Genomic DNA, 57671 nt, shown 5'->3' with positions numbered 1-57671 from the left:
CGAGTTCGGCGGCGGCACGGAGAGCGTAGTCGACACGAGCGGAGAGGCGCATGTTCTCGATTATCCCTCCTGGTCAACACTGGTTAGGCGCAAGGTCGTCAGAACGGGCAGGTGATCCGAATACGGCAGGCGCGGGGCCTGTGCGGATAACGCCGTCAACCCCTTGCTGATCAGCACGTGATCGATGCGCTCCACAGGCGCGTCGGCCGGCGAGGTGGGGGGATCTCCCAGCGCGATCAGGGGATCCGTCAGCCCGGCCGCCGTCAGGACGCGCATCGCCGGGTCGCCGGGACGCAGGTTCAGGTCGCCTGCCAGGATCACCGGCCGCTTGGTCTGCCCGGGGGCCGAATTCTGCCACCCGGCGGCGCTCGCGCCTTTCCCGGCGGCGAGGCCGGCCACGATGGCGGCCACCTCCGGCGCCTGGCCCTCAGGGGCCTGCAGGTGGGTGTTGACGATGCCCACCTGCCTGCCGCCCACCTTCAGGACGATGGCCTGCGCCTGCGCCCCCGTCGGGTAGCCGTGCCGGCCGAGCGCGTGCGAGTGGACCTCCTCGACCGGGAGGTTGGTGAGTAACGCGTCGCCCCACACGTTGTCGGCCGCGCGCGCGAAGTAGTAGCGCATGCCCAGGCCGCGGGCGATCGTGGCCAGGTCGTCGTGGCCGCCGTTCAGCAGCCAGCCGCGATCGACCTCGCTGAGCAGGACGACGTTGGGCTTCTGGGCGGCCGCCCACGCGGCGATGTCGGTGAGCGACAGCCGGCCGTCGAGCCCGAACCCCATCCGGATGTTGTACGTGATCAGCCGGAACGTGTCCGACTGCGACACCTGGGTCTGGGGGATCGGCGGCGCGGCGGCGACCACGAGGACGGGCGCGAGCACCATCACCGCCGTCAGCGTCCGCCATGAGAGGCGTGCGGACTCGCGCGGCGGGCCGGGCCGGCGGACGATCATCGTGACGGTGTTGAGCCCGGCTATCAGCCCGGCCACGATGATGATGATCAACCCGTTGGGAAAGCCGAGGTTCAGATCGTAGGCGGCGTAGTAGGTGAAGACGCCGGCGAGGAAGACGAGCGTGCCGCAGAGCAGCCACAGGCCCGGCCGCCGGGCGCCGGGATACTCGGGGCGGGTCGTCCCGGCGAGCTGGGCGCCGAGCCACATGATCATCAACGCGGCCTGGGTGGGGCCGGCCGAGCCGGAGGACTCCGGCAGCATCGCGAGCACCGACGAGATCACCAGCAGGGCGCCGGTGATGAGGTCGAAGATCGGGACGAATGCCGGTCTGAGGGCCTGGAGCGTGCCCGACACCAGGCCGAGGGCCAGCAGGCCCACGCTGGTCGCCGCCTCCCACCAGGTCGTGGGCCCCTCGGGCGCCTTCGCCCAGGCGGTGGCGACCACGCCCACCAGCAGCAGGACCGGACCGAACAGGAACCAGGTGACAGCCGGAGCGCCATCAAAGGGCGCAGGGGCGGGCGGGACGCGATCACTCGGCACGGGGGCGGGCGGGAGGCGGTCGGTGGGGGTGGGCGGGGCCGGGGTCAGGGAGGTGGTCAGCAGGGTCAGGAAGGCCAGGCACAGGGTCGCCGCCGCGACCCAGGCGGCGACGCCGTCCCGCCAGACCACGTCCACCCCGTCCAGCAGCAGGTGGACGAACACCGACAGCGACAGGCCGCCCATGATGCCCACCGGCACGGCCCGCCGGGGCACCGTGTACGCGCAGCCGTACAGGAAGACCAGTCCGGCCGTGACGCCGGCCGAGGCGACGTAGAGCTGGCCGACGCCGGCCTGCAGCAGCACCCGCGCCAGCACGAGCGCCGCCGCGCCGCCGATCAGCGCGTGACGCGGCTTGAGGAGCAGCGCGAGGAACGGCAGGACGAACCAGGCGGCGGCGTACAGACCCATCAGCTCGGGAGGCGTCTCGCCCGCGCGCCCGAAAAGCGTGATCAGCGACGGCAGGAACACGCGCAGAACGTCGAACAGGACTACGATGCCGAGCGCGAGCATGACGGCAGGACCCCGCGGGATGGTCATGAGCCATACTCGTGTTCACCTGCGGCGGGGGGCAAGAGCCGGAGCGCTAAACTTCCAACAACCTTTTCGATAACGGTCATTCGATGCGACGGCGGGATTCAGCGTGGAGCGACGCCCTGGTGTGCCCAGACTGCTCAGGGAGATCAACGACCGGGCCGCGCTGGAGCTGTTGCTGGCCACCGGCCCGATGACGCGCGGCCAGATCGGCGACCTGACCGGCCTGTCCAAGGTCACGGCCTCGCAGACGCTGGCCAGGCTGGAGGAGCGCGGCCTGGTCGAGGTGGTCGGCGAGCAGGCCGGCGGGCGCGGCCCCAACGCCGCCCTCTACTCCGTGATCCCCTCCAGCGCGTACGTGGCCGGTCTCGAGGTCGGGCCCGAGCTGATCTCCACCGCCATCGCCGACATCCACGGCCACACGATCGCCGAGGTCACCGTCGAGCCCGACGACGACGACCCCGTCTCCGTGGTGCACGGCGCGATCGTCAAGGCCTGCCGCAGCGCCAAGGTCAGCATCGCCAAGCTGCGCGGCGTCGTGATCGGCACGCCGGGCGTGGTCGATCCCCGAAGCGGCGACGTGCGCTTCTCCTTCGACCTGCCCGGCTGGCACGAGGGCATCCACGAGGCCCTGGCCGGCGACCTGCGGCGCGAGGTGACGATCGAGAACGACGTCAACCTCGCCGCCATCGCCGAGCGCGCGGACGGGGCCGCTCAGGGCCTCGACGACTTCGTGCTGCTGTGGTCGAGCCGCGGTCTCGGCATGGCCGTCATGCTCGGCGGGAAGCTGCACAGGGGGCGTTCTGGCAGCGCGGGGGAGATCGGCTACCTGCCGGTGCCCGGCGTGCCGCTGCCCGAGGACATCCGCACCCTGCCGGGGCGGCTGCCCTCGCTGGCGGGCGGCCTGCAGTCGCTGGTCAGCGCCGAGGCGGTGGCCGAGCTGGCGAGGAGCTACGGGTTCGCCGCCGAGAGCGCGGGCGAGTGCGTCAGGGTGGCGGTGGCCGCGGGCGCGCAGGGCGAGCCGCTGCTCGACGAGATCGCCAACAGGCTCGCCCTCGGGGTCGCCGCGGTGTGCGTGATCCTCGACCCCGGCCTGGTGGTGCTGGCCGGGGAGGTCGGGCACGCCGGTGGCGCCGCGCTGACGTCCCGGGTGGAGGAGGCGGTGGCCAGGATCTGTCCCGTCCGTCCCCAGATCGTCACCACGACGGTGACCGACAAGAACCCGGTGCTGCGCGGCGCCGTCCTGGCCGCCCTGGAGCGGGCACGCGAAGAACTCCTCGTGCCCTGAGGGCCGTCAGGCGATGAGCAGGACCTGACGGCCGTCAGGCGGCGAGCAGGACCTGACGGCCGTCAGGCGGTGAGCAGCTCCACGGCGGCCTGGGCGTTGGCCCTGGCCGCCCCGTACGTGGCGATGTAGGCGGCGCTGTCGGGCCGCCAGACGGGCAGCCCCATCTCGATCACCGTCGCGTCAGGGCGCGCCGCCACCAGCGCGGAGACCAGTTCCTGGCTCGCACGGTGGCGGTGCGCGTCCTTGACCACGACGACCAGGGACCGGTTCGCGGCCTTGGCCAGCAGGTCAGGGACGTCGGCGGCCGCGGGCTCGACCCGGACGATCTCGGCGTCGGGCAGCCACGGGCCCACACCCCACGGCACGTCGCCCACGGCGATCGTCGGCGGGGTGTCCACCTCGATCACCAGGGGTTCGACCAGGGGCTCCGTCTCGCCGGTCAGCCGCACGGCGCGGCGCGCGGCGTGCAGGCCGACCACGTTCTGCTCGGCGGTGACCTGCTCGGGCGTCCCGAACCAGGTCCGCAGCGCCGCGACGCGCGCGGCGGCCTCCTCCAGCCGTTCGAGCGGCAGGCGGCCTTCGCGCACCGCGGCGACGATCTCGGCGATGATGGCCTGGATGTCGTCGTATGTCGGCAGCGGGCCCAGGCACAGCAGGTCGGAGCCGGCCGCGATGCTCAGCACGGCGCCGCCGGCCAGGCCCACGCTCCTGGTGATCGCGTGCATGTCGAGCGCGTCGGTGATGACCACGCCGTCGTAACCGAGCTCGCCCCTGAGGAGCCCGGTCAGCGCGGCGCTGGACAGGGTGGCGGGCGTGTCGCCCGTCACGGCCGGCACCGCGACGTGCGCGGTCATCACCGACTTGGCCCCAGCGCCGATGGCGGCGCTGAACGGGACCAGCTCACGTGCCCGCAGCACGTCCAGGCCGACGTCCACCACGGGGACCGCGAGGTGCGAGTCCACCCGGGTGGCGCCGTGTCCGGGGAAGTGCTTGACGCAGGCGGCCACGCGCACCGCCTGCAACCCCTGGACGGCCGCCACCGTGTGCCTGGCGACCAGCGCCGGATCGCTGCCGAACGACCTGGTGCCGATCACCGGGTTGTCGGCCTCGGTGTTGACGTCTGCGCTGGGGGCCATGTCCAGATTGATGCCGCAGGCGGCCAGCTCCGAGCCGATCGCGCGGTAGACCCGGCGGGTCAGCTCGACGTCGTCCACCGCCCCCAGAGCCGCGTTGCCCGGGTACGGGCTGCCGACGTGATAGGCCAGCCGCGTGACGTCCCCGCCCTCCTCGTCGAGCGAGATGACGGGCTCCCCGGCGCCCCGCAGCGCGGTGGTCAGGTTCCGCACCTGGCCGGGATCGGCCACGTTGAAGCCGAAGAGCGTGACTCCGCCCAGGCCCTGCTCCAGCTCGCGCAGCACCCATCCGGGCGCGGTGGTTCCCTGGAAGGCGACGAGCAGCGTGCCGGCCGCGAGACGGCGCAGCCCCCGATCACTCTGACTCATGGCTCCTCATCAGTTTTCCGGCGGTTTTCCGGGCAGTTTTCGGGCAGTTTTCGGGCATGGCCGCGTACGGCATTCGCGTGCCGTACGCGGACCTCGTGGTTTGTCAGCCCTTCACGGCGCCGGCGACCAGGCCGGAGACCATGCGGCGTTGAACGAGCAGGAAGAAGATGACGACCGGGATGGTCATCATCGTGGAGCTGGCCATGATGGCGCCCCAGTCGGTGCCCTTCTGCCCGAAGAAGTACTGCAGGGCGACGGGCATCGTGTACTTGGTCGGATCACCGATCAGGTACAGCGCCATGATCAGCTCGTTCCACGCGGTGATGAACGAGAAGATGCTGGTCGCGACCAGGCCCGGGGCCACCAGGGGGAAGAGCACCTTCCAGAAGGTGGTGAGCCGGGAGGCCCCGTCGATCCAGGCCGCCTCCTCCAGCGACTTGGGCACGGCGGCGACGAACGTGCGCAGCATCCAGATGCCGAACGGCAGCGTCAGGGCCACCTGAGCGACGATCAGGCCCAGGAGCTGGTCGTACAGGCCGAGGCGCTTGACGCTGAGGAACAGCGGGATGAGCAGCGCCTCGGCGGGGATCATCTGTGCGACGAGCAGCAGGGCGAGGAACCCCGTGCGGCCCTTGAACCGGAACCGGGCCACCGCCGTGGCGGAGAGCAGCGCGAAGACCGCGCCGATCAGCACCGTGCCGAGCGCGACGATGGCGCTGTTGCGCATGTACAGCCAGATCGAGTGCCCGGCCACCCCGTCGGTGAGGACCCGTTCGATGTGCTCGAAGGTGAACTCGGTGGGGAACGGGATGAAGTCGGTCGTGAAGATCTGGTCGTTCGTCTTGAAGGCGGTGGAGACCATCCAGTAGACCGGGAACGTCGCCACCAGGAAGACCAGCACACCTGCCGTGTTGAGCGCGATCCTGCCCAGGCGCTTGCGGGCCAGCGGGGTCATCACAACTCCTCCTGCTTGAACATCTGCCGGATGTAGGCCGCGGTGACGATGAGCAGGATCACCGTCAGCACCACCGCGATCGCCGCTCCCGAGCCCATCTTGGGCGGCGCCTTGAACGCCTCGGTCACCGCGTACATCGACAGGTTGTACGCCTCCCGGTTGGTCGTGCCGGCCAGCACGTACAGCTGGGCGAAGACCTTGAAGTCCCAGATGATCGACAGCACGGTCAGCACCGCGAACACCGGCTTCAGCAGCGGGAAGGTGATCTTCCTGAACGTCCGCCACGGGGTCGAGCCGTCGACCCTGGCGGCCTCGTACAGCTCGGCGGGGATGCCCTTGAGCCCGGCGAGCACCGAGACGGCGACGAACGGGAAGCCCGCCCACACGACGCAGACGATCAGCACCATGTAGATGGACCAGGCGTCGTTGAGCCACGGGACGCCGCTCCAGTCGGCCCGGCCGAACAGGGCGGAGGACAGCCAGTCGGGCAGCAGGTTGAGCGCCCAGTTGATGATGCCCGCCTCGGCGTCGAAGAGCCGGCGCCAGATCACACCCTGGGCCACCGGCGGGACCGCCCAGGCGAACATGATGCCGATGACGACGAACAGCGACATCTTCTTGCCGAGCCGGTTCAGCAGGACGCCGACGGCGGTGCCCAGCATGAGCGTGAGCGGCACCGCGATCACCGCGAAGACCACGGTGTTGCGGAGGGAGGACCAGAAGATGTCGTTCTCGAGGATGTTGGTGAAGTTCTCCAGCCCCACCCAGGTGGCGGGCTTCTTGCCGGAGATCTGGACCAGGCCCACCTTCTGGAAGGCGATGGTCACCATCTGGACCAGCGGGTACAGCAGCAGCGCCCCGATGACCAGCAGACCGGGAATCAGCAGAATGTAGGGGATGGACCAGGCGGGGAGCCCACTCGATCGCTGCGGTGGGCGTGCGCGGCGCCGCCCCGGGGTGGAGGAACGGCCTCCACCCCGGGGGAGCGTTGACGTGTTCGTCATAGGACTCAGGACGCGTTGAGGATGTCTTCGAGTTCCTTGTTCGCCGCGGCCAGCGCCTCATCCGCGGACGCCTTGCCCTCGATGACCTTGCGGGCCGCGTTCTGCAGCACCGCCTTGGTCTCGTTGGCCTCGGTCCACTGCGGGTCGGCCGGGAAGGCCTTGGCCTTGGCGAAGGCGGCCGCGAACGGCGCCTGTGCCGGGTCGCTGGACAGCGCGGCGAGGGCCTCCGGGTAGACCGGGAGCAGGCCGCCGTCGGTGGCGTACTTGACGCCCCACTGCTTGCCGGAGGCGAGCTTCACGAACTCCTTGGCGGCGTCCTTCTCCTTGGCGGTGCCCCAGACGGCGATGTCGTTGCCGCCGAGGAACGACTGCGCCTCGCCGCCGTCCTTGGAGGGAAGCGGGAAGAAGGCGAGCTTGTCACCCTTGATCTTGCCCTTGCTCTCCTCCTCGATGGTCGCGAGGTCCCACGAGGCGGTGAGGTACATGCCGACCTTGTTGTTGGAGAAGCGCGTACGGATCTCCGTGGTGTTCTGGTTCAGCCGCGCCTTGCTGGACAGGCCGTCGGTGACCAGGGCGGTGTACTGGGCGAAGCCGGCCTTGAACGCCGGGTCCGTCAGCTTGCCGACCCACTTCTCGCCCTCCTTGACGGCGTAGTCGCCGCCGGCGGTCCAGGCGAGGGCGCCGAGCAGGTGGTTGGCGTCGGAGCCGCCGTTGAAGGCGAACCCGTCGACGTCCTTGCCCTTCTCGGCCTGGATCTTCTTGGCCGCGGCCATGAGCTCGTCCCAGGTCTTGGGCACCTCGATCTTGAGCTCCTTGAACCAGTCGGTCCGGTAGAGGACCGCCCGGCTGCCGCCGCCCCACGGAACGGCGTAGGTCTCGCCGTCGATGGTCTCCAGACCCATCAGGTTCTTGGGGATCTGCGCCTGGTCACCGGCTGCGACGATGTCGGTGATCGGCTCCAGGGCCTCCTGGCTCTGCCAGAGCGGCACCTGGTCGTTGCCGATCTCGGTCACGTCGGGGCCGGAGCCGCCCGCCGCGGCGGCCGTGAACTTGTCGTTGACCTGCGGCCACGGAATCCACTCGACGGTCACCTTGGCGCCGGTCTGCTTCTCGAACTCGGCGACCAGCTCGTCGGTGTACTTCTTGGCGTCAGGGTTGCTGTCGCCCAGACGCCAGAAGGTCAGCGTCTTGCCCGCGTACTTGGGGCCGCTCGCGCTGGCGGCGGCGCTGGGTGAGGACGTGGGGGGCGTTTCACTTGACCCGCAGGCGGCCAGGCCCAGGGCCAGCGCGGCCGTGGTGACCGTAGTGGCCGTGATCTTCGCGATCCTCACAGGGTTCTCCCTTCCCGGGTGCTGGCCTACTGTCCGCACCAGGCTGATCGTCAATGCCGAACGATGCTGCTAAACTAACAAGAAACTTTCTTAAAAGAAACGCTCGTTAGCCGATCGTGACGAGAGGGGGCACGTCGATGAGCCGAGACCCGGGAACACCCCGGTTGCTCCGCCGGTTGAACGACCGTGCGGCGCTCGAACTGCTCCTCGGGGACGGTCCCCTCACCCGTGCCGAGCTTGGCGAGCGGACCGGGCTCTCCAAGGTAACCGCAGGTCAGCTCCTGGCTCGCCTGGAGGAGCGAGGGCTCGTGGAGGTCGCGGGAGAGCGCGCGGGGGGCAGGGGCCCGCACGCCGCCCTGTACGCAGTGGTTCCGTCGAGCGCGTACGTCGCCGGACTCGAAGTCCTGCCCGACAGCCTCAAAGTGGGTGTGGCGGACATCACAGGGCGGATCGTGGTCGAGATCACCCTCAACCCCTCAGACAGCCGTGATCCGGTCAAGGCGGTACACGCGGCACTGCGGCGCGCCTGCGACACGGCGAACATCAGCCTGGCGCGGCTGCGCGCGTTCGTCATCGGGACCAGGGGCGTGGTCGACCCGGTCAGCGGGGACGTGCGCTGGTCGTACGACCTGCCGGACTGGCACATCGGCGTGCTGGCCAGCCTGCGCGCGACGCTCGGCACCTCGGTGACGATAGAGAACGACGTCAACCTGGTCGCGCTCGCCGAGCACAGGTACGGCGCGGCCGTCGGCTACGAGGACTTCGTGGTGATCTGGGCGGGCGTCGGTCAGGGCCTGGGCGTCATGCTGGGCGGCAAGCTGCACCGGGGCATCACCGGGGGAGCGGGCGAGATCGGCTGGCTGCCGGTGCCGGGCGAGCCGCTGCCCGCCGACGTCTCGCAGCCGCAGTCGGGCTCCTTCCAGCGCCTGGTGGGCCACGCCGCGCTGCGCGGCCTGGCCGAGGCGCACGGCGTGCTCGGCAACACCGTTCCTGACCTCGTGCGCGGGGGCGACGAGGGCTATCTGGACGAGGTGGCGGGCCGGCTGGCCGTGGGCGCGGCGGCCGTGACCGTCGTGCTCGACCCCGGGCTGATCGTGCTCAGCGGCGAGATCGGCAGGGCCGGGGGCGCGCGGCTGGCGGCCAAGGTCCAGGAGGCGGTGGCCCGCGTGTGCCCGAGCCGGCCCGCGGTGGTCACCACCAAGGTGGCGGGCAACCCGGTGCTGCGCGGCGCGCTCGTCGCGGCGCTCGACCAGGCCCGGGAACAGGTTTTCTCCGACACTGTGTGAGAATTTCTGCCCATGTGGCAGTCCCCGAATGATGTCGTGCTCATCTCGGACCCCCTGGTAACCGGGATCCCGGTGATGGAGAGCGGTGAGCCGCTGGCCGACGTGCGCGGGCGGCTGCGCGTGGACACGCGGCTGGCCGACGACGCGGGCGCGTACGCCCACCTGCGCTCCGGCCTGCTCGACCGGCTGGAGCGCGCGGAGCGCCGGCTGCCCGGCGGCTATCACCTGCTGATCGTCGAGGGCTATCGCCCCATCGCGACGCAGCGCCGGATCTTCGACGCGTACCGGGCGGAGCTCCACACCACATTCCCTGAAATGTCGCCCGAAGAGTCGTATGTCGCGGCCAGCCGGTACGTCTCCCCGGTCGAGGTCGCCCCGCACACCGCCGGCGCGGCCGTCGACCTCACCCTGTGCGACCCCGACGGCGTGGAATACGACATGGGCACCCAGGTCAACGACAACCCGGAGCAGAGCGACGGCGCCTGCTACACGGCCGCCCCCGGCATCTCCTCCGACGCCCGCGCGCACCGCAAGCTCCTCGCCGCCGCCCTGGAGCCCGCAGGCCTGGTCAACTACCCCACCGAGTGGTGGCACTGGTCGTACGGCGACCGCTACTGGGCCATGGTCACGCGATCGGCCGCCGCCCGGTACGGACCTGTCGCCTTCCCCGCCTGACAACCGCTTGTCGGAGGGGTTTTCCACCGGGTGTGGTACGGGCACAACCTCGTTTGGAGACTTTTGGACTCCCCAGCGAGGTGTGTGCATGGTTCCGTTGATCGGGATCGAAGAGGAATACCTCGTCGTCGATCCCCGCACCCGTCATGTGGCTCCCCGAGCGGCCGAAGTCCTGGCCGCGGCAACGGACGTGCTGGACGTGGTGCATGAAATCACCCGATTCCAGGTGGAGGCCCGCACGCCGCCCTCCGCCGACCTCAGCGAGCTGGGCTCGCAACTGCGGGCCGCGCGAAAGGAGGTGGCGGCCGCCGCCCGGTCGTGCGGACTGGCCGTCGTCGCCAGCGGCATCCCCGTGCTGGGGAACGTCGTGCCGCCGCCGCTCACCGAGGACGACCGCTACCAGCAGGGCAACCAGCTCTACCGCGCGTTGCAGGACGAGATCAGCATCTGCGCCCTGCACGTGCACGTGGACGTGCCCGACGAGGAGCACGCCGTCTATGTCGGCAACCATCTGCGCCCCTGGCTGCCGACGCTGATCGCGCTGGCCGCCAACTCGCCGTTCTTCGTGGGGCGCGACACCGGTTACGCGTCCTGGCGGGTGATCAGCTGGGGACGCTGGCCGGTGTCGGGCGCGCCCCCCTACTTCTCGTCGTTCGGCGACTACGAGCTGGCCCTGCGCACGCTGACGGAGTCGGGGGTGCTGATGGACCCGAAGACCGTGTTCTGGGACGCCCGCCCGTCGCCCCGGCTGCCCACCGTGGAGATCAGGGTGGCCGACGTGCCGCTCGACGTGAGCGACAGTCTCACCCTGATCGGGCTCATCCGCGGGCTGGTGGTGACCGCGCTGGCCGCCGTGAAGAGCGGCGACCGGGGGCTGCCCGTACCGTCGGAGGTGCTGCGGGCCGCCTACTGGCGGGCGGCCCGCGACGGGCTGCAGGGCGACAGCCTGGACGTGCGGCACGGCGCGCTCGTGCCCGCCGCGGTGATGGCCGGCCGTCTCCTGGAGCACGTACGCCCGGCGCTGGCCGAGGCCGGCGACCTGTCGTTCACCCAGGAGGGGCTGGACCGGCTGCTGCGCACGGGCTCGGGAGCCACGCGCCAGCGCCGGGTGCACGCGCGGGAGAACGACCTGGCCGAGGTGGTGGACGACCTCATCGAGGCCACCGTCGCCTGACGCGCTCGCCCTGGTACACCTAGTGCAGGGCGAGCGCCACCGCGACGCCGAGGCCGAACGCGACGACCACGCCGCGCAGGACCTTGGCCGACATCAGCCGGGCCAGCCGGGTGCCGAGGAAGCCACCCGCCAGGCTGGCCGGCGCGATCACCGCCACCGCCTGCCACTGCACGGCCCCGAACAGCGAGAACGCCACCACGGACACCGTGCTGATGACCAGCGACAACATGGCGCGCACGGCGTTGACCCGATGCAGGCTGTCGTGCAGGAACATGCCGAGCACGGTCAGCAGCACCACGCCCATGCCGCCGTTGAAGTAGGCGCCGTAACAGCCGCCGAGGAAGACCCCGGCGTACACGAGCCGGCTCGGCGCCTCGCCCTCCTCACCCCCGAACAGCTTGCGCAGCCAGGGCTGGGCCAGCAGCGCCAGGCTGGCGAAGGCCACCAGCCACGGCACCAGCGACTCGAAGAACCGGCTCGGCGTCAGCAGCAGCAACGCGCTGCCCGCGCAGGCGCCCAGCACCGCCGTGACCGACAGCGTCGTCGCCCGGCGCCGCTGGCCGCGCAGCTCGGCCCGGTAGCCGAGCACGCCGCCGAGATAGCCGGGCCACAGCGCCACCGCGTTCGTCACGGAGGCGGTCAGGCTCGGATAGCCCAATGCCAGCAGGGCCGGGAAGGAGATGAGCGTGCCGCCGCCGGCCAGGGCGTTCACCACCCCGGCCAGCAGACCGGCCCCGACCAGGAAGAGCAGGTCGGCGGGGCTCATCGGCCGGCGGCGTAGCCCTGAGCGCCACGCGGGTTGGCGGCGGCCTTGAGGAAGTCGCCGTCACGGGCCACCGCGCTCAGCCTGCCGAGCGACCAGGGTCCCTGCTCCTCGACCTCATGCCCGCGCCGCCGCAGCTCGGCCAGCACGCCCGCCTCCACGCGGTTCTCGGCGTGCAGGACGCCGGGCCGGGAGCCGCGCGGGAAGAACGAGCTGGGGAAGTGCTCGGAGTGGAACATGGGGGCGTCCACGGCCTCCTGGAGGTTCAGCTTGCCGTGGACGACGGAGAGGAAGAAGTTCAGGCTCCACTGGTCCTGCTGGTCGCCGCCCGGGGTGCCGAACGCCAGCCACGGCCGGCCCTCCCTGAGCGCGAACGACGGCGACAGCGTGGTGCGCGGGCGCGTCCCCGGCCGCAGGGAGGCGGGCAGCCCGTCCTGCAGCCAGAACATCTGCGCCCGGGTGCCGAGGCAGAAGCCCAGCTCGGGGATGGTGGGCGAGCTCTGCAGCCAGCCACCGCTGGGGGTGGCCGAGACCATGTTGCCGAAGCGGTCCACGACGTCCACATGGCAGGTGTCGCCCTTCACCGCGCCGTTGCGGGCCACGGTGGGCTCGCCGACGCCCTGCGGCGAGCGGGCTCCCGAGACGCCGGGGGCGTTGCTCGCCGTGCCGGGCTTCGGGAAGTCGGGCAGCCTGGGCGCCCGGCCGCCGGGGGCTCCGGGGCGCAGCTCCAGGCTGGCCCCGGCGCCGATCAGCCGGCGCCGCTCCGCGTTGTACGCCTCGCTGAGCAGGTCGGACATGGGCACATCGGTGTCGCCGTACCAGGCCTCCCGGTCGGCGAAGGCCAGCTTGGCGGCCTCCGCCACCGTGTGCACGTAGTCGGCGCTCAGGTAACCCATCGCGTCCAGGTCGAACCCGGACAGCAGGGCGAGCTGCTGCAGGAACACCGGTCCCTGGCCCCACGCGCCCGTCTTGCACACGGTGTGCCCGTGGTAGTCGTAGGTCAGCGGCTCCTCGACCGTGGCCGACCAGCCGGCCAGGTCGTCGCCGGTCAGCAGGCCGCCGTGCACCTCGCCCGAGCTGTCGCGCCAGGCCGTCTTGGCGCTGAAGTCCGCCACCGCCTCCGCGACGAAGCCCTCGTACCAGGCCTTGCGGGCGGCGTTGAGCTGGCCTTCACGCGTGCTCGACGCCGCGGTGGCCTCCGCGACCAGCCGCCGGTAGGTGGCGGCCAGCACCGGGTTGGCCAGCTTCGACCCGGGCGCGGGAACGTTCCCGCCGGGCAGCCACGTCGCCGCCGACGTGGGCCAGTCATCGTTGAACAATCCTTCGACCGACTCGATCGTGGCCGCGATCCGGTCCAGCACCGGCACGCCGTGCTCGGCGTAGTGGATCGCCGGCGCCAGCACGTCGGCCAGCGACCAGGTGCCCCAGCGCTCCAGCATGAGCATCCACCCGCCGAACGCCCCCGGCACGGTCGCCGCCAGCAGCCCGGTGCCGGGCACGACGTCCAGGCCGAGCTCGGTGTAGCGCTCGATGGTGGCCGCCGCGGGGGCCACGCCCTGACCGCACACCACCGACACCTTCTGGTCGGCCTCGCTCCACAACAGGATCGGCACCTCGCCGCCGGGGCCGTTCAGGTGCGGCTCGGCGATCTGCAGCACGAACCCGGCGGCCACCGCCGCGTCGAAAGCGTTGCCGCCGCGTTCGAGTACGCCCATGCCGGTGGCCGAGGCCAGCCAGTGCGTGCTGGCGACCATGCCGAAGTCGCCGGTCAGCTCGGGCCTGGTGGTGAACAAACTGTCTCCTTCGATCAATGTGCGGCCGCGTCGGGGACGCGGTCCGCCGTTACCAGGTGGCAGGCCGCCGGATGGGCGCCGCCACGCGGATCGTGCAAGAGGGGCTCGTCGGTACGGCAGGCGTCGTACGCCAGCGGGCACCGCGTGTGGAACCGGCACCCGGCGGGCGGATCGACCGGGCTCGGCACGTCGCCGCCGAGCACGATCCTGCGCCGCTCGCGCTGCCTGACCGGATCGGCCACCGGCGCCGCCGACAGCAGGGCCTGCGTGTACGGATGCCGCGGCGCGGCGAAGATCTCGGCCGTCGGGCCCGACTCCACGATCCGCCCGAGGTACATGACCGCGATCCGGTCGGCCAGGAACTCCACGACCGACAGGTCATGCGTGATGAACAGGCACGAGAACCCCATGTCGCGCTGCAGATCGGTGATCAGGTTGAGCACCGACGCCTGCACGGACACGTCGAGCGCCGACACCGGCTCGTCGGCCACGACCAGCTTGGGCTCCAGGATCAGCGCCCTGGCCAGCCCCACCCGCTGCCGCTGCCCGCCGGACAGCTCGTGCGGGTAGCGCTTGCCCATCTCCTGGCGCAGCCCGACCTTCTCCAGCATGCCCGCCACGCGCAGGGCCGTCTCGCGCCGGTCGTTCACCTTGTGCCGCAGGAGCGGCTCGCCGACGATCTGCGCGATCGTGAAGCGCGGGTTGAGCGAGGAGTAGGGATCCTGGAAGACCATGTGGACGTCCCTGCGCAGCGGGCGCATGGCCCGCCGCGACAGGTGGGTGATGTCGCGGCCGCCGAGCTCGATGGCCCCGGCCGTGGGCTCGGTCAGGCGCAGCACGCACTTGCCGACGGTGGACTTGCCGCTGCCCGACTCGCCGACCAGGCCGAGCACCTCGCCCTGGCCGATCTCCAGCGACAGGCCGTCCACGGCGCGTACCGGGCCGTAGTGCTTGACCAGGTTGTCGATCCGCAGGATCACTGGGTGCCTCCCGGGTGGTAGCAGGCGGCCAGATGGCCGGGCGCCTGCCGTTCGAGCTGGGGCCGCCGGCTGCGGCAGTCGTCCTGGGCGTACGGGCAGCGGGCCTGGAAGGCGCACTCGTCCGGGTCCGACATCGGTGAGGGCACCATGCCGGGGATCTCGGCCAGGCGGCCGTTCACGGCCGCGGAGGGCAGGGCCTTCATCAGGCCCAGCGTGTACGGATGGCGCGGCGCGGCGAACAGCTCGCTCACCGTGGCCTGCTCGACGGCGCGGCCGGCGTACATGACCACGGCCCGGTCGGCGATGTCGGCCACCACGCCCAGGTCGTGCGTGATCAGGATGACCGCGGTGCCGAGCCGGTCGCGCAGGTCACGGAACACGTCCAGCACGCCCGCCTGGATCGTCACGTCGAGCGCCGTGGTGGGCTCGTCGGCGATCAGCACCCGGGGCGAGCAGGCCACCGCGATCGCGATCATCACGCGCTGGCGCATGCCGCCGGAGAGCTGGTGCGGGTACTCCTTCATCCTGCGTTGCGGCGCCGGGATGCCGACCAGCTCCAGCAGCTCCACGGCCCGCCGGCCGGCCGCCTGGCGGGAGAGGCGCTCGTGCCTGCGCAGCACCTCGGCGATCTGGTATCCGACGGTGAACGACGGGTTCAGTGACGTCATCGGCTCCTGGAAGACGACGGAGACGTCCTTGCCGCGTACGCGCCGCATGTCGGATTCGGGCAGCGTGGTCAGCTCGCGGCCGTCCAGCGTGATCGAGCCGGTCAGCCGGGTCGTCTCGGCCGGCAGCAGCCGCGGCACCGACATCGCGGTGACCGACTTGCCGCAGCCCGATTCGCCGCACAGCGCCAGGATCTCGCCCTCGTCCAGCGTGAGCGAGATGTCCCTGACCGCCTGCACGAGGCCGTCCTCGGTGTCGAAGCCGACGGTCAGGTCGGTGATCTCCAGCAGGCTCATCGGCTGCTCCTCGGGTCGAGAACGTCGCGCAGGCCGTCACCGAGCAGGTTGAAGCCGAGCGTGGCCAGCGCGATCATCAGTCCCGGCCAGATGGCCAGCCAGGGCGCGTCGCTCAGGTACTGCTGCGCGGTCGTCAGCATCACGCCCCACGACGGGGTCGGCGGCTGCACGCCCAGGCCCAGGAACGACAGCGTGGACTCGCCGATGATGGCCGCCGGGATCGCGACCGTGGCCTGCACGATGAGCGGGCTGAGGCAGTTCGGCAGCACGTACCGGAAGATGATGTGACCGTCGCCCGCGCCGTCGGCGATGGCCGCGGCCACGTAGTCCATCTCCCTGACCGCCAGGACCTCGCCCCGGGTGATCCGGATGATGGCGGGGAGCTGCGAGAAGCCCAGCGCCAGCACCACGCCCTTCAGCGAGGGCCCGATGATCGCCGCCAGGCCGACCGCGAACACCAGGAACGGGAAGGCCAGCGTCACGTCCACCAGGCGCATCACGATCGGGTCCAGCCAGCGCCGGTAGAACCCGGCGACCAGCCCGATCGGGATGCCGATGACCATCGCCAGCAGCGTGGACAGCACGCCCGCCTGGAGCGAGACCTGCGCGCCGTGCGCGATCCTGGCGAGGGCGTCCCTGCCCAGGTCGTCGGTGCCCATCGGATGCGCGCCCGACGGGGGCGCGAGCGTGGCCATGTAGTCCTGCGCAGCCGGATCGCCCGTCACGAGCGGCCCGACCAGCGCCAGCAGCACGAACGCGACCACCAGCACCAGCCCGGCCATCGGCATCGGCCGCCGCTTGAAGCGCCGCCACAGTCTGGTGCGCCGCATCACCTCAGTCATGGCCGCCTCCAGAAAGCCGGATCCGCGGGTTCAGGAAGGCGTAGGCGATGTCGACCAGCAGGTTGACCAGCACGTATCCGAGGACCGTGACGAGCACGACCGCCTGGATGACGGGGTAGTTCCTGGTCAGGACCGCGTCCACGGTGAGCTTGCCGAAGCCGGGGATGACGAAGATCTGCTCGGTCACCACGGCGCCGCTGATGAGGGCGCCGAGCTGGAGGCCGAGCACCGTGACCACCGTCGTCAGGCTGTTGCGCAGCGCGTGCGCGCCCACGACCTTGATCTCGGACAGGCCCTTGGACCTGGCGGTCCTGACGTAGTCGGCGGACAGCGCGCCCAGCATGGCCGAGCGGGTCTGCCGCATCAGGATCGCCGCGAAGCCCGTGCCGAGCACGAGGGCCGGCAGGATCATCCGCTGGAGGTTCTGGGCGGGATCCTCGGTGAAGGGGACGTACCCGGAGGCGGGCAGCACCTGCCAGGTGACCGCGAACAGCAGGATGCCCAGCAGGCCCAGCCAGAAGTGCGGCACCGACAGCCCGGCCAGGCCGAAGCCGGTGGCCACGTAGTCGGCGAGCTTTCCGCGCCGGACGGCCGCCACGATGCCCGCGCCCACGCCGACGACGATCGCGACCAGCATGGCCAGCGCCGACAGCTCCAGCGTCACCGGGAGCCGTTCGGCGAGGATCTGGGCCACGGGGATCTGGTCCTGCGTCGAGCGGCCGAAGTTCCCGGTGAGGGTCTGGCCGACGTAGTCCACGTACTGCGCGGGCAGCGGCTTGTCGAGACCGAACTCCTTCCTGATCGCCTCGATCGCGGCGGGCGACGCCTCCTGGCCCGCCATGACCGTGGCCGGGTCACCCGGCAGCGCCCTGATGCCCAGGAAGATCAGGACGCTGGACAGGAACAGCACCAGGACGGCTGACCCGCAGCGCCGGAGGATGAACCACAGCATTACGCGGCGAACCCGGCGGTGATGAAGCGCGGCAGGCCGTCCTGGAAGTACTGGACACCGGCGACGGTCTTGTGCGCGCCCAGGTAGTACTTGTTGTGGTACAGGTACACGACGCCCCGGAGCTCGGCGGCCTTCTTCATGGCGCTCCCGTACAGCTCGGCGCGCTTGGCCGGGTCCGTCTCGGCGGCGGCCTGCTTGATCGGGTCGTCGATGCCGGGGTCGGACATGCCCGCGTAGTTGTTGCTGCCCTGGGTGGTGACCAGGTTCGTCAGGTTGCCGTCCGGGTCCACCCGGCCCGACCAGCCGCTCAGCAGCACGTCGAACTTGCCGGCCTTGCCCTGCTCCAGGACGCTGACGAACTCGGCCGTCTGCACGGTCACGTTGAAGCCGGCCTCCTTGGTCATCGACTGGATGACCTGCGCCAGGCGCTGGTTGACGGCGTCGTTCGGGGTGGCCATCGTGACCGCGATCGGCGTCTGCACGCCGGAGGCCTGGACGAGCTGCTTGGCCTTGGCGAGGTCACGCTTGGCGCACGTCAGGTCCTTCGGCCGGTACGGGCTGTCCAGCGCGACCGGGAAGCAGTCGACCTCGTGCAGGCCGTTGTACACGGTCTTGTTGATCGCGTCACGGTCGAGCGCCAGCTCGAACGCCTCACGGAGCTCCGGGCTCTTGCCCAGCGCCGTGTCCACGGCGCCCGGCTTCTCGGTGGAGCCGCTGGCGTTGCCGATGTTGATCTGGAACCCGTAGTAGCCGAGACCGCCACCGGCCACGACGGTGAGGTTCGGGTCGGACTGCACGCCCTTGACCGTGTTGGTGGCGAGCTGGTCGGCCACCTGCACGTCGCCGGACTTCAGGTTGGCGGCCCGCACGTTGGGGTCGACGATGATTTTGTATACAAGCTTGTCGAGCTTGACCTTGGCCGCGTCGTAGTAGTCGGCCGCCTTCTCCAGCGTGATCTGGCTGCCGGACGTACGGCTGCCGAACTTGAACGGCCCGACGCACACCGGGCTCGCGCCGAAGTTGTCGCCCTCGGAGTCGAGGGCCTTCGGCGACATGATCATTCCGGCCCGGTCGGCGAGCTGCGCGGTCAGCGGCGTGAACGGCTGCGTCAGCGTCAGCTTCACCGTCGTCGGGTCGGCCACCGTGACCTTGGACACCACCGCCAGGTCGGCCTGACGTGCGGACTTCTCCCAGGTGCGGTGCCGGTCCAGCGACTTCTTGACCGCCTCGGCGTCGAACGCCGTGCCGTCGTTGAACTTGACGCCCTCGCGGAGCTTGATCGTCACTTCCTTGCCGTCGCCGGACAGCTCGGGAAGGGCCGTCGCGAGCTGCGGGACCAGGGTGGAGGAGTCATCGATGTCGTAGAGCTTCTCGCACATGTTCGCGAACACCTCGCGGCCCACGAGCGTGGTCGAGATGCTCGGGTCCAGCGCGTCGGGGTCGGCGTTGAGCGCGATGTTGAGCGTGCCACCGGCCTTGACCGGCCGGTTGTCGGCCGAGGCGCTGGCTATGGAACTAGGTGCCGCGGGCGTGTTGCTCGTACCGCCACCACCGCAAGCCGCCAGGGCGAGGGGGAGAGTGACGAGCGCCGCGACGAACCTGGGGGACGGTCGCATGAGGCCTCCGTTTAAATGTTTAGGAGACTGTATACAAGATAAGACATTTCAGTGGTGTTTCGTAACTGTATGTCGTTACCTGAGTGTTTCCTAATCGTTTGGGTGCTTTGTCCTACGGGTCGCCGTCAGGAACGACCGGCGGGCCGCCGCCACGTGCGCGACGGCTCTGGCCTGGGCTTCGTCCTCGTCGCCCGCCGCGATGGCCTCGCACAGGCTCAGGTGCTCCTGCCAGGAGTGCGGCCCGCGTACGGCCGCCGTCTGGCTGAAGATCCACTGCGCCCGCTGGAGCATCGGCTTCATCATCAGCGCGAGGTAGGAGTTGCCCGCGGCCTCGCCCACGGCCAGGTGGAAGGCCGTGTTGAGGTCGGCCACCTCCTCCAGCCGCCCGGCGTCCACGGCCTCCTTGGCCTGGTCGAGCAGCCGGCGCAGCCGCTCGGCCGCGTCGGGGGAGCGCTTGCGCGCGGCCAGCCGGGCCGCCAGCCCTTCGATGGCCATGCGCACGTCGAAGAGCTCTTCGCCCTCCTCGGCGGACAGGAGGGCCACGGTCGCGCCGAGGCGGGGGACCACCTGGATGAACCCCTCGGCGGCGAGCACCCTGATGGACTCGCGGACGGGGTTGCGCGAGACGCCGAGCGAGGCGGCCAGCCGGTCCTCGACCAGCCGCTCGCCCTGGGCCAGCTCGCCGGAGAGTATGCGGCGGCGCAGCTCTTTGGTGACCTCGTCGCGCAAGGTCCGGTGGGCCGCGCCCAGCGTCAGATCAGTCATATGGGGACTTATCGTATACAGGATGCCCGGAACTCAGGATTCCGGAGCTTGTGACGGCCACGGGCAGCGGTGTCCGCACGCTGCCCGCGGCCGGGTTCTTGATCTCCTCGGTGTCAGTCCTCGTAGGCGCAGATCGCGTAGACCACGAGGTTCCAGTACCTGGTGTCGGACACCACTTCCGCCGCCTTGGCCTGGACCTCTTCGCCGGTCGGGACCAGATAGTCGAGGGTGATGTCGGTGATCGGGATGGACCCGAGGTTGTCCTCGACGGCGAACCCGGTCCCCAGGACCACCTGCCTGTCACCGAGCGCGCCGCAGGACACGTCGAGCTCCCTGCTGGGCGCGGTGGGCGCCGGGCTGTGCACGGTGGAGTCGCTGTAGATCCACAGCCCCGGTGGCGCGTCTTCCGCGCAGATCGCGAACATCTCGAGCGTCCAGGACGGCGCCGCCGCCGAGGAGATCCACGACGCGTGGCCGGAAACCGAGTTGAGCTGCGGCTTGATGTAGTCGACGACGGCGTTGCCGCCCGCCCCGTCCATGCGGTAGCCGTTGCCGAGCAGGAACTCGCCGTCGTCACAGGTGACGGTCAGCGGGAGCAGGCCGTTGCGCGGCGCGGTCCTGCTGACGATCCTGGTCGACTCGTCCGGGTCGCCGCAGACGGCCCACACTTTGATCATCCAGAGGGACGAGGTGCCCGCTCCGATCTCGATCCCGAACGCGCTGACCTCGTACGTCGTCGGCACCACCTCGTCGATGACGACGTCACCGCTCGGGCCGATGATCTCAGCCCCCGTGCCGAGCACGCGCGTGCCCGTGGGGCAGGTCACGTCCACGCCCTTGTTGCCGGAGGTGTTGCCGCTCGTGTCGAAGACGACGTCGTAGTCGGGGATGTTGGCGGATGAGGCACTGGCCGGCACCGTCACGATGACGGCGGACAGTGCGAGAACCAGCGAGATGACGGTGACCCAGGTGCGTCTTTTCGCGATAGGCAAGTGAGCCTTCTCTGAGTAGCGGGCGCGTGGGGGCCTCCCCGATCCGCGGGGAGCACGGTTCCCTGTGCTTGCAGAGTGGACTCGCCGCCTCGCATGATCCGCGCACAATTGCCGGCCGGCCCGGTGCCCTTCGGCATTGCGCGGTCATGGTGGACTATGCAGCCTGGTGCTGGGCGGCGCGCTCCTTAGCCCGTTGTCTGGCTCGGTAGGGGATCCACAGACCGACGCCCGAGCAGGACCATCAGCGCGACCACCGGCCGGCGCAGCCCGGGCGGCGATCGTCCGCTGCGCCTTGGGCATGTCGGGCAGCTTGAACGCCGTGCCGCCGCCTTCTGGCCGCCGTCCCGTACGCATCATGTGCAGCAGCTCGGGCCCCCGGGTGGTCAGGCGCGCAGCCGCAGGCCGCGTGGCGTCGGATGGAACCCGGCCGCCTCCAGCGCCGCCGCCAGCGGGGAGTCGACGATGGACGCCCCGTCGGCCCGCTCCACGGTCAGCTTCCCGAGCGCGCCGTCCCGCACCGCAAGGGCGAGCGCGTCCACGGCCGGCTGCAGCCGTTCGTCGTCGGTGAACGACAGCAGCGTCTTGCCTCCGCGCTCGACGTACAGGACCAGATGACCCTCGACGAGCACGACCAGCGACCCCGCCTTCCGTCCAGGCTTATGCCCGACGTCGCCGGGGTGCTGCGGCCAGGAGAGCGCGGCGCCGTACGGGCTGGCCGGATCGGCGGCGGCCAGCACCACGGCCCGCCGTTCGGGCCGGCTCGCCCGCCCGAAGGTCCCCGCACCCGCCCTGTACCCGCCGGGGCCACTCGAAAGGACCTCGGGGGGCGCGGCCGGAGCGATGCCCGGCGACATGGCGCGCATCCGATCCACCGCGCCGGGCAGCGCGAACTGCGCCCCGCCGAGCCCTTCGACGAAGTAGCCCCGGCGACACCGCCCGCTCTCCTCGTACGCCCGCAAGACCTGATAAATGGGAGTAAATCCACCGGGCAACCGCTCAGCGGTCACCGAGCCCCTGGTCACCACGCCGTGCCGTTCGAGCAGGACCTCGGACTGGGCATGCGCCCGCTGGGTCGCGTCGTCGCCGGGCGAGGGCAGCAACCACCACCGGCCAGCCACGGTGGGCGGCCCGCTCCGGCTGGGCAGCACCGCCCGGCGCCGCCGCGTGGTGGCGGGCCGATGCGCGGGACGCCCCGTGCCGAGCGTCGCCCGCAGCGGCGCGAGCGTGTCGCCCGACACCCGCCCCGCCCACACCAGGTCCCACAGCGCGGAGACCAGCGTCGCGTCGTCCAGCGAATTGAGCTGGTCGGAGATCCCGCGGAAGAACAGCGCGCCGCCCCCGCCCAGCAGCTCCAGCACGCGTTCGTGCACGGGCGTCATCGTGATCTCGGCGGGCTCGGGCAGCAGCAGCGGCGCGGTGTCGGCGAAGTAGAGGGACACCCAGCCGTCGCCACCCGGCAGGGAGCCCTGCCCGGCCCACATCACCTCGCCCGACGAGGTCAGCTCGTCGAGCAGCGCGGGATGGTAGCCGGGCACCCGCGAAGGCAGCACCAGGGTCTCGAGTGCGGAGGCGGGCACGGCGGCGCCCTGGAGCTGTTCGAGGGAGCGGACGAGTGCGTCCATCGCCCGCGCCGCCCCCACCCCCCGAGCACCCAGTCCGTCCGCCGAACCCCGACCACCCGGGCCATCTCCTGCCCCGCGACCGCCTGGGCCGTCTCCCGCTGCCGCCGCCGAGCCAGTCCCGGTGATGCCGTGCCACGCGGGCAGGAACAACGCCAGCGTCTCCGGCGCGACCGGCTCGACCTCCTTCCGCAGCCGGGCCAGCGACCTGCGGCGCAGCATCCGCAGCACCCCGGCGTCGCACCACTCCGCACCCCGCCCGCCCGGCCGGAACTCCCCGCTGACCACCCGGCCGCTCCCCGCCAGCCGGCGCAGCGCATCGGTCACCACGGCCACGCCGAGCCCGAACCTGATGGCCGCCGTGCTCGCATGGAACGGCCCCCGCGTGCGGGCATGCCGCGCCACGAGGTCGGCCAGGGGATCGGCCACCGGTTCGAGGAACGCGTGCGGCACCCCGACCGGCGGCGGCACGCCCAGCGCGTCACGCATCCTGGCCGCGTCCTCGATCGCCGCCCACTGCTCCTCGCCCGCGATGCGGACCTTGATCGCCCGCCGAGCGCGTTCGAGCTCCTCCAGCCAGGCCGGGTCGCCGCCCCGCACGCTCACGTCGGGCGCCAGCAGCGGGCCGTGCGAGCGCAGCAGGTCGGCGAGGTCCTCCAGATCACGCAGCGGCCGGTCGAGCCTGGCCAGCTCGCGCTCGGCGTCGGAGATGACGTCGGGGTCGAGCAGCTCGCGCAGGTCGGCCTGGCCCAGCAGCTCGGCCAGCAGCGAGGTGTCCAGCGCCAGGGCCTGCGCCCGGCGTTCGGCCAGCGGCGCGTCGCCTTCGTACATGAACGCGCCCACATAGTGGAACAGCAGCGACGCCGCGAACGGCGAGGCCTGCGACGTCTCCACCTCCACCACCCGCACCCTGCGCGCGGCGATGTCGCGCATGAGCTGCACGAGCCCCGGCACGTCGAAGACGTCCTGCAGGCACTCGCGCATCGTCTCCAGCACGATCGGGAACGAGGCGTACTGCGAGGCCACCCCCAGCAGGTGGGCGGCCCGCTGCCGCTGCTGCCACAGCGGGGTGCGCCGGCCGGGCACGCGGCGTGGCAGCAGCAGCGCCCGCCCCGCGCACTCCCTGAACCGGGAGGCGAACATGGCGGAGCCGCCCAGCTCCTCGGTGACGATCTGCTCGATCTCCTCGGCGTCGAACGCCGCCACGTCGGTCGGCGGCTCGGCCAGGGTGTCCGGGATCCGCAGCACGATGCCGTCGTCGGAATGCACAGCCTGTACGTCGATGCCGTAGCGCTCGCGCAACCGCCGGTTGATCGCCAGCGCCCACGGAGCGTGCACCCGCGCGCCGTAGGGGGAGTGGATGACCACCCGCCAGTCGCCCAGCTCGTCGTGGAAGCGCTCGACCAGCAGCGTACGGTCGTCGGGGACGTAGCCGGTGGCCTCGCGCTGCTCGTCGAGGTAGGCCAGCAGGTTGGCCGCGGCGTATTCGTCCAGCCCCGCCGCCCGCATCCGCTCCGTCGAGCCCTGCTTGGCCTGCTCGCGCAGGAACTCCCCGATCGCCCTGCCCAGCTCGGCCGGGCGGCCCGCCGCGTCGCCGTGCCAGAACGGCAGCTTGCCCGGCTGGCCGGGAGCGGGGGAGACCAGGACCCGATCGGTCGTGATGTCCTCGATCCGCCAGGATGTCGCGCCCAGCACGAAGACGTCGCCCACCCGCGACTCGTAGACCATCTCCTCGTCCAGCTCGCCCACCCTGGAGGCGCGCTCGCCCACCAGGAACACGCCGAACAGACCGCGATCCGGGATGGTGCCGCCGTTGGTGACCGCCAGCCGCTGCGCGCCCGGACGCCCCTGGAGCGTGCCGGTGACCCGGTCCCACACGATGCGCGGCCGCAGCTCGGCGAACTCCTCGCTCGGATAGCGCCCGGCCAGCATGTCGAGCGTCGCCTCCAGCGCGGTCCTCGGCAGCGTGGCGTAGGGGGCGGCCCGCTTGACCACGGACTCCAGCTCGTCGACCGTCCACTCCTCCAGCGCGGTCATCGCCACGATCTGCTGGGCCAGCACGTCGAGCGGATTACGCGGATAGCGCAGCTCCTCGATCTGGCCGCTCTTCATCCGCTCGGCCACCACAGCCGTCTGCACCAGATCGCCCCGGTATTTGGGGAAGATCACGCCCCTGGACACCGCGCCGACCTGGTGACCGGCGCGGCCGATGCGCTGCAGCCCGCTGGCCACGCTCGGCGGCGCCTCCACGCACGCGACCAGATCGACCGCGCCCATGTCGATGCCCAGCTCCAGGCTGGAGGTGGCGACCACGGCGGGCAGCCGGCCGGACTTGAGCGCCTCCTCGATCTGCGCCCGCTCCTCCTTGGAGACCGAGCCGTGGTGGGCGCGCACGATCTCGGTGACCACGCCCTTGCTCGCCCCGGCCTGCGCCATCATGTCAGCAGGCATCCGCCGAACCGGCACCCGCTGAGACGGCCCCTGTCCGGACGGCCCCTGTCCAGACAGCTCCTGCTCGGACTGCCCTCGCCCGGACGGCTCCTGCCCGGACGACCCCGGCCCGGACGGCTCTTCGCCGGACATGGGCTGGGTCGGCTCCGTCTCCCAGATCGAGAGATCGACCGCCTCCACCCCCTGCGACCGGTCGTAGGCGAGCTCGTTGAGCCGGGTGCAGAGCCGCTCGGCCAGCCTCCTGGAGTTGGCGAAGACGATTGTGGAGCTGTGGGCCTCGATCAGATCGAACAGCCGCTCCTCGACATGCGGCCAGATCGACCTGTTGCCCGGCTCGGGGGCGAACTCCTCGCCCTCCCCCTGAGACGGCGACCGCCCCTCCATCTCCGTCATGTCCTCCACGGGCACGACGACCTCGACCTCGATCTGCTTCTCCGACGGCGGCTGCACCACGGTCGCTGGCCGGGTGCCCCCCAGGAACGCCGCCACCTCGCTCACCGGCCGCACGGTCGCCGACAGCCCGATCCGCTGCGCCGGCTTGTCGAGCAGCGCGTCGAGCCGCTCCAGGCTGAGCGCCAGATGGGCGCCGCGCTTGGTGGCCGCGACCGCGTGCACCTCGTCCACGATCACCGTCTCGACGTCGCGCAACGCCTCCCTGGCCTGGCTGGTGAGCAGCAGGAACAGCGACTCGGGCGTAGTGATCAGGATGTCGGACGGCTTGGCCGCGAACCGCCTGCGGTCCTCGGCGGGGGTGTCGCCGGAGCGGATCGCCACCGAGATCTCCGGCACTGCCAGCCCGAGCCGCCGCGCCGTCTGCTTGAGCCCGGCCAGCGGCGCGCGCAGGTTGCGCTCGACGTCGACGGCCAGCGCCTTGAGCGGCGACACGTAGAGAACCCTGGTCCCCTTACGCTCGCCCTGCTCAGCCTTCGAGACCCCCTTGGACGAGCCCGGCCCAGCCTTCGAGGCCCCCTTGCGCGAGCCCGCCCCAGCCGCTGAAGCCATCTTGCGCGAGCCCGGCCCGGCCACTGAAGCCCCCTTGGGCGAGCCGGCCCCGCCCTCGGCCGCCTGCGGCGTACCTCCGGCAGGCACGGGTCGGCCCACACCGGGTACGGGCCGGCTCTCGGACGTGCGTCCGCCCGGCTCCGCCGCCAGCCTGTCGAGCGACCACAGGAACGCCGCCAGCGTCTTGCCGGACCCGGTAGGCGCGACGACCAGGGTGTTGTCGCCACGCGCAATCGACTCCCACGCCCCCTCCTGGGCGGCGGTGGGAGATTGGAAGGCTCCGGTGAACCATTGCCTGGTCACCTGGCTGAAGTGGTCTAGCGAGCTCACCAGCACATACTGCCTCGCGCCACCGACAGAAAACGCATTGGCGCTGCGCTGCGTGATTGAGCCCGGGCTCAGGCGGACATACAGCGACCGTGACCATTGACCATGCGGCCATAGAAGCCCGCCGTGCGGAGATCAGGCAGCGTTACGTGTTACCGCACCGTCCATCCAGCAGCGCGCGCGGCCTGCATCACATGGCCCTGCTCTCGTCGGATGTGGAGCGGACCATCGCGTTCTACCAGGAGCTCCTGGAGTTCCCGTTGACGGAGATCATCGAAAACCGCGACTACAAGGGCTCGAACCACTTCTTCTTCGACATCGGCAACGGCAACCTGCTCGCGTTCTTCGACTTTCCCGGGCTGGACCTGGAGCCGTACCAGGAAGTGCTGGGCGGGCTCCACCACGTCGCGATCTCCGTTGATCCCGCGACCTGGGAACGGCTGCGTGGAAAGCTGGAGATGGCCGGCGTGCCGCACCAGATAGAGAGCGGCGCCTCCATTTACTTCAAGGACCCCGACGGCGCCAGGCTGGAGCTGCTCGCCGACCATCTAGGTGAGATGTACGGCTCGCACGTGCTGTGACCGCACGTCGCGATCACATCAGTACGTCCTGCGTCTATGCGATTGCGCGGTCCGGCCGGGTGGCGCGGCCGCGCGTCGCGATCGCGTGCTGTGCCCGTACGCCGCGAGCGCGTTCGTACCTGGGTGGTCGCAGCCTCAGCGCCGCGACGCCCTCCGCGTACGCGGCTTGCCCGCACGCGGCTCCTGCCTGATGCCGACATGCCGTTCGGATCTATCCGCCTTCTCCTTCTGTACGGTGATGCGCATCGCGAGCACTAACCGGCGGCGCTTGGCTCTGTTGGCCTTGCTTTTGGCGGTCTTCGGCGGTGAAGACTTGGGGGTCTTTGGCATGGGGATGTCTTACCCACGCCCAAGGCGATTCCATACTTGAGTTCATGCGTCTGACCGAGTTCTGGAGAAGGATGAAGGCTCATTTCGGCGAGACCTACGCCGAGTCATGGGCCCGCGACTACGTGCTCGCCCCGCTCGGCGGGCGTACGGTCGTGCAGGCGCTGGCCGAAGGAGAGAGCGCCAAGAGCGTCTGGCGCGCGGTCTGCCAGGTCGAGAACGTCTCGTCGAAGCTGCGCTGACCCCGGGTTCCGCTATCTGCTGACTAGCCTCCGCGCTGCGGCTCCTGCGCCTGGTCCAGCGTCTCGCGCAGCGCGGAGGCCGTATGCTCCAGGTCGTTCACGCTGCCCTGCCCGCCGGGGGACCACAGGAACAGCCACCCACGGTTCGACGGGGTCGCGAAGATGATCGTCTGGCGGCCGGTACGCGGGTGCCACACCCACAACACCGGATCGTCCCCGCCGAGCATGCGGCTCACCAGGCCCTGATTGGGCAAGAGCTCTGCGAGCGCCTCCAGATGGGTGCGCCGTTCCCCGGTGTAGCCGCTCGACACGTCGCCGCCTCCAACCCTCGCCCCTGCCAGTGAGTCTCCCCAGCTCACCCCGCATGACAACACGACGCCGCCAACCCTCCTGACGTTTACTCGGAGCGACGCCGTGATCGCGATTCCGTACGCCTCCCGCCCCGCTTTTCCCGCCGCTCCAGCCCCCGGTCCCCAGCCCTCCCACCTCCGGCTCCTTGAGGCTCGCGAGCCCTCTGACCTCGGGTTTCCTGAAATCCTGCCTCCCCGAGAACCCCTGAGCCCTGACCGCCCGAGGACCTTCCGCCCGGTTGGAGGCGAGGTTCTTGGCGAACCCGAAAGCACGACCTCCGAGGAACCTGGGCGAGAGGCCCTCCTGGCACCTGCCTCCAAGACCCTCAAGGACCCAAGCCCTCAGGCCCAAGGCGCCGGTCGAAAAGCCAGAGACACCCCTCGGGTCGCCCGTCACCCGGCCCGCCGGTCCCTGGGGCCGCTCCCTCCGGGGGCGACCGTCCGCAGCACCGGCCGTCCCGTGACACCAGCCCTCCCATGGCACCGGCCGACCCTGAAGTTGGACATCCCTTGAAAACTCCAGATCCTGCCTCCGGTTTCCTGAGCCGGCTGCCTCCGGTCGGCGATCCCCGGTGACCGATGTCAGGTTCAAGAGGCCGTACCCTGCTCGGATGCGGCGCATCCTTGTGGCCGGCATCACCGGGGCCGGCAAGTCGACGATGGCGCGGGCCTTGAGCACGCGCCTCGCAGTGCCGTACCACGAGATGGACGCCCTCCACTACACCGGTCCAGGCTGGACAGTGAACGGCGAGTTCGCCGCCCGGATCGCGGAGATCGCCTCCTCGCCGGCCTGGATCTTCGACTCGTACGGCTACCCCGAGGTACGCGACCTCCTGTGGGAACGCGCCGACACCGTGATCTGGCTCGACTACGGCAGGCGGGTCATCATGCCCCGAGTGCTACGGAGATCGCTGCGCAGAACCCTCACCCGCGAACGCATCTTCGGCGGCAACAGAGAGACCCTGGCGAACTGGTTCCGCCGGGACCACCCCGTGTGGTGGGCATGGTCACAGCACGGGACGCGCAGAGCGGACATCCACCAGCGCGCCCACGACCCGCGCTTCGCCCCACTACACGTGATCCGCTTCGCCGCCCCGCAAGAGGCCGAGAACTGGCTACGTACAGTCGACTCGAAGACGATCACGGACGTATGAGTCTTGCGCAGGAGTTGCGTCGCCAACGGCTGAGCCCGTAAAAGCCGGGCTGGCCGCAGGCGAGCGCGGCAAGAGTCGGATGCCGTCGGACGAGTCCGCAGAGCCGGATCACCGACAACCTCAGCCCAGAGTTGCCATCTTCCCGCAAACCCCCAGCCTCAGCCCACATCCCAGCCTCCACCCCGGCTCTCCACTCCAACTTGCGTTCCAGCCCTCCGCCTCAGCCCTCCGCCTCAGCCCTCCGCCTCGGCCGGGGGATCGCCCCTCGTCCCCGTCCCAGCCCATCCGTCGACGGTGACAGAGGACGGGACGAAGAACCGGACGGGACCGAGGGACGGGACCGAGGGACGGACTCGGGGACAGAGGACAGGGGCGTGGGGACGATTTTCGAAGGGGGCACCTGTAGCCGCGTGTTCCTGCTGTGATCGAACAGCCGTTCGGCTACGATGGACTTCGCCGGGCCACGACTTCCCCGACTCTCGCAGAAAATGTCGGTGGCAGGCCGTAGCTTTCACTCGACTGATCGGACCACAACCCTCCAGGGGGAGCTCCCATGGCTATCAACGACCGCGAGAAGGCCCTTGAGACCGCCCTCGCTCAGATCGAGCGGCAGTTCGGCAAGGGCTCTGTCATGCGACTGGGCGATGAAGCCCGGGCTCCCATCGAGGTGGTCCCCACGGGGTCGATCTCACTCGACATCGCGCTCGGCATCGGCGGCCTGCCGCGTGGCCGCATCGTCGAGATCTACGGCCCTGAGTCCTCGGGCAAGACCACGGTCGCCCTGCACGCGGTGGCCAACGCCCAGCGGGCCGGCGGCATCGCGTCGTTCATCGACGCCGAGCACGCCCTCGACCCCGAATACGCCAAGAAGCTGGGAGTGGACACCGACGCCCTGCTGGTGTCCCAGCCGGACACGGGTGAGCAGGCGCTGGAGATCGCCGACATGCTGATCAGGTCGGGCGCCGTCGACATCATCGTCATCGACTCGGTGGCCGCGCTGGTGCCCAAGGCCGAAATCGAGGGCGAGATGGGCGACAGCCACGTCGGCCTCCAGGCCCGCCTCATGTCCCAGGCGCTGCGCAAGATCGCCGGAGCCCTCAGCAACACCGGCACCACCGCCATCTTCATCAACCAGCTCCGCGAGAAGATCGGCGTCATGTTCGGCAGCCCTGAGACCACGACCGGTGGTAAGGCGCTCAAGTTCTACGCCTCGGTCCGCATGGACATCCGCCGCATCGAGACGCTCAAGGACGGCACCGAGGCGGTCGGCAACCGCACCAGGGTCAAGGTCGTCAAGAACAAGATGGCCCCGCCCTTCCGCGTCGCCGACTTCGACATCCTCTACGGCATCGGCATCTCCCGTGAGGGTGGCCTCATCGACATGGGCGTGGAGCACGGCTTCGTCCGCAAGTCCGGCGCCTGGTACACGTACGAGGGAGACCAACTCGGCCAGGGCAAGGAAAACGCGCGCACCTTCCTGCGCAACCACCCTGACATGTCCAACGAGATCGAAAAGAAGATCAAGGACAAGCTGGGCGTTGGCCCCCGTCTCGACGCCCCTGCCGAGGCCGAAGCCGCCGCCGCACCGGTCGCGGCTGCCGCCCCGTCGGGCCGCGCCTCGAAGTCCACCCCGAAGCCGGGTGACGTCTGATCGGTCGCCACACGAGTGAAACGGTCCGGCCACAGGCGCTCCACTCTCCGTACGGGGGCGCCTGGCCCGCCCGCTCGGCACCGAACAACCCCATCGTGGGTTCGTGACGTCACGCCACCTCACCACAGGACCACGCCGTGACCTCATCCCAGCACCCCGACGCCGCCTCTCCACAAGGCCACGGCATCACCCCGCCACAAGGCCACGACATCACCTCAGCACGAGGCCACGACGCCGCCTCATCGCGAGGTCATGACACTGCCACGTCACGCAGCCGTGACGTCACCTCATCCCGAGGTCGTGACATGGCCCGTTCCGCCGCGGATGGCTGGCCATCGGTCGACGAGTGGCGCGAACAGCGAGACCGCCTCCGCACCTCCCCATCCGCCGAACCAGACAGCCAGTCCGGCGGCGACACCCACTTCCCGTCCCCAAGCCCTGGCCCTGGCCAACCCACCAAGGCCGACCTCCCGCCCTCGGATCCCGCCGGTCCCAGAACAGCCGGCCCTCCGGCGGGCGGCACCGTCGACGGCCAACCCAGCGAGACCGATTCCCCGCCGTCGGGCGCCGCTGCGTCCGAAGCAGCCGGTCTTCCACTGGGGCGCACCACCGACGGTCAACTCAGGGAGACCGGCTTGCACCCCTCGGATCCCGACGGGTCCGAAGCAACTGATCGTCCGGCGAGGGGTGCCGCTGACGGTCAACCCAGGGAGACCGGCTTCCGGTCTTCAGGCCCCGACGGGTCCGAAGCAACTGGTCGTCCGGCGAGGGATGCCGCTGACGGTCAACCCAGCGGGGCCGGTTGGGTGGGCGGTTCCTCCGAGGTGTTCTTCGACTTCCCGTCGAAGGGCACTGCTGGCGGTCAACCTGGTGAGGCTGGCCCTCCGTCCTCGGGGGGTGGGCAACCTCGCGAGAGGGTGGCGCCCGATGCCCAAGGGGCCAACGAGTGGCATTCCGAAGTGTTGGCGGGGAGCAGTTGGTTCTCGCCTGAGCAGGCGGACGGTGGTGAGACCGGAAAGAGCGATAAGAAACGATCGAGTAAGGGTCGCCGATCCGGCAGCCGCTCCAACAGGAGGTCTGGGAAGAGGGCTCAGGGTCAGGGCTGGCCGTCTGACGATCCTGACGCGGAGAGCCAGGTTAGCGCCGGACCGCCGAAGGATCCGGAGTCGGCGGCTCGAGCCATTTGCCTCCGCCTCCTCACCATGGCACCCAAGACGCGTGCCCAGCTCGCCGAAGCTCTTCGCAAGCGAGAAATTCCCGACGAAGCCGCCGAAGCTGTCCTCGGGCGTTTTTCCGAGCTCGGCCTGATCAACGACGAGGCGTTCGCTGCGGCCTGGGTCGATTCCAGGCATCACGGTCGTGGCCTGGCCAAGCGCGCGCTGGCGGCTGAGCTGCGCCATCGCGGTGTGGACACTGAGACGGTCAATGAAGCCGTGGAGCGGTTGGACTCCGACCAGGAGGCTGAGACGGCCCGGCGGCTGGTGGACCGCAAACTCGCCGCTACTCGATCTCTCGACCCGCAGACCCGCACCCGCCGCCTGGCTGGGATGCTCGCCCGTAAGGGATATTCCTCCGGCTTGGCCTTCCGCGTCATCCGGGAGGCCCTTGAAGAGGAAGGCATTGATCTGGAGGAGGATTTTTCCTGACTACCCGCCTCTTACGACATCGTCCGCCCCTCGGCCCGGGTCTCTCAGCCCGGGTCTCTCGGCCCGGTCGGTCTCAGTCGGGTCCCCTCCGTTCGGGTTCCTCGGTCCGGTTCCTCGGTCCGGTTGCTCGGTCCGGTTGCTCGGGCAGGTTGCTCGGTCCAGCGGCTCAGTCCGGGCTGCTCGCTTCGGCTCATCGGTCCGGGCTGCTCCGTTCGGGCCGCTCGGTCGGCTGCTCGGTCCGGGCATCTCTGATCCGGGTTGCCTTCGCCGGGCTCAGTTCATGGCGATGAGCTCCGCCGGCAGTTGGTCGCCTGTGACTTTGGCCCGGATCATGGCCGTGAACAGGGCGGGCTTCTCGCCGTTCCACCCGTGGCCTACACCGGGTGCCAGGCGCGCTTCGGCGTTGGGGAACGCGGCGGCGATGTCGGTCAGCGAACGCTTCGTGAGGTCGTGCTCGTTCTCGCCGGCCACCGCCAGGACCGGGCAGAGGGAATCCTTGGCCTGGGACGGCAGCCGAAAGCTGAGAGCCTCGTCAGTGACCCGGCGGAACGCCTGCCGCGTGGTGGCCCGCGCGGCGCGCTGGTAGCCGTCGATGTCCTCTTCGGGGACGTTGAGCGCACGAGCGTTGGCTCGCAGCACTGGCCCCCACTTCATCACTGGCGCGATCAGTGCGCCCATGAGCCGCATTCGGCCCGGGTTGGGGAACGGTTGTACGTTCACGCCGCTCACGATTGCGCTGAGCACCACGTCCGGAGCGGTCGCGGCCAGGTGCGCTCCCACGTAGCCCCCTAAGGAGAGCCCGACGACGTGAGCTTTGCCGCCCGGTGCGCGTGTGGCGATCACCTCGGCCAGCAGGCGGGCGGTGTCGGCGATCGAGATCCATGGACGCGTGTTGCTCTGCCCGTGACCTGGCAGGTCGGGGATCAGGACGCGCATCTCGTCGGCAAGCGCGGAGACCTGTTTGGTCCACATCCAGCCGCTGGTGCCTGCGGCGTGCAGTAACACCACTACCGGTGAGCCTTCGGGGCCTGCCTCTTCGAGATAGATCGCCATGGGCGTCATGCTGGCACAGCCCCGCTGGATGTGCGGGCCTTGATCGTTCCCTTACGTGTAGTAGAGGGCGGTGTCATTCGCGGCAGGCTGTCGGGGTCGCGTGAGTCTCCGGTCTCCGGTCGACCGAGCTTCTATGCCTTGGAGGCGAGTTCTCCCCTTTTGAGCGGATCGAGCGGATCGAGCGGATCGAGCGGATCGAGCGGATCGAGCGGATCGAGCGGATCGAGCGGATCGAGCGGATCGAGCGGGTTCTACGCCTTAGGGCTCTGCCGGTCCGCTGGTCTGCCGGTCTGCCGGGTCTGCTGGGCTGGGCTCTGCTGGGCTGGGCTCGTCGTGTTTTGTGGCCCACGTTCGTATCGCCATGATCCGTCGGTGCATGAGCGTGGTGGTCCGGCAAGTCTCGTCTGTCGCAGGGCATGCTGGCGTCCCGTCGCCTCAGCACATGGGGGTGCGGGAGTGTCTCGGGGGCCGGGAGCGGGGGTTCGCAGCGGAGCGGGGGCCTAGGCGGTGGAAGAGTGGGGCAATTCGGGCGGTAAGGGTGTATGTGGGGCTGGATGTGGAGATGCCAGCCTGTAAGACACGCTTGATGACGCGTTTGCTTGCTCGTGACTTGTTCCACGCATAACCTCGACGGCAGTGAGGAGTTACTCCGCGCAGCGCGGATTGCCATACCGGTGAACGACGGACGAACGAGCTCGGTTGATCGAGGCGGGCGAGGTGTCGGCTACAGCAGTCGACGCCCGGTCAGTCTTGGCTTGATATCGATACTGGTGATGACGCCGACCGGGCCTTCTGTGGCGCGCTTGTGACCCCTCCAGTTTTGAGTCCGCGTTATGGGGTTTTGCCGACGCGAGGAGGGCGGGGCGCACATGGGGCCGCTTGTCGTGGTGCTGATGGTAGCGGTGCTCGTGCTCGCGTTCGGGATGATCGTCGCCCTGCTCGTCGTCATACGCCGCACCTCGAACAACCTGCCCCGGATGGCCAAGCCGAGCCCTGAGCAGGTGGAGGCCGTACACGAGGAGCTGGAGCTGGCACGGCAGGAGGCGCGCGAGATCCGGACGAAGGCGGAGATCGATGCCGAGGAGATCCTGCGCAGGTCGGAGAGCGCCGCCGAGAGCGCCACGCAGCTGCGGCGCGAGGTCGAGGAGGAGAGCCGGATACTCAAGTCCGAGCTCAAGGAGCTGCGCACCGACCTCGAACGGAGAGAGGCCCGGCTGGCCGAGCGGGAGCAGCGGCTGGACGAAGAGGCCAGGCGGCAGTCCGAGCGGGACAGGAAGCTGGGCGAGACCGAGGTCGAGCTGGCCGATCGCCGCGCGGAGCTGCTGCAGGTCGAGCAGGAGCGCAAGGTCATCCTCGAACGGGTCTCCGGGCTGACCGGTGATCAGGCCAAGGCCGAGCTGGTCAAGGAGATCGAGAACCAGGCCAAGCGCGAGGCCGCGCTGATCATCAGAGAGATCGAGGGCGACGCTCGCAAGGAGGGCGAGAAGCGGGCCACCAAGATCGTGACGCTGGCCGTCCAGCGGCTGGCCGCGGAGCAGACGGCCGAGTCGGTCGTCAGTGTGCTGCACCTGCCGGGCGATGAGATGAAGGGCCGGATCATCGGGCGCGAAGGCCGCAACATCCGGGCGTTCGAGTCCACCACCGGTGTGAACCTGATCATCGATGACACCCCGGAAGCGGTGCTCCTGTCCTGTTTCGATCCGGTACGCCGGGAGACGGCCAGGCTGACGCTGGAAAAGCTCGTGCTCGACGGCCGCATCCACCCGCAGCGCATCGAGGAGGCGCACGACCGCAGCCGCCAGGAGGTGCAGGACCTGTGCGCCCGGGCCGGCGAGGACGCCCTGGTCGAGCTGGGGATCACCGACATGCACCCCGAGCTGACGCTGCTGCTCGGCCAGTTGCGCTACCGCACCTCCTACGGCCAGAACGTGCTCAAGCACCTCATCGAGTCCGCCCACATCGCCGGGATCATGGCCGCCGAGCTGAAGCTGAGCCAGCCGCTGCTCAAGCGCTGCGCCCTCCTCCACGACATCGGCAAGGCGCTCACGCACGAGGTCGAGGGCAGCCACGCGCTGATCGGGGCGGAGATCGCCCGCAGGTACGGCGAGCACGAGGACGTGGTCCACGCCATCGAGGCGCACCACAACGAGGTCGAGGTCCGTACCGTCGAAGCGGTGCTCACGCAGGCCGCCGACGCGGTCAGCGGCAGCCGGCCCGGCGCCCGCCGCGAGTCGCTGGAGGCGTACGTCAAGCGGCTGGAGCGCCTGGAGGAGATCGCGCAGTCGTACGAGGGCGTGGAGAAGGTCTTCGCCATGCAGGCGGGGCGGGAGATCCGCGTCATGGTCAAGCCGGACGCGATCGACGACATCCAGGCGCAGGTGATCGCCCGCGACGTGGCCAAGCAGGTGGAGGAGGAGCTGACCTATCCAGGCCAGATCCGGATCACCGTGGTCAGGGAGTCGCGGGCGACCGAGTTCGCACGCTAGCCCTGTTTTTCCGCACATGCCGTTTCATCGCAGGTCGGCCGGTATGACCGAGCCAGCAGCTCAGTGCGGAAGAACGGGCTAGCTGAAGAGCTGCTGGTAGAAGGCGAGCTCGGCGGCCAGGGCCGCCGCGCGGGTCTCCGTGCGGCGGAAGCCGTGCGATTCGCCCTCGAACGACAGGTACGTGCACGGCACCCCGCGTTCCGACAGCGCGTCCGCGAAGGCCGTCGACTGCTCCGGGGGCACCACGGGATCGTCGAGCCCCTGGAGCAGCAGCATCGGGCAGGTCACGCCGTCGACCAGGGCGAGCGGCTCCCTGGTGGCGTACACCTGCGGATCCTCCGGCCCCACCAGCCACTCCACGTAGCGCGACTCGAAGTCGTGCGTGTGCGCGACGAGCGGCGCGAGCGCGCTGACGCCGTAATAGGACACCCCGCCCGCGAACACCCCGGACCGGCAGCAGGCGGCCATCACCGTCCAGCCGCCCGCGCTGCCCCCGCGCACCGCGATCCTGGCGGGATCGGCCAGCCCTTCGGCGGCCAGCCACTCGGCGGCGGCGACCGTGTCGGCCACGTCCACCAGGCCCCACTGCCCCTTCAGCCGCTCACGGTAGGCCCTGCCGTACCCCGTGGAGCCGCCGTAGTTGACGTCGAGCACGCCGATGCCCCGCGAGGTGAGGAACGCCTTCTCCAGGTCGAGCGCGGTGTCGGCATGCGCCGTGGGGCCGCCGTGCACGAAGATCACGTAAGGGGGCGTGCCCTCGGTCGCCGGGCCGTAGGGCGGGTAGAGGAAGGCGTGGACCTCATCGCGCCCCGGTATGTGCACCGCTTGCGGAAGGGGCAGGTAGGCGGGGTCGGGAAGGTGTTCGATGTCGCGTTTGAGCGACCGGTGCCCGCCGGTGGCCGCGTCCACGATGACGACCGACCGGGGGACGGCGGCCGCGTACGCGATGCCGGACACCGACATGCCCTCGACGGTGAGAGCGCCGTCCCACCCCGCGTAGGGGAGGTCGAGGTCGGTGAGCGTGCCCGACGCGGGGTCGAGGACGCCCAGCCGTAGGTCGCCGCGCCCGTGCAGCACGGCGAGACGTCCGTCGCCGAGCACCGCGTACGGTCGCCCGCCCAGCCGCCACGGCGGCAGCGCGAACTCCTCCTCCGCCGGATGGACCGCCCGCGCGCCGTCACCGCGCAGGCCGACCTCGTAGAGGTTCCACCAGCCCGAGCGGTCGGAGACCAGGTAGAGGTGGGCGTCGTCCTTCCACGCAGGAGCCAGTACGGACTCCGCGGCGCCGCCGCGCACCGTCCACGAGTCGCCGCCGCCCGACAGGGGCGTCACGCGAAGCTCGGTGCCGTCCCAGGGCATGCGCGGGTGGTTCCAGCAGACGTAGGCGAGATGCCGCCCGTCGGGGGAGATCGTGGGAGAAGCGTAGAAGTCGCAGCCGGTGGCCCATACGCGGATCTCGCCGCCTTCGAGCGGGATCGAGACGATGGCCCGGGTGACCTTGCCGTCCTCGGTGTGGCGCTCGCGTACGCACCACACCTGCCCCTCGTGCACCAGCAGGTCCGCGTACCGGCAGCCTTCGGGGGTGAGGGGTTTCGGTTCGCCGTTTTCACCCAGTATGTACAGGCGCTGGTCTTTGAGGTTGGCGAAGATCACCTCGCCTGCGGGGGTCACGGCGTAGGGCCTGCCGCCGTACTCGTGCACCCGGGTGCGCGCGCTCCACGGGGCCGCCAGCAGCTCACGGCGGGTGCCGTCGGCGGCGAGGCGCACGATCGTGGTGCGCCCGCCCTCGTCGGGACGGTCCTCGGTCCACCACACCCGGCCGCTCTGGGCGGTGGGCCAGCCGGGACGCACGCCAGAACCGGCCACGTCTCTGGTCGAAATGGGGGAGGGCCAGAAAGGCATACCCCGCATCCTGCCGGAAGATCACCGGCGGTGCGGGGCGGTCCCCCAAGATCACGCCTAGTTTCCGGCCCGTCCCCGGCAACTCGGGGGTTCACGCGACCGGCTCACACGGGCCAGAGGGGGTCAAGAGCCACCCTCGCTGCCACGCCCCGAGGTCAAGGGCAACCCTCGGGGCGTGGCAGCGACGAGGGCAGCCTGAGCCCCGTCTTCCCGAACCACTTGCGCAGCAGCCGCGTGGCCGTCCCGTCCCGCCACATGTCCGCGACCGCCTCGTTGACGGCCTCGCAGGTGGCCGTGTCGCCCTTCTTGATCCCGACGGCCCAATTCTCGTCGGTGATCGGGTCGTTCAGCAGCTTGAACCGGCCCGGCTCCGCCTCGGCGAACCCGGCCAGCAGCAGGTTCTCGGTGCTCACCGCGTCGAGCTGCCCGGTGCGGAGCTTGCGTACGCAGTCGGAGTAGTTCTGTGCGGGCACCAGCACCGCCGGGATGCCCAGCTTGCCGTCCGGCGGCGGGTCGACGATCCGCCGGTACGAGTTGGAGCCCTCGGCCTGGCAGATCCGCTTGCCCCGCAGGTCGGCCGTCTTGGTGATGCGGAAATCGTCGGCGCGCGTCATCGTGTCCTGCTGGACGATCACGTAAGGGCCGCCGAACGTCACCTTGGGCTTGCGGGCCTCGGTGATGGTGTAGGAGGCGAAGACGAGGTCCACGGTGCCGTTCTGGAGCAACGCCTCGCGGGTGGACGAGGGCGACTCCCGCCAGGTGATCCGCACCGGCTCGCCCTTCGCGAGGTGGTTCACCACGTATTTGGCGACGTCCACGTCGAACCCCTGCGGATCGCCACCGTCCATCTTCAGCCCCAGGCTCGGCTGGTCCCATTTCGTGCCGACGACCACCTTTCCCGCGCCGCGGATTTTGCTCACGACGGTGGTGTAAGAGCCCCCACCATCACACGCGGCCAATCCCATGACCATGGCGCCCGCGAACGTCACGTACGCCCGTCGCATCCGCACCTCCCCGTTTCTCCGCCCTCAGGAGGAGTTTGCTGGCCGGAGGTCCCGTACGCGGTGGTCTGCGGGCGGTTCGCACCGAGAAGTGGCGGCTTCTTGGGGCTTTACGGGGAGCACGTCCACCAAACCGCGCTTTTCACGTGCGAGGTCGCAAAGTACGCGTTCAGCAATGGACAGGTGTTGTTCGCGTGACGGAAATACCACGCTGATATTTATGCGCCCTGTGTTAAGCAGGCATCACCGACAAAGAAACGGCGGTGGTGCGCCGTTCGCGCACCACCGCCGTCCGATATTCGCGGCTTGTCACTCCATCGTGGCGACGGCGCCCCTGCCGGGGCCGCCCGTGCCCGTGCCGATCGCCGAAGGCGGCGTGATCGGCCCGGCGGAGGACTTGCGGCTGCGCCGGCTACGCCGTTCGAGCCAGTTGGCGAGGTAGCCGAGCGCCAGGTTGATCAGCACGTAGAACAGCGCCAGCACGATGGCGCTCGGGATGAGGTTGCCGTAGTTGACGGCGAACTGCTTGAGCCCGGCGTTCAGCAGGTCCTCGTACGCGATGATCCAGCCGAGCGCGGTGTCCTTCAGCAGCACGACCATCTGGCTGACGATCGCCGGCATCATCGCGGTGGTGGCCTGGGGGACCAGCACCAGCCGCATCACCTCGGACTTGCGCAGCCCGATGGAGTAGGCGGCCTCGGACTGACCCCGCGGCACGGCCAGGATGCCCGCTCGGAAGATCTCCGCCAGCACCGACCCGTTGTACAGCGTCAGGCCGATGACCACGGCCCAGAACGCGGGCACGCTGACCGTGTAGCCGCTCAGCGTGGCCGGTCCTGCCTGCACGAAGTAGATGAGGATCAGCAGCGGGATGGCCCGGAAGAACTCCACGACCGCGCCGGAGATCCGGCGGATCCAGCGGTGCTCGGAGAGCCTGCCGAGACCGAACAGCACGCCGAAGATCAGCGCGAGCACCGCGGACACCACGGCGGCCTGCAAGGTGCCGATCAGGCCCGGGATGATGAACCCGGTCCAGGTGTCGCCACGCAGGAACGGCTCCCACTTGGCGGCGTCGAGCTGGTCCTTCTCACCCAGCGTCGAGATCACCAGGTAGGCGATCAGGAGCAGGATGGCGACGGAGACCAGGGTCAGCACGTTGTTGCGCAGCCGCGCCCGTGGCCCGGGGGCGTCGAACAGAACGCTGGTCGCCTTGCTCATCGGGCCACCGCCATTCGCTTGGCCAGCCAGCCGAAGAAGAAGCCGGTCGGGAGGGTCAGCACCATGTAGCCGAAGGCGAATCCGAGGAAGATGGGGATCGTACCGCCGTAGTCGTCGAACATCTGCTTCATCTGGGCCGCCGCGTCGAGATAGCTCGCCACGGTGACGATCGTGGTGTTCTTGGCGAGGGCGATCAGGATGCTGCCCAGCGGGGCGATGACCGACCGGAACGCCTGCGGCAGCACGACCAGCCGCAGCGTCTGGATGAACGTCAGCCCGATGGCCCTGGCCGCCTCCGCCTGGCCGGTGGCGACGGTGTTGATCCCGGAGCGCAGCGCCTCGCAGACGAACGTCGCGGTGTAGGCCGACAGGCCGGCCACCGCCCACCAGAAGTAGTTGGTGGAGGGCTCATCGCTGAACGTGAGCTGCATCGTGTCGCTGAGCCCGAGCGCGCAGAGGATCAGCACCAGCGTCAGAGGCGTGTTGCGGACGACGTTGACGTAGGCGGTCCCGGCCCAGCGCAGCACCGGCGTCGGCGCCACTCGCATGGAGACCAGGACCGTGCCGAGGATCAGCGCGAAGAAGGCGCTGGTCAGCGTCAGCCGGATCGTCGCCCAGAATCCCAGAAGGATCTTGTCGAACTCTTGGATCAGCGGAGAGAAGTCAATAAGAGAAGAGGTGTCCATGACATTCCTCATTGGAAGAACTCGCCGGTGAGCCTGGGCGACTCACCGGCGAGTGATCGGGCCTGGACGGGGGATCAGGCGCAGCCCTCCGCGGCCGGCGCCGCGGTCTCGACCTTCAGGCCCGTGCCGGCGAAGTGCTTCTCCAGCAGCTTGGCCGCGGTGCCGTCGGACCACATCTGAGCAACGATCTTGTTGATCTCGTTGCAGGTCTCGAGGTCGCCCTTCTTGATGCCGATGCCGTACTTCTCGTCCGTGAACGGCGCACCCGCGACCTTCACGCCCGTGCCCTCACGCTTGGCGAACCCGGCGAGGATCGTGTCGTCGGTGGTCACCACGTCGACCGCGCTGGTCTTGAGCTTCTGGATGCACTCGTCGTAGCCACCCGCGGGCACCAGGGTCGCTTCGACCTTCAGGCTCTGCTTGTTGGTGCCCTCAGTGATGTTCTTCCACGAGTTGGAGCCGCTGACCTGGCAGACCTTCTTGCCCTTGAGGGTGTCGAGGCTCGTGATCGTGTTGTCGTCGGCCCGGATGAGGGAGTCCTGGTGCGCCAGGTAGTAGGGGCCGGCGAAGGTGACCTGCGGCTTACGCGCGTCGGTGATCGAGTAGGTCGCGATCACCAGGTCCACCTGGCCCTGCTTCAGGAAGCTCTCCCGGTTGGCGGAACGGGCCTCCTTGAACTCGATCCCGCTCTCCGGCACACCCATCTTGCCGGCGATGTACTTGGCCACGTCCACGTCGAAGCCCTCGACGGTGCCGTCAGGCTTCTTCAGGCCCAGGCCGGGCTGGTCGTATTTAACGCCGACGACGAGCTTCTTGTCGTCCTTGGCCTTCTGCAACACGGTGGTCGCCCCACCGCCGCCACAGGCGGCAAGACCGGTGATCATGGCACCGGCGGCGAAGAGGGCAATGCCCATGCGACGGATCTGCATCGTCCTACCTCGGCTCTCTCAATGCGTCAGAATCTTAGAAAGGAAATCCTTGGCCCTGTCGGTCTGCGGAGATCCGAAGAAGGCGTCCGGGGTGTTCTCCTCCACGATCTGGCCGTCCGCCATGAACACGACTCTGTTCGCGGCTCTGCGGGCGAAGCCCATCTCGTGGGTGACGACCATCATCGTCATTCCGTCACGGGCCAGCCCGATCATGACGTCCAGGACCTCCTGGACCATCTCCGGGTCCAGGGCCGAGGTCGGCTCGTCGAAGAGGATCATCTTGGGGTCCATCGCCAGTGCCCGGGCGATGGCGACCCGCTGCTGCTGACCGCCGGAGAGCTGGGCCGGATATTTGTCGGCCTGCGCGGCGATGCCGACGCGCTCAAGCAGCTCCATGGCTCGCTGGTCGGCGGCCTGGCGAGCCTGCCCGCGGACCTTCATCGGCCCGAGGGTCACATTGTCGCGGATCGTCTTGTGCGCGAACAGATTGAACGACTGGAACACCATGCCGACATCAGCGCGAAGCTTGGCCAAAGCTTTACCTTCTTGCGGCAGAGCCTGACCGTCGAAAATGATTGTCCCGCCGTCGATAGTCTCCAACCGGTTGACGGCCCGGCAGAGCGTGGACTTGCCCCCGCCCGAAGGGCCGATAACGACCAGAACCTCACCACGGGAGACGGTCAGGTTAATGTCCTTCAGGACGTGCAGTGCCCCAAAGTGTTTGTTGACGTTCTCCAACCGTACGAGTGGAGCGCCGTTACCGTTCTCCGTCATGCGTCAAACCGTAGAGGTCTCCAGGGCGCTGGTCACTAACCAAGCGGTACCGATCCGATCACATCGTGCCACCAAGCTGGCCTTTTAGATCGTATGGGCCGCCGCGAGCCGGACAAGGACTACCCTTGAACGTGCCATGACTGTGACCCAGGAGGGCGCCCGCACATACGAAGTGCGCACATATGGGTGCCAAATGAACGTGCACGACTCTGAGCGGCTGTCGGGCCTGCTGGAGGACGCCGGCTACGTGCCCGCCACCGGCGGCGAGACCGCCGACGTGGTCGTGTTCAACACGTGCGCCGTGCGGGAGAACGCCGACAACCGCCTCTACGGCAACCTCGGCCATCTCAGACCCGCCAAGGTGAGCAATCCGCGCATGCAGATCGCCGTGGGCGGCTGCCTGGCGCAGAAGGACCAGGGTGAGATCGTCCGCAAGGCGCCATGGGTCGACGTGGTGTTCGGCACCCACAACATCGGCTCGCTGCCGGTGCTGCTGGAGCGGGCCCGCATCGAGGGCGAGGCGCAGGTCGAGCTGAAGGAGTCGCTCGAGGTCTTCCCCTCGACGCTGCCCACCAAGCGCGAGTCCGCCTATGCCGCCTGGGTGGCGATCTCGGTCGGCTGCAACAACACCTGCACGTTCTGCATCGTGCCGTCGCTGCGCGGCAAGGAGAAGGACCGCCGTCCCGGCGACGTCCTCGCCGAGGTGCAGACGCTGGTGGACCAGGGGGTCCTGGAGGTCACCCTGCTCGGCCAGAACGTCAACACCTACGGCGTGGAGTTCGGCGACCGGCTGGCCTTCGGCAAGCTGCTGCGCTCGTGCGGCACGATCGACGGGCTGGAGCGGGTCCGGTTCACCTCGCCGCACCCGGCCGCGTTCACCGACGACGTGATCGCCGCCATGGCGGAGACGCCCAACGTGATGCACCAGCTCCACATGCCCCTGCAGTCGGGCTCCGACCAGGTGCTGCGCGCGATGCGCCGCTCCTACCGGGCCGAGCGCTACCTCGGGATCATCGAACGCGTGCGCGCCGCCATGCCGGACGCCGCCATCTCGACCGACATCATCGTCGGCTTCCCAGGAGAGACCGAGGAAGACTTCCAGGGCACGCTCGACGTGGTCCGGCAGAGCCGCTTCGCCAACGCCTTCACCTTCCAGTACTCCATCAGGGCCGGCACGCCCGCGGCCACGATGCCCGACCAGATCCCCAAGAAGGTCGTCCAGGAGCGCTACGAGCGGCTGGTCGCCCTGCAGGAGGAGATCTCCTGGGAGGAGAACAAGAAGCAGGTGGGGCGGACGCTCGACGTCCTGGTGGCCGAGGGCGAGGGGCGCAAGGACGACGCCACCCGGCGGTTGTCGGGGCGTGCCGCGGACAACCGGCTCGTCCACTTCGCGGTGGGCGAGGAGACGCCGCGGCCTGGGGACATGGTGACGGTCGAGGTGACGTACGCGGCCCCGCACCACCTGGTGGCGGATGGGGCGGTACGCACGGTCCGGCGTACCAGGGCGGGCGACGCCTGGGAGTCCCGCCAGGGCGCGCCGGCCGCGGTGCCCGGGGTGCTGCTGGGCATGCCGACCATCGGCCGCCCGCCGGTCTCTTCCCCGGCCACGCCATCGGGAGCCTGCTCAGCGTCCTGAGTCCCCGGCCGCGCCCGGCTTGCGGTCTCTCGCCCTTGGTCCCTTTCGACGGTGCACGCCTTCAGCCGGCGTGCGCCGTCGTTCGGTTGCAGGGCCCTTGTCCGTGGCTTCGTCCGGAGGCCGCGCAGGGCGGCGCGGGAGCCGGCGGACGGTCACTTTTTCGTGAGGCGGTCCAGGAAGCTGTAGCAGGGTTCGCGGCGGAAGTCGTGGAACGTCGCGCACGGGTCGGCGCCGCCGCGTGCGGGCGGCGGGACCGTGCGCCGTTCCGGCCTGGGCGCGGGGCGGTCCTTGGGGGGCGTCTGCGGGGGAGCTTGCGGCGCGGGCGATCCGACCGGCTGGGGTACGACGGACCGCTTCTGCGGGGGTGCGGCCGATCGCGCGGGCCTATGCGCGGACGCCAGTTCGGACGGCTGTGCGGACGGCTGGGCGGACGGCTGTGCGGACGGCAGGGCGGACGGCTGGGCGGAGGGTGCGGATGACGGGTGCGGCGCCCCGATCGGCGAGAGGATGGGCGGCAGGGCGAGGTCCGGATCCAGTTGCGGCGGTACGGCCTGGATCCAGGGAAGAGTCAGCGGATCGGCGACGGCAGCGGCGGACCCGGCCGCCGAGAGGTCGCGGACGGTCCCTGAAGGAGCCGGGAACAGCAGCGCCGGGGTGGCCGTCAGGAGCGTCGACGGTGGCGACAGTGAATTCGATCTTGGGGAAAGGGGTGATTCCTGATCGAATTCACCGGAGCTTTGCGGTGGTGGTTCGGGAGTTTGGGTGAATGCCAGGAAAATTCCCACGATCGCGGTGACGAGTACCCCGGCGGCTCCGGCCACGGGTGCCAGGCGGGCGCGGCTACCTGGGCAAATGGATCTAAGGGGGGACAAGTCGTGATTCCTTTGTGATTGGTGTGCGAGCATTCGACTGTTGCGGCTAGTGTGGTCCATCACCCGCGGAAGCCGGTGAGCTTTCCCCGATACGACCGCAGGAGCTGTACCGCTATGCAAGATCCGATGGAGCCGGATCGTCAGGAAGTCCTGTCCGGGCCCGGCGATGTTCGGATGGCCTCGAGGGCGGACTCGAGAGCCAGGGATCGTAAGAGCAAGAAGACCAAGACCCTCGTCATCGCCGCCTCGGCGTTGGTCGCGGTGCTCGCCGCGGGCGGTGCCGGTTACCTGATCGCCATGAACCCCGCCGGGACGTCGCAGCAGAGCAGCGGCGGGCCCGCGGCCACGCAGAGCACCGGTGGGGACGAACTCCAGGGCGACGAAGACGCCACGATGGGCGACGCCACCACCGACGCCCCTGACGACGGCGGCCTGTCCACCGACGCTCCCGACGACGGCAGCATGGGCGACGCCGTCACGGACCCGGGCGAAGGGAGCGGTGATCCGGCCGACACGACCGGCACCGACTCCTCCAGGGACACTCCCTCGTCGGGCAACAGCTCGAAGCCCGCGACGAAGTCCCCCACCAAGCCGGCGACCAAGCCGTCGCAGGCCCCCGCGAACGACACCCCGGCGGACGGCCCGGCGGGCGAGGTCCTCGGCCAGTGCTCCAAGGGCGGCTGCTGAGGCAGGTGACCGGCCGGCGCCGGCAGCGCGGTGGTCGCGTACCGAGGTGGGGGGAAGTGGCTTGTGGTTTGTGGCCGGTATTGGACCTACGGCGGGTGCCACTCGCGTCCGTAAGGTCGGAGCATGACGACTGACAAGGCGTCCGTGCTGCGGGCCCTGCACGTGCCGGGCACCCCCTTGGTCCTGCCCAACGTCTGGGACGCCGCCTCCGCGCGCGCCGTTCAGGAGGCCGGGTTCCCCGTGGTCGCCACCGGCAGCGCCGCCGTGTCGCGCGTGCTGGGGTACGGCGACGGCGAGAAGACGCCGGTCGGCGAGATGATGGCGGCCATCGCCCGGGTGGCCGGGGCCGTGGACGTGCCCGTCACCGCCGACGTCGAACGTGGCTACCGGCTCAAACCGGCCGAACTCGTCGAACGCCTGCTCGCCACCGGCGCCGTGGGCTGCAATCTGGAGGACTCCGTCCCGGGCACCGGCGAGCTGGTCGATCCGGGGGCTCAGGCGGAGTTCCTGGCCGAGGTGCGGGCCGCGGCAGGCGACGGGCTGGTGATCAACGCCAGGATCGACACCTTCCTGCGTGGCCGGAGCTCGCACGAGGAGGCCGTCGAGCGCGGGCGGAGATATCTGGAGGCGGGGGCCGACTCGCTGTATCCGATCGGGCTGGCGGACGAGGACGAGATCCAGGCGCTGACGGCCGAGCTGGACGGGCCGGTGAACATCCTGTTCAGGCCGGGCGCCCCGTCCCTCGGGCGGCTGGCCGAGCTGGGGGTGGCCAGGATCAGCTTCGGCGGCGGGCTGCACCAGGCGGCGCACGCCTACGCCCAAACGTTGTTCGCCAAGGTCAGGGACGGGCACAGCCCCTATTGAGGGGGAGCCGGAGGCCGCCACGTACGCTTGCGCTCGTGCTCGTCGCCGCGGCCGTCTGCCCGCCCACCCCGCTGATCGTGCCCGCGCTGCGCGACCTCCGCTCCGCCTGCCACACCGCGGTCGACGCGCTCCACGAGGCGCGGCCCGACGTCCTGATCGTGGTCGGCGGCGCCGAGACCCCCGGCACGTACGGAGGTGAGTCGGCCGGCACCCTGCGTCCCTGGGGCCTGGACGTCACGGCCGGTCACGGCGAGCCCGTCCTCCCGCTGTCGCTGACGATCGGCCGCTGGCTCCTGGGCGACCGCGCTCCGAACGGGCTGCGTTCCGTGGCCTTCGACGCCCCGAGCGGGGAGTGCCTGGCGATGGGGGCGGAGCTGGGCGAGGCGGGGGAGCGGGTGGCGTTGCTGGTCATGGCCGACGGCTCGGCCTGCCTCAGCCCCGGGGCGCCAGGCCGGTACGACGAGTCGGCCAAGCCCTATAACACCATGATCGCGAACGCCATCGCCGACGCCGACCCCGCCGTGCTCGCCGCGCTCGACCCCGCGGAGGCCGACACGCTGTGGGTGAACGGCCGGGCGGCACTCCAGGTACTGGCCGGCGCAGCAGGGCCAAAGAGCGGGCGGCTGCTCATGGAGGCGGCCCCCTACGGCGTCGGCTACTTCGCCGGGCTGTGGGCCTGACGCCGCGGCACCGGGATCTTCATCAGGTCGCGGGCCAGCACGACCTCACCGTCGAAGCTGCGCCGCACCTCCTCGGTGAACGACGGCTCGTCGGCGAACCCGTACCGCTCGGAGAAGTGCGTGAGCACCAGCCTGCGCACCCCCGCGTCCGCCGCCACCACCCCCGCCTCGAACGCCGTCAGATGCCCGTACTCCTTGGCCAGCCCGCTCTCCTGCGACAGGAACGTGGCCTCGATGACCAGCAGGTCCGCCCCGGAGGCGAGCTCGAAGACGGAGTCGCAGAGCCGGGTGTCCATGACGAACGCCGCGCTCTGCCCGGGCCGCGGCTCGCTGCACTGGTCGAGCGTGATGCCGCGCACGGACCCGGTGCGCTGGAGCTCGCTCACCTCGGGACCTCGGATGCCGTACGCAGCCAGCCTGTCGGGAAGCATGCGGCGGCCGGCCGGCTCCTGGACGCGGTAGCCGTAGGACTCGACGGGGTGGGACAGGCGGCGGGCGATCAGCGGGCCGACGCCGGCCAGGTCGCCCGAGACCGGGTGCTCGGAGATGACGGACGTGTCCGCGAACGCGGCGGCGTGCCGGAGCCTGCGCCAGTAGGCCTCGCCCGACCCGGGGAACACCGCCCGCACCGGATGCCTGACCCGGTCGCGGGCGATGCGCTGGACGATGCCGGGCACCCCCAGGCAGTGGTCGCCGTGGAAGTGCGTGACGCAGAGCCAGTGCACGTCGTGCGCGCTGACCCCCGCGTGCAGCATCTGCCGCTGGGTGCCCTCGCCGGGGTCGAAAAGGAAGCCTTGCCCGTCCCAGCGCAGAAGGTACCCGTTGTGGTTACGGTGTCGGGTAGGTACCGCGCTGGAGGTCCCCAGCACCACGAGCTCACGTGAGGACACGATGGCCACCGCAGATATCGCCGCCGTAGCTGGCACGGTCGCGTACGCCGAGGTGCCGACGCCGGTCGGCCCGTTCGTGCTGGCCGTCACCGAGGCCGGGCTGGTCGCGTCGGGCTGGGGTGCCCCGGGGCGGCTGGCCGATCGGCTCGGGCTGGCTGAAGTCCATGATGCGGATCGTACGGCCTTCGCGGTCGCGGAGCTCAAGGCTTATTTCGCCGGCGAGCTGAAGACCTTCGAGACGCCCGTGGACTGGCGGCTCATGTCCGGCTCGCGGCTGACGGTGCTCAAGACCCTCCACGAGGTCCCGTACGGCACCGCCGTCACCTACGGCGAGCTGGCCGCCCGCAGCGGCTCCAGCGTGCCCGCGCGCGGGATCGGCTCGATCATGGGCTCCAACCCGATCCCGATCATCGTGCCCTGCCATCGGGTGATCGCGGCGGGCAAGGGCCTGGGCGGGTTCAGCGGCGGCGAGGGCGTCGAGACCAAGCGCTGGCTGCTCACCCACGAGGGGTACCTGCAGCCGACGCTCCTCGATCTCTAGCAAACTTGTCGGTGTGCGCCAGCAGCCAGTGATCGCCGTCGTGGGTCCCACGGCGGCCGGAAAATCCGATCTCGCCGTCGATCTCGCCCTCCGCCTGGGGGGTGAATGCGTCAACGCCGACTCCATGCAGCTCTACCGCGGCATGGACATCGGCACGGCCAAACTGACCCCTGCCGAGCAGCGCGGCGTGCCGCACCACCTGCTGGACGTCTGGGACGTCACGGTCACCGCCAGCGTGGCCGAGTACCAGCGGCTGGCCAGGGCCGTCATCGACGCCGTCGAGGTGCCGGTGCTGGTCGGCGGCAGCGGCCTGTACGTGCGGGCGGCCATCGACGAGCTGGAGTTCCCCGGCACCGATCCGGAGATCAGGGCCAGGCTGGAGGCGGAGCTGGCCGAGCGCGGGTCCGCCCCGCTCTACGAGCGCCTGCGCGAGCAGGATCCGGCCGCCGCGGCGGCCATCCTGCCGAGCAACGGCCGCCGCATCGTGCGCGCCCTGGAGGTGATCGAGCACTCGGGCCGCCCGTTCTCGGCCACCATGCCGTCCTACGACGCCGTCTACCCCAGCGTCCAGATCGGCCTCGACGTGCCCAGGCCCGAGCTGGACCGGCGGATCGCGGTCAGGGTCGAGCGCATGTGGGCGGCGGGCCTGGTCGACGAGGTACGCGCGCTGCTCGGGCACGGGCTGGCCGACGGACGCACGGCGAGCAGGGCGCTCGGATACGCCCAGGTCATCCGCTTCCTGGAGGGGGAGTGGAGCGAGGAGCAGGCGATCGAGGAGACCGTACGGACGACCAGGCGCTTCGCCCGCCGCCAGGAGTCGTGGTTCCGCCGCGATCCGCGGGTGTGCTGGCTGCCCTACGACGCTCCGGACCTGCTTGAGACATCCCTCGCGCGAATCACCGGACAGCCTTCCGCATAAACTCCTACAATGCGCTTTCTCAAGGGGCACGGCACCGAGAACGATTTCGTCATCTTGCCTGATCTGGAGGACGAGACGGCGCTATCCGCCGCTCTGGTCGCCAAGATCTGTGACAGGAGAGCGGGGATCGGCGCCGACGGCGTGCTCCGGGTGGCTCGCACCAAGGAAAGCCACGAGGTGGCGCACCTCGCGGCCACGGCCGAATGGTTCATGGACTATCGCAACGCCGACGGCAGCGTGGCCGAGATGTGCGGCAACGGCGTGCGCGTCTTCGCCCGCTACCTGATCGACGCCGGGCTGACGGAGGCCTCGGAGTTCGCGCTGGCCACCAGGGGCGGCCTGCGCACGATCCGGGTGGAGCCGAACGGCGACATCACCGCCGACATGGGCAAGCCCGTCGTGGATGGTGAGAGCGTGGCCACCGTCGGCGGCCAGGAGTACACCGGGATCCGCGTCGACATGGGCAACCCGCACCTGGCCTGCGCGATCGGCGACCCCGTCGTCCAGCTCGACCTCAACCACCAGCCCGGCTTCGACACCGGCATCTTTCCCACCGGCGTGAACATCGAGCTGTTCAACCCGGTCGGCGTCAGCCGCGCGGTCATGCGCGTCTTCGAGCGCGGCTCCGGCGAGACCCGCTCCTGCGGCACCGGCGCGGTGGCCACGGCCGTCGCCGCCGCCCACCTGTCGGGCGACACCACCGGCACCTGGACGATCGAGGTGCCGGGCGGCACGCTGACCGTCATCCTCGACGCCGAGACGAGCTATCTTTCCGGCCCCGCGGCCATCGTGGCCAGCGGCGAGCTGATGCTTGCAGAATGATGTTCTCCTGAGGGATGCTGAGTCCATTCCACGAACCGAGGGGTGGACATGGCTGACCCACGCACCACCGCCGTACAGGTCAAGGCGCCGATCGGTCAGTTCGGCGGAGGCTTCATGATCTCCAGAGAGGCCAAGGCCGTCTGCGCGGAGTACGGCCTCGGCGCCCGTGAGTTCTACTTCAGAGGCCGCTGCGGGGTGCTCGGCGAGTGCGACGCCGACGTGGTCACCTCGGTCGCCGTCTTCTTCCCCGCGCAGCACGTCGAGGAGAGCTGGAACGGCGGCAGGAAGCTGCCCGCCGAGCGGGCCGTCGAGCTGTACGCCGAGGTGTGCCAGGCCTGGGGCAGGCGCAAGCTGGGCGGCTACGACGGCTGCGCCAGGCTCGCCGAGCTGCTCCAGCCGGTCGTCGAACAGGCGTCGCCGGTCGGCGCCCCGCTGTTCGCGGGCTGGCGGGCGGTCCCGCTGGCCGGCGATCCGCCCGCGCGGGCCGCCCAGCTCCTGCACGTCGTACGCGAGCTGCGCGGCGGGCTGCACGCCAACGCCGTGATCGCGGCCGGTCTGCACCCGCTGGAGGCCACGCTCGCGACCAGCCACGACGCGACCCCGTTCGGGACGGCGGACGGAGAGATGATCGCGAAGTTCTTCACCTGGCCCGAGCCCTACACCCAGCCCGAGCCCGGCGTCGTGGCCCGGCGGGCGGCCGTGGAAGAGGCGACGGACGATCTGATGACACCGGCATTTTCGGTCCTCAACGAGCACGAATCGGACGAGCTCATCGAGCTTCTGCGTTTTGGGCACGCTCTTTGACCTGGCAGACTGACTGCCCATGGACGTGGACATCTGGGCCTGGGTCGGCGAAACCCAGCAGCAGCTTTCCGAGGCGGGCAACGTCGGCCTCGCCATGGCGCTGGGAGACCTCCCTGCACAGGCTTACGAGGGCCGATACCCGCAGCTCGACGTCATGGCCCCGGCCATCGCACAGCAGGCCGAGACCCTGGAGCTGCCGTGGATCGAGTTCTACGCCCGCTACTGGCACCTGATCGGCCGCATCGGCGACCGGGCACAGGGCGCGGTCTCGATCGACGACGCCCGGCAGCTGCTGACGTTCGCCGAGCGCGAAGACGTCCGCGAGTGCCCGGCGACGCCGGCCGCCGTCGAGGCGCTGGCCATCGCGTGGGCCAACACCGACGGCCCCGGCTACGCGGGTGACCGCCTGGAGACGCTGGGCGCCCACATCGAGGGCATGAGCCCCGAGCGGCCGGCCTTCACCGGGCTCGTGACCCAATACGTCGCGGCGCTCATCGACGCGGGCAAGCCCGGCGAGGCCGTGACCTACGCCGAGTCCGCGATCGAGCGGCTGCGTACGGCGGGGCGCGAGGCGAGCTGGGAGCTGGGCGCGGAGAACGCCCGCGCGCTGCTGGCCGCCGACCGCGCCGCGGACGCGCTCGACGCGCTGCAGGCCGCGGCCGGGTTCCAGGCTGACGACCCGGTGGCCAAGGAGCACCGCGACGGCGTGCGCAGGGCCCTGATCCTGGCCACGCTCGGCCGCATCGCCGAGGCCGTGGACGCGCTGCCCGACCTCGACGTGGTCGGCGAGCACCCCCGGGTGTTCGTCGAGTGGTCCCGCGCGGTCAGCAAGCTGGCCGGCTCCTCCCAGATCACCAACACCTGGCAGCTCGGCCGGGTGCTGCGCCAGTGGATGGACTACTTCGGCATGATGGGCGGCTACCACGCCCGCGTCGAGCTCGCGCTGATCGCGGGCGACCTGGCCATCGGCAGGCAGGGCGTGTGGCAGGCCAGGCTGCTCGCCGACGTGGCCGAGTCCGGCGCCGCCGAGCTGCGCGAGAGCGGTGACGTGAGCGAGCGCGTCGTCGCCCTGCGCGCCGCCGCCGACGCCGCCGCCGAGCCCAAGGCGCCCGGCCCGCTGGAGGAGCGCGTGGGCCTCTTCGACGCCGCCGACGGCTTCAACGCCGACCCGGAGAAGTGGGTCGGCTGGCTGGCGCCGCTGTCCGGCCAGGACGTCGAGGCCACCCGCCGCCACACCACCACGCTCGGCTTCCTCGGCTACCCCGCGACCGGCGCGGACATCTACTGGAAGCTGCTGGTCGACTCGGGCGACATCGCCTCCGCCGACACCGACGACGTGGCCTACCTGACCACGCTGCTCATCGACGCCCGCCAGGACGAGCGGCTGGAGCAGATGGCCGCGCTGCTCCCGCACGACGCCCAGCACCTCGCGCTGGCCAGGCTCCACAGCGCCCGTGAGCGCTGGCAGGAGACGGCGGAGGCGGCCGAGCACGCCGTCGCCGCCGGGGCCGGGGTCGACGCCCGCCGCCTGCTGTCGGGCGCCGCCCAGCAGCTCGACCAGAACGCCAGGGCCGCCGAGGTGCTCCTGGAGGTGCTCGACGAGCTCACCGACGAGGACGTCTGGCGCATGGTCGTCATGGCCACCTCCGCCGAAGACTGGGACACCGTGCGCAAGGGCGCGGCCAAGATCGGCATGCCGATCAAGTCCAAGGAAGGCCCGATCGAGGAGGAGATGGGCCTGATCAGGCTCATCCTGCCCGCCCCCGACGGCGGCCAGCGCCAGGTCCTGTCGATCCGTACGGGCCCCGCGACCGCCAGGCTGGCCCTGCCGCAGCCACGCGGCATGGACTACAACGCCGGCGACCTGGTGGTGTTCGACCCGCAGCTGCTTGAGCCGGTCCCCGACGACCCCGAGGAGCAGCAGAACTTCGTGCCGCCGTTCGCGGCGGTGCGGATCCTCCGGCCCGGCGGCTACACCAGCTACTTCTTCGACGGCGCCGCGCCGAGCGAGTCGGACTGGGCGGAGTTCACCGAGGTCATGGCCGAGCGCGGCTGGCCGATGTGGGTCTACAGCGACGAAAACTACACCATCAGCCACCCGACCAGCGGTGAGCCGCTGCCCGGTGTGTTCGGCTGGGTCGCGGTGCCGCCGGACGTGTCGCCCTCCGAGGTCGACGCCCTGCTCGACGACGCCACCGAGCGGTGGGTGCATCCGCTGGCCTGGCTCGACCTGGCCCGCGAGATCGACGTCGAGGTCGAGCGGCACGAGCGGATCGTCAAGGAATACGGGCTCTGATCATGCTCGAACGCTTCGGCATCGAGGGCAAGGTGGCCATCGTCACCGGCGCGTCCTCGGGGCTGGGCGTGGCCTTCGCCCGCGGCTTCGCCGAGGCGGGCGCCGACGTCGTGATCGGCGCCCGGCGCGCGGACCGGCTGGCGGAGACGCGGCGGCTGGTCGAGGAGACCGGCCGCCGGTGCCTGGCCGTGCCCACCGACGTGGCGCGGCCGGAAGACTGCGACGCGCTCGTGGCCGCGGCCGTCGAGGCCATGGGCGGCGTCGACGTGCTGATCAACAACGCCGGCATCGGCACCGCCGTGCCCGCGCTGCGCGAGAGCCCGGCGGAGTTCCGCCAGGTCGTCGAGGTCAACCTGCACGGCACCTACTGGATGGCGCAGGCGTGCGCGCGGGTGATGCGGCCGGGCTCGTCGATCGTCAACGTCGGCAGCGTGCTCGGCGCGACCACGGCGGGGCTGCCGCAGGCCGCCTACAGCGCGTCCAAGGCGGCGGTGACCGGGCTGACCCGCGATCTCGCCCAGCAGTGGACCGGGCGGCGCGGCATCAGGGTCAACTGCCTGGTGCCCGGGTTCTTCCGGTCGGAGATGACCGAGCAGTACAAACCCGGCTATGTGGATCAGGTCGTGGAGTCCAGGGTGGTGATGAAGCGGCCGGGCGATCCGATGGAGCTGGTGGCCGCGGCCGTGTTCCTGGCCGGGGACGCGGCCTCGTACATCACCGGGGTGACGCTTCCGGTGGACGGCGGGGTCCTGCTCACCTGAGCAGCCGGCATCACTTGAGCAGGTCGTGCTGGGCGGCGAGGAAGCCCGCGTGGAAGCGGGTCCTGGCGCCCAGGCGCTCGCACAGGACCTGCACCCGGCGCTGCACCGTGCGCGGGCTGAGGCCGAGCTGCCTGGCGATGGCGTCGTCCTTCATGCCGGCCGCGAGCAGGGCCAGCACCTCCGTGTCGGGGGTCTGCGGCCACACCTCGGGCTCCAGGGTGTCCTCGGCCGTCAGGTGGAGCGGCACGGCCGCCCGCCACAGCGTCTCGAACAGGCCCACCAGCGCGTCGAGCAGCGCGGACGGATGCACCACGAGGGCGCTCTCCACGGCTTTGTCGTCGTCGGAGACCAGGGGCAGGATGGCGGTGCGGGCGTCGGCCACGGCCAGCTTGACCGGCACCTGGCCGAGCCTGGCCTGCTCGCCGTCCGCGATGGCGCGGCGGGTGTGGGTCAGCATGCCGGGATGCTCGAACGCCAGCGGGCTGTAGATCCCGCGGGTGGGCGCTCCCTGGCGGGCCGCCCGCTGACGATTCTCGTGATCGTCGCTGACGTCCACCGCGTACGGCGGATGCACCAGTACGAGCATCTCCTGGGTGGCGTTGCGTTCGAGCTGGAGATAGCGGCGGGCCACGGCGTCGCGCCCGGTCACCACCTCCAGCACCTCCTCGGGATGCGGCCCGCTGCGTTCTGCGACCTCGGTGGCCAGCAGCGCGGCGGCGGCCCTGCTGTGCGTGATCTCCTCCTGGCGGCGCGCGACGAGGATGTCGATGGCGACGTTCGGCGGCGTGGCGACCAGCCGCAGGGGCCGGCCGGCGACCCGGGAGATCAGCCCGAGATCCTCCAGCCGGGGCAGCATGCGCCGGATGGGGGCGGCCGACGAGCCGGTCTCGGTGGCCAGCTCGTTGAGCGTCGCGGGCCCGTGCCTGAGCAGCGCGCGGTAGGCCGTCTCCTCGGCGACGGTGACACCGAGACCCTCGAGCAAGCGCCGCTGCGCCATGTCACCTCTTCCCTGACGTGCCATGATCCTGGATCAGCGTATGGCGGCCCGTGTCCAGCGGTCCACCACGGGTGCGAGGACGGTATCCGCGGCTCTTGTTCGGAGGTGCGTGGCGCTCTATGGTCGTTGCGTAGTCCGGTACGTGTTGCGTATCAGGGAACAACCGGAGGCGTCATGAGTCGGCCCCGTCTGGTGATCATTGGAGCGGGGATCGTGGGCTGCGCGCTCGCCGACGAGCTCACCGAGCGCGGGTGGACCGACGTCACCGTGGTCGATCAGGGACCGCTCTTCGCCGCGGGAGGATCCAGCTCACACGCCCCCGGCCTGGTCTTCGAGACGAACCCGTCCAAGACGATGACCGAGTTCGCCGCCTACACCGTGCGGAAGTACCGAGAGCTCGGCGAGCACTGCTTCAGGCAGGTCGGCGGCCTGGAGGTGGCCACCACGCCGGAGCGCTGGACCGACCTGCACCGCAAGCAGGGCTGGGCCGAGTCGTGGGGCGTCGAAGGACGGCTGGTCGATACGGAACGCTGCGCCGAGCTGTGGCCGCTGCTCGACAAGGACAAGGTGCTCGGCGGGTTCCACGTGCCCGGCGACGGGCTGGCCGCCGCGGTCGCCTGCGGCCAGGCGCAGGCGGAGCGGGCCGTCGAACGCGGGGCCAGGTTCCTGGCGCGGCACACGGTGGTGGGCATCGAGGAGCAGGGCGGGCGGGTCACCGGCGTCGCGGTGCTGACCTCGGGCCAGTACCGGACGATCCCGGCCGACGTGGTGGTGTGCGCGGCGGGCTTCTGGGGCCCCGCGATCGGCAGGCTCGCCGGGCTGACGGTGCCGCTGCTGCCGCTGGCCCACCAGTACGCCAAGTCGGGCCCCCTGGCGCCCCAGCCGGACGGCCCCATACTCCGCCACCAGGACCGCGACCTCTACTTCAGGCAGCACGGCGACCGCATCGGCATCGGCTCGTACGCGCACAGGCCCATGCCCGTCACCCAGGAGGAGATCGGCCCCAAGGGCACCACGATGCCGTCGGTGCAGGCGTTCACCGAGGAGGACTTCGACCCGGCCTGGCGGGACGCGGTCGAGCTGCTGCCCGCTCTGGCCGAGTCCAAGTACGAGGACGGGATCAACGGGATCTTCTCCTTCACACCCGACGGGTTCCCGCTGATCGGCGAGGCGCCGCACCTGGACGGGTTCTGGCTGGCCGAGGCCGTCTGGGTGACGCACTCGGCCGGGGTCGCGCGGGCGCTGGCCGAGGTGCTGGTGGACGGGCGCTCCGGGTACGACCTGCACGAGTGCGAGCTCGGCCGGTTCGAGCCCGTGCAGCTCGCACCCGCCTTCGTCGAGGAGCGCGGCCGGCAGAACTTCGTCGAGGTCTACGACATCATCCACCCGCTGCAGCCGATGGAGTCGCCGCGGCCGTTGCGGACGAGCCCGTTCCACTCCCGGCAGAAGGAGCTGGGCGCGTTCTTCCTGGAGTCGGCGGGGTGGGAGCGGCCGCACTGGTTCGAGGCGAACGTGCTGCTGCTGGAGGAGCAGGTACGGCGCCGCAGGGCGGACGAGGCTCAGGGCCCGGAGGTCGAGGAGTTCCTCGGCGCCGCCCAGCGGGACGAGTGGGCCGCCCGCTACTGGTCGCCCGTCGCCGCCGCCGAGTCCTGGGCGACCAGGGAGCGGGTGGCGCTCTACGACATGACCCCGCTCAAGCGGATCGAGGTCAGCGGGCCGGGCGCGGCGGCGTTCCTGCAGCGGATGACCACGAACAACGTGGACAAGAAGCCCGGCTCCGTCACCTACACGCTGCTGCTCGACATCAAGGGCGGCATCCGCTCCGACCTCACGGTGGCGCGGCTGGCGGAGGACCGGTTCCAGATCGGCGCGAACGGCAACCTGGACCTCGACTGGCTGACCCGGCACGCGCCGGGCGGCGTGCGGGTGAGCGACCTGACGCCGGGCACCTGCTGCGTGGGCGTGTGGGGGCCGCAGGCCAGGGAGCTGGTGCAGGGGCTCACCGACCTGGACCTGTCGCACGAAGGCTTCCGCTACTTCACCTGCAAATCCGGATATGTCGGGCAGGTGCCGGTGCTCGCGATGCGGGTCTCGTACGTGGGAGAGCTGGGCTGGGAGCTCTACACCACCGCCGACATGGGGCTCAAGCTGTGGGACACGCTCTGGTCCCCGGGGGTGACGACCGCGGGCGGGCGGGCCGCGTTCAACAGCCTGCGGCTGGAGAAGGGCTACCGGCTCTGGGGCGTGGACATGACGACCGAGCACAACCCGTACGAGGCGGGGCTGGCCTTCGCCGTCAAGGCGGACAAGGACTTCGTCGGCCGCGACGCCCTGCCGGCCTCGCCGGCCGACGTCGGCCGCAAGCTGGTGCCGCTGCTCAGCACCGAGGTGGTGCTGGGCAAGGAGCCGGTACGGCACGACGGCCGCACGGTCGGGTACGTCACCAGCGCCGCCTACGGCCACACCATCCGCCGCCCCATCGCGTACGCCTGGCTGCCGATCGAGCTCGCGACGCCCGGGACGAACGTCGATATTTCCTACTTCGGCCGCCGCGTGCCCGCGGAGGTCGCCGCCGAGCCGCTGTTCGACCCCGGGATGGAGAAG

Annotated in this window: 47 protein-coding genes (2 of these 47 cut by a window edge); 21 read left to right on the top strand and 26 right to left on the bottom strand. The window is 70.4% G+C overall.

Features of this window, described 5'->3' with window-relative positions; all coding sequences use genetic code 11:
* Nucleotides 1–52, bottom strand: the 5' end (the start) of a protein-coding gene (locus ABEA43_RS47135; RefSeq protein ID WP_345572614.1) for an RrF2 family transcriptional regulator. The gene continues 398 nt to the left of window position 1, outside the view; 52 of the gene's 450 nt are visible here — the first part of the coding sequence; its start codon is at nt 50–52; the stop codon falls past the left edge of the window.
* Nucleotides 53–60: 8 nt separating this feature from the next.
* Complete coding sequence (locus ABEA43_RS47130; RefSeq protein ID WP_345572613.1) at nt 61–2025, bottom strand: endonuclease/exonuclease/phosphatase family protein; 1965 nt, start codon at nt 2023–2025, stop codon at nt 61–63.
* Nucleotides 2026–2128: 103 nt separating this feature from the next.
* Here ABEA43_RS47130 and ABEA43_RS47125 point away from each other — a divergent pair, with 103 nt between their 5' ends.
* On the top strand, nt 2129–3307 hold the full coding sequence (locus tag ABEA43_RS47125) for an ROK family transcriptional regulator (protein ID WP_345572612.1): 1179 nt from the start codon (nt 2129–2131) through the stop codon (nt 3305–3307).
* A gap of 62 nt (nt 3308–3369) precedes the next feature.
* Here ABEA43_RS47125 and ABEA43_RS47120 read toward each other — a convergent pair whose 3' ends face one another.
* From ABEA43_RS47120 to ABEA43_RS47105, 4 genes are all read right to left on the bottom strand, one after another.
* The gene (locus ABEA43_RS47120) at nt 3370–4809 is read right to left on the bottom strand and encodes a glycoside hydrolase family 3 protein (protein ID WP_345572611.1); all 1440 of its coding nucleotides are present in this window, start codon (nt 4807–4809) and stop codon (nt 3370–3372) included.
* Between the two features lie 103 nt (nt 4810–4912).
* Nucleotides 4913–5764: a carbohydrate ABC transporter permease gene (locus tag ABEA43_RS47115; RefSeq protein WP_345572610.1), complete on the bottom strand. Its 852-nt coding sequence runs from the start codon at nt 5762–5764 to the stop codon at nt 4913–4915.
* Nucleotides 5764–6768: a carbohydrate ABC transporter permease gene (locus ABEA43_RS47110; protein ID WP_345572609.1), complete on the bottom strand. Its 1005-nt coding sequence runs from the start codon at nt 6766–6768 to the stop codon at nt 5764–5766. The genes ABEA43_RS47115 and ABEA43_RS47110 overlap by 1 nt, the downstream gene beginning before the upstream one ends.
* A gap of 5 nt (nt 6769–6773) precedes the next feature.
* Complete coding sequence (locus ABEA43_RS47105) at nt 6774–8099, bottom strand: extracellular solute-binding protein (protein WP_345572608.1); 1326 nt, start codon at nt 8097–8099, stop codon at nt 6774–6776.
* Nucleotides 8100–8236: 137 nt separating this feature from the next.
* Between ABEA43_RS47105 and ABEA43_RS47100 the strand changes: the two genes are divergently transcribed.
* From ABEA43_RS47100 to ABEA43_RS47090, 3 genes are all read left to right on the top strand, one after another.
* The gene (locus ABEA43_RS47100; protein WP_345572607.1) at nt 8237–9385 is read left to right on the top strand and encodes an ROK family transcriptional regulator; all 1149 of its coding nucleotides are present in this window, start codon (nt 8237–8239) and stop codon (nt 9383–9385) included.
* A 36-nt stretch (nt 9386–9421) separates the two neighbouring features.
* Nucleotides 9422–10060 (top strand): M15 family metallopeptidase, encoded by a 639-nt coding sequence (locus ABEA43_RS47095; RefSeq protein WP_345572606.1) that lies wholly within the window; start codon nt 9422–9424, stop codon nt 10058–10060.
* 88 nt (nt 10061–10148) lie between these two features.
* Nucleotides 10149–11234, top strand: coding sequence for a carboxylate-amine ligase (locus ABEA43_RS47090; RefSeq protein WP_345572605.1), 1086 nt, complete (start codon nt 10149–10151; stop codon nt 11232–11234).
* A gap of 19 nt (nt 11235–11253) precedes the next feature.
* Here ABEA43_RS47090 and ABEA43_RS47085 read toward each other — a convergent pair whose 3' ends face one another.
* From ABEA43_RS47085 to ABEA43_RS47040, 10 genes are all read right to left on the bottom strand, one after another.
* Nucleotides 11254–12000 carry a sulfite exporter TauE/SafE family protein gene (locus ABEA43_RS47085; protein WP_345572604.1) on the bottom strand — a complete coding sequence of 249 codons (747 nt, stop codon included), beginning with the start codon at nt 11998–12000 and terminating at the stop codon, nt 11254–11256.
* Nucleotides 11997–13751: a gamma-glutamyltransferase family protein gene (locus tag ABEA43_RS47080; RefSeq protein ID WP_345572640.1), complete on the bottom strand. Its 1755-nt coding sequence runs from the start codon at nt 13749–13751 to the stop codon at nt 11997–11999. Before ABEA43_RS47080 ends, ABEA43_RS47085 begins: the two co-directional genes overlap by 4 nt.
* 53 nt (nt 13752–13804) lie before the next feature.
* Complete coding sequence (locus ABEA43_RS47075) at nt 13805–14770, bottom strand: ABC transporter ATP-binding protein (protein ID WP_345572603.1); 966 nt, start codon at nt 14768–14770, stop codon at nt 13805–13807.
* Nucleotides 14767–15732, bottom strand: a complete 966-nt coding sequence (locus ABEA43_RS47070) for an ABC transporter ATP-binding protein (protein ID WP_345572602.1) — start codon at nt 15730–15732, stop codon at nt 14767–14769. Before ABEA43_RS47070 ends, ABEA43_RS47075 begins: the two co-directional genes overlap by 4 nt.
* Nucleotides 15729–16574 carry an ABC transporter permease gene (locus ABEA43_RS47065; RefSeq protein ID WP_345572601.1) on the bottom strand — a complete coding sequence of 282 codons (846 nt, stop codon included), beginning with the start codon at nt 16572–16574 and terminating at the stop codon, nt 15729–15731. Before ABEA43_RS47065 ends, ABEA43_RS47070 begins: the two co-directional genes overlap by 4 nt.
* The gene (locus tag ABEA43_RS47060) at nt 16567–17526 is read right to left on the bottom strand and encodes an ABC transporter permease (protein ID WP_345572600.1); all 960 of its coding nucleotides are present in this window, start codon (nt 17524–17526) and stop codon (nt 16567–16569) included. Before ABEA43_RS47060 ends, ABEA43_RS47065 begins: the two co-directional genes overlap by 8 nt.
* The gene (locus tag ABEA43_RS47055; protein WP_345572599.1) at nt 17526–19142 is read right to left on the bottom strand and encodes an ABC transporter substrate-binding protein; all 1617 of its coding nucleotides are present in this window, start codon (nt 19140–19142) and stop codon (nt 17526–17528) included. Before ABEA43_RS47055 ends, ABEA43_RS47060 begins: the two co-directional genes overlap by 1 nt.
* Nucleotides 19143–19232: 90 nt before the next feature.
* A complete protein-coding gene (locus ABEA43_RS47050; RefSeq protein ID WP_345572598.1) occupies nt 19233–19907 on the bottom strand; it encodes a GntR family transcriptional regulator in 675 nt (224 codons plus the stop codon).
* A gap of 113 nt (nt 19908–20020) precedes the next feature.
* The gene (locus tag ABEA43_RS47045) at nt 20021–20899 is read right to left on the bottom strand and encodes a hypothetical protein (RefSeq protein ID WP_345572597.1); all 879 of its coding nucleotides are present in this window, start codon (nt 20897–20899) and stop codon (nt 20021–20023) included.
* 383 nt (nt 20900–21282) lie between these two features.
* Complete coding sequence (locus ABEA43_RS47040; protein WP_425570515.1) at nt 21283–26307, bottom strand: Lhr family helicase; 5025 nt, start codon at nt 26305–26307, stop codon at nt 21283–21285.
* Between the two features lie 83 nt (nt 26308–26390).
* Here ABEA43_RS47040 and ABEA43_RS47035 point away from each other — a divergent pair, with 83 nt between their 5' ends.
* Nucleotides 26391–26879: a VOC family protein gene (locus ABEA43_RS47035; protein WP_345572595.1), complete on the top strand. Its 489-nt coding sequence runs from the start codon at nt 26391–26393 to the stop codon at nt 26877–26879.
* A 374-nt stretch (nt 26880–27253) separates the two neighbouring features.
* A complete protein-coding gene (locus ABEA43_RS47030) occupies nt 27254–27448 on the top strand; it encodes a DUF3046 domain-containing protein (RefSeq protein ID WP_345572594.1) in 195 nt (64 codons plus the stop codon).
* A 23-nt stretch (nt 27449–27471) separates the two neighbouring features.
* On the opposite strand, the gene ABEA43_RS47025 is transcribed toward ABEA43_RS47030, so the two are convergent.
* Nucleotides 27472–27759 carry a hypothetical protein gene (locus ABEA43_RS47025; protein WP_345572593.1) on the bottom strand — a complete coding sequence of 96 codons (288 nt, stop codon included), beginning with the start codon at nt 27757–27759 and terminating at the stop codon, nt 27472–27474.
* Nucleotides 27760–28409: 650 nt separating this feature from the next.
* Between ABEA43_RS47025 and ABEA43_RS47020 the strand changes: the two genes are divergently transcribed.
* The 3 genes from ABEA43_RS47020 (at nt 28410) to recX (ending at nt 32249) form a co-directional block, all read left to right on the top strand.
* Complete coding sequence (locus ABEA43_RS47020; protein ID WP_345572592.1) at nt 28410–28952, top strand: P-loop NTPase family protein; 543 nt, start codon at nt 28410–28412, stop codon at nt 28950–28952.
* 553 nt (nt 28953–29505) lie between these two features.
* Nucleotides 29506–30603 (top strand): recombinase RecA, encoded by a 1098-nt coding sequence (gene recA, locus ABEA43_RS47015; RefSeq protein ID WP_425570514.1) that lies wholly within the window; start codon nt 29506–29508, stop codon nt 30601–30603.
* A 959-nt stretch (nt 30604–31562) separates the two neighbouring features.
* A complete protein-coding gene (recX, locus tag ABEA43_RS68335) occupies nt 31563–32249 on the top strand; it encodes a recombination regulator RecX (protein ID WP_425570521.1) in 687 nt (228 codons plus the stop codon).
* Between the two features lie 273 nt (nt 32250–32522).
* Here recX and ABEA43_RS47005 read toward each other — a convergent pair whose 3' ends face one another.
* The gene (locus ABEA43_RS47005) at nt 32523–33302 is read right to left on the bottom strand and encodes an alpha/beta fold hydrolase (RefSeq protein ID WP_345572590.1); all 780 of its coding nucleotides are present in this window, start codon (nt 33300–33302) and stop codon (nt 32523–32525) included.
* Nucleotides 33303–34171: 869 nt separating this feature from the next.
* On the opposite strand from ABEA43_RS47005, the gene rny reads away from it, so the two are divergent.
* Nucleotides 34172–35788 carry a ribonuclease Y gene (rny, locus tag ABEA43_RS47000; RefSeq protein ID WP_345572589.1) on the top strand — a complete coding sequence of 539 codons (1617 nt, stop codon included), beginning with the start codon at nt 34172–34174 and terminating at the stop codon, nt 35786–35788.
* A gap of 78 nt (nt 35789–35866) precedes the next feature.
* On the opposite strand, the gene ABEA43_RS46995 is transcribed toward rny, so the two are convergent.
* The 6 genes from ABEA43_RS46995 to ABEA43_RS46970 form a co-directional block, all read right to left on the bottom strand.
* Nucleotides 35867–37690 carry a S9 family peptidase gene (locus ABEA43_RS46995; RefSeq protein WP_345572588.1) on the bottom strand — a complete coding sequence of 608 codons (1824 nt, stop codon included), beginning with the start codon at nt 37688–37690 and terminating at the stop codon, nt 35867–35869.
* Nucleotides 37691–37845: 155 nt separating this feature from the next.
* Nucleotides 37846–38610, bottom strand: coding sequence for a glutamate ABC transporter substrate-binding protein (locus ABEA43_RS46990; protein WP_345572587.1), 765 nt, complete (start codon nt 38608–38610; stop codon nt 37846–37848).
* Between the two features lie 390 nt (nt 38611–39000).
* Nucleotides 39001–39909 (bottom strand): amino acid ABC transporter permease, encoded by a 909-nt coding sequence (locus tag ABEA43_RS46985; protein ID WP_345572586.1) that lies wholly within the window; start codon nt 39907–39909, stop codon nt 39001–39003.
* A complete protein-coding gene (locus ABEA43_RS46980; RefSeq protein ID WP_345572585.1) occupies nt 39906–40595 on the bottom strand; it encodes an amino acid ABC transporter permease in 690 nt (229 codons plus the stop codon). The genes ABEA43_RS46985 and ABEA43_RS46980 overlap by 4 nt, the downstream gene beginning before the upstream one ends.
* Nucleotides 40596–40669: 74 nt before the next feature.
* Nucleotides 40670–41524 carry a glutamate ABC transporter substrate-binding protein gene (locus ABEA43_RS46975; protein WP_345572584.1) on the bottom strand — a complete coding sequence of 285 codons (855 nt, stop codon included), beginning with the start codon at nt 41522–41524 and terminating at the stop codon, nt 40670–40672.
* Nucleotides 41525–41542: 18 nt separating this feature from the next.
* A complete protein-coding gene (locus tag ABEA43_RS46970; RefSeq protein WP_345572583.1) occupies nt 41543–42298 on the bottom strand; it encodes an amino acid ABC transporter ATP-binding protein in 756 nt (251 codons plus the stop codon).
* Nucleotides 42299–42434: 136 nt separating this feature from the next.
* On the opposite strand from ABEA43_RS46970, the gene miaB reads away from it, so the two are divergent.
* From miaB to ABEA43_RS46950, 4 genes are all read left to right on the top strand, one after another.
* Nucleotides 42435–43934 (top strand): tRNA (N6-isopentenyl adenosine(37)-C2)-methylthiotransferase MiaB, encoded by a 1500-nt coding sequence (gene miaB, locus ABEA43_RS46965; protein WP_345572582.1) that lies wholly within the window; start codon nt 42435–42437, stop codon nt 43932–43934.
* Nucleotides 43935–44980: 1046 nt separating this feature from the next.
* A complete protein-coding gene (locus ABEA43_RS46960) occupies nt 44981–45493 on the top strand; it encodes a hypothetical protein (RefSeq protein WP_345572581.1) in 513 nt (170 codons plus the stop codon).
* Between the two features lie 123 nt (nt 45494–45616).
* A complete protein-coding gene (locus ABEA43_RS46955) occupies nt 45617–46357 on the top strand; it encodes an isocitrate lyase/PEP mutase family protein (RefSeq protein ID WP_345572580.1) in 741 nt (246 codons plus the stop codon).
* Nucleotides 46358–46392: 35 nt separating this feature from the next.
* Nucleotides 46393–47037 (top strand): class III extradiol ring-cleavage dioxygenase family protein, encoded by a 645-nt coding sequence (locus ABEA43_RS46950; RefSeq protein WP_345572579.1) that lies wholly within the window; start codon nt 46393–46395, stop codon nt 47035–47037.
* Here the strand turns inward: ABEA43_RS46950 and ABEA43_RS46945 are convergent.
* Nucleotides 47013–47927 carry a ribonuclease Z gene (locus tag ABEA43_RS46945; protein WP_345572578.1) on the bottom strand — a complete coding sequence of 305 codons (915 nt, stop codon included), beginning with the start codon at nt 47925–47927 and terminating at the stop codon, nt 47013–47015. The two genes, ABEA43_RS46950 and ABEA43_RS46945, sit on opposite strands and share 25 nt — an antisense overlap.
* Before the next feature lies 1 nt (nt 47928).
* On the opposite strand from ABEA43_RS46945, the gene ABEA43_RS46940 reads away from it, so the two are divergent.
* From ABEA43_RS46940 to ABEA43_RS46915, 6 genes are read left to right on the top strand one after another with little or no spacing between them, the layout of a single operon-like run.
* Nucleotides 47929–48468 carry a methylated-DNA--[protein]-cysteine S-methyltransferase gene (locus ABEA43_RS46940; protein ID WP_345572577.1) on the top strand — a complete coding sequence of 180 codons (540 nt, stop codon included), beginning with the start codon at nt 47929–47931 and terminating at the stop codon, nt 48466–48468.
* 13 nt (nt 48469–48481) lie between these two features.
* Nucleotides 48482–49387: a tRNA (adenosine(37)-N6)-dimethylallyltransferase MiaA gene (gene miaA / locus ABEA43_RS46935; RefSeq protein WP_345572576.1), complete on the top strand. Its 906-nt coding sequence runs from the start codon at nt 48482–48484 to the stop codon at nt 49385–49387.
* Nucleotides 49388–49396: 9 nt separating this feature from the next.
* Entirely contained in the window at nt 49397–50209 is an 813-nt protein-coding gene (dapF, locus tag ABEA43_RS46930; protein WP_345572575.1) for a diaminopimelate epimerase, read from the top strand.
* 48 nt (nt 50210–50257) lie between these two features.
* Entirely contained in the window at nt 50258–51013 is a 756-nt protein-coding gene (locus ABEA43_RS46925; RefSeq protein ID WP_345572574.1) for an SCO6745 family protein, read from the top strand.
* A gap of 19 nt (nt 51014–51032) precedes the next feature.
* Nucleotides 51033–53309 carry a tetratricopeptide repeat protein gene (locus tag ABEA43_RS46920; protein WP_345572573.1) on the top strand — a complete coding sequence of 759 codons (2277 nt, stop codon included), beginning with the start codon at nt 51033–51035 and terminating at the stop codon, nt 53307–53309.
* Between the two features lie 2 nt (nt 53310–53311).
* The gene (locus ABEA43_RS46915) at nt 53312–54070 is read left to right on the top strand and encodes an SDR family NAD(P)-dependent oxidoreductase (protein ID WP_345572572.1); all 759 of its coding nucleotides are present in this window, start codon (nt 53312–53314) and stop codon (nt 54068–54070) included.
* Nucleotides 54071–54080: 10 nt separating this feature from the next.
* Here the strand turns inward: ABEA43_RS46915 and ABEA43_RS46910 are convergent, their stop codons facing one another.
* Complete coding sequence (locus tag ABEA43_RS46910) at nt 54081–55067, bottom strand: helix-turn-helix domain-containing protein (protein ID WP_345572571.1); 987 nt, start codon at nt 55065–55067, stop codon at nt 54081–54083.
* A 174-nt stretch (nt 55068–55241) separates the two neighbouring features.
* Here ABEA43_RS46910 and ABEA43_RS46905 point away from each other — a divergent pair, with 174 nt between their 5' ends.
* Nucleotides 55242–57671, top strand: the 5' portion of a protein-coding gene (locus ABEA43_RS46905) for a GcvT family protein (RefSeq protein WP_345572570.1). The gene runs 12 nt beyond the window's last position; the window shows 2430 of its 2442 coding nt (coding positions 1–2430); its start codon is at nt 55242–55244; the stop codon falls past the right edge of the window.

It is taken from the genome of Nonomuraea rosea (genome assembly GCF_039539705.1).
GTDB lineage: Bacteria > Actinomycetota > Actinomycetes > Streptosporangiales > Streptosporangiaceae > Nonomuraea > Nonomuraea rosea.
Note: the sequence above shows the minus strand (reverse complement) of the source record. Positions and strands in the feature narration are given on the sequence as shown.

Bases quoted from the DNA above. Each gene is read 5' to 3' on its own strand.
- ABEA43_RS46925 (WP_345572574.1), top strand. From the start codon at position 50,258: ATGGCTGACCCACGCACCACCGCCGTACAGGTCAAGGCGCCGATCGGT.
- ABEA43_RS46985 (WP_345572586.1), bottom strand. From the start codon at position 39,909: ATGAGCAAGGCGACCAGCGTTCTGTTCGACGCCCCCGGGCCACGGGCG.
- ABEA43_RS46955 (WP_345572580.1), top strand. From the start codon at position 45,617: ATGACGACTGACAAGGCGTCCGTGCTGCGGGCCCTGCACGTGCCGGGC.
- ABEA43_RS47065 (WP_345572601.1), bottom strand. From the start codon at position 16,574: ATGACTGAGGTGATGCGGCGCACCAGACTGTGGCGGCGCTTCAAGCGG.
- recA (WP_425570514.1), top strand. From the start codon at position 29,506: ATGGCTATCAACGACCGCGAGAAGGCCCTTGAGACCGCCCTCGCTCAG.
- ABEA43_RS46995 (WP_345572588.1), bottom strand. From the start codon at position 37,690: ATGCCTTTCTGGCCCTCCCCCATTTCGACCAGAGACGTGGCCGGTTCT.
- ABEA43_RS47055 (WP_345572599.1), bottom strand. From the start codon at position 19,142: ATGCGACCGTCCCCCAGGTTCGTCGCGGCGCTCGTCACTCTCCCCCTC.
- ABEA43_RS47060 (WP_345572600.1), bottom strand. From the start codon at position 17,526: ATGCTGTGGTTCATCCTCCGGCGCTGCGGGTCAGCCGTCCTGGTGCTG.
- ABEA43_RS47085 (WP_345572604.1), bottom strand. From the start codon at position 12,000: ATGAGCCCCGCCGACCTGCTCTTCCTGGTCGGGGCCGGTCTGCTGGCC.
- ABEA43_RS46975 (WP_345572584.1), bottom strand. From the start codon at position 41,524: ATGCAGATCCGTCGCATGGGCATTGCCCTCTTCGCCGCCGGTGCCATG.
- miaB (WP_345572582.1), top strand. From the start codon at position 42,435: ATGACTGTGACCCAGGAGGGCGCCCGCACATACGAAGTGCGCACATAT.
- ABEA43_RS46980 (WP_345572585.1), bottom strand. From the start codon at position 40,595: ATGGACACCTCTTCTCTTATTGACTTCTCTCCGCTGATCCAAGAGTTC.
- ABEA43_RS47100 (WP_345572607.1), top strand. From the start codon at position 8,237: ATGAGCCGAGACCCGGGAACACCCCGGTTGCTCCGCCGGTTGAACGAC.
- ABEA43_RS46915 (WP_345572572.1), top strand. From the start codon at position 53,312: ATGCTCGAACGCTTCGGCATCGAGGGCAAGGTGGCCATCGTCACCGGC.
- dapF (WP_345572575.1), top strand. From the start codon at position 49,397: ATGCGCTTTCTCAAGGGGCACGGCACCGAGAACGATTTCGTCATCTTG.
- ABEA43_RS47080 (WP_345572640.1), bottom strand. From the start codon at position 13,751: ATGGTCGCCAGCACGCACTGGCTGGCCTCGGCCACCGGCATGGGCGTA.
- ABEA43_RS47115 (WP_345572610.1), bottom strand. From the start codon at position 5,764: ATGACCCCGCTGGCCCGCAAGCGCCTGGGCAGGATCGCGCTCAACACG.
- ABEA43_RS47090 (WP_345572605.1), top strand. From the start codon at position 10,149: ATGGTTCCGTTGATCGGGATCGAAGAGGAATACCTCGTCGTCGATCCC.
- rny (WP_345572589.1), top strand. From the start codon at position 34,172: ATGGGGCCGCTTGTCGTGGTGCTGATGGTAGCGGTGCTCGTGCTCGCG.
- ABEA43_RS47070 (WP_345572602.1), bottom strand. From the start codon at position 15,732: ATGAGCCTGCTGGAGATCACCGACCTGACCGTCGGCTTCGACACCGAG.
- ABEA43_RS47030 (WP_345572594.1), top strand. From the start codon at position 27,254: ATGCGTCTGACCGAGTTCTGGAGAAGGATGAAGGCTCATTTCGGCGAG.
- ABEA43_RS46940 (WP_345572577.1), top strand. From the start codon at position 47,929: ATGGCCACCGCAGATATCGCCGCCGTAGCTGGCACGGTCGCGTACGCC.
- ABEA43_RS47130 (WP_345572613.1), bottom strand. From the start codon at position 2,025: ATGACCATCCCGCGGGGTCCTGCCGTCATGCTCGCGCTCGGCATCGTA.
- ABEA43_RS47005 (WP_345572590.1), bottom strand. From the start codon at position 33,302: ATGGCGATCTATCTCGAAGAGGCAGGCCCCGAAGGCTCACCGGTAGTG.
- ABEA43_RS47020 (WP_345572592.1), top strand. From the start codon at position 28,410: ATGCGGCGCATCCTTGTGGCCGGCATCACCGGGGCCGGCAAGTCGACG.
- ABEA43_RS46920 (WP_345572573.1), top strand. From the start codon at position 51,033: ATGGACGTGGACATCTGGGCCTGGGTCGGCGAAACCCAGCAGCAGCTT.
- ABEA43_RS47050 (WP_345572598.1), bottom strand. From the start codon at position 19,907: ATGACTGATCTGACGCTGGGCGCGGCCCACCGGACCTTGCGCGACGAG.
- ABEA43_RS46910 (WP_345572571.1), bottom strand. From the start codon at position 55,067: ATGGCGCAGCGGCGCTTGCTCGAGGGTCTCGGTGTCACCGTCGCCGAG.
- ABEA43_RS46960 (WP_345572581.1), top strand. From the start codon at position 44,981: ATGGCCTCGAGGGCGGACTCGAGAGCCAGGGATCGTAAGAGCAAGAAG.
- ABEA43_RS47120 (WP_345572611.1), bottom strand. From the start codon at position 4,809: ATGAGTCAGAGTGATCGGGGGCTGCGCCGTCTCGCGGCCGGCACGCTG.
- ABEA43_RS47110 (WP_345572609.1), bottom strand. From the start codon at position 6,768: ATGACGAACACGTCAACGCTCCCCCGGGGTGGAGGCCGTTCCTCCACC.
- ABEA43_RS46970 (WP_345572583.1), bottom strand. From the start codon at position 42,298: ATGACGGAGAACGGTAACGGCGCTCCACTCGTACGGTTGGAGAACGTC.